This window comes from Rhizobium sp. C1 (assembly GCF_021026335.1).
Taxonomy (GTDB): Bacteria; Pseudomonadota; Alphaproteobacteria; order Rhizobiales; family Rhizobiaceae; genus Ensifer_A.
In genome coordinates this window covers 1-56,399 of record NZ_JAJNCY010000007.1, presented here as the reverse complement: position 1 = coordinate 56,399, position 56,399 = coordinate 1, and the positions used below count along the sequence as shown (strand labels likewise).

At 60.9% G+C, this 56,399-nt stretch carries 54 protein-coding genes and 3 tRNA genes (1 of these 57 running past the window's edge); 35 read left to right on the top strand and 22 right to left on the bottom strand.

Features of this window, described 5'->3' with window-relative positions; all coding sequences use genetic code 11:
• The 3 genes from hemA to LQK83_RS15490 form a co-directional block, all read right to left on the bottom strand.
• A protein-coding gene (hemA, locus tag LQK83_RS15500) for a 5-aminolevulinate synthase (protein ID WP_230838302.1) crosses the window boundary here: on the bottom strand, positions 1-1,169 show its 5' portion. 46 nt of this gene lie to the left of the window's left edge; 1,169 of the gene's 1,215 nt are visible here — the first part of the coding sequence; the start codon lies at positions 1,167-1,169; its stop codon lies beyond the left edge, outside the window.
• A 308-nt stretch (positions 1,170-1,477) separates the two neighbouring features.
• The gene (locus tag LQK83_RS15495) at positions 1,478-2,272 is read right to left on the bottom strand and encodes a YdcF family protein (protein ID WP_230838301.1); all 795 of its coding nucleotides are present in this window, start codon (positions 2,270-2,272) and stop codon (positions 1,478-1,480) included.
• Between the two features lie 30 nt (positions 2,273-2,302).
• Positions 2,303-2,379 (bottom strand) — tRNA-Arg (locus tag LQK83_RS15490).
• Positions 2,380-2,572: 193 nt separating this feature from the next.
• Between LQK83_RS15490 and LQK83_RS15485 the strand changes: the two genes are divergently transcribed.
• Positions 2,573-4,294 (top strand): hypothetical protein, encoded by a 1,722-nt coding sequence (locus LQK83_RS15485; protein WP_230838300.1) that lies wholly within the window; start codon positions 2,573-2,575, stop codon positions 4,292-4,294.
• Positions 4,295-4,373: 79 nt separating this feature from the next.
• Here LQK83_RS15485 and LQK83_RS15480 read toward each other — a convergent pair whose 3' ends face one another.
• The 6 genes from LQK83_RS15480 to LQK83_RS15455 form a co-directional block, all read right to left on the bottom strand.
• Positions 4,374-4,808 carry a type II toxin-antitoxin system HicB family antitoxin gene (locus tag LQK83_RS15480; RefSeq protein ID WP_230838299.1) on the bottom strand — a complete coding sequence of 145 codons (435 nt, stop codon included), beginning with the start codon at positions 4,806-4,808 and terminating at the stop codon, positions 4,374-4,376.
• Between the two features lie 4 nt (positions 4,809-4,812).
• The gene (locus tag LQK83_RS15475) at positions 4,813-5,001 is read right to left on the bottom strand and encodes a type II toxin-antitoxin system HicA family toxin (RefSeq protein WP_230838298.1); all 189 of its coding nucleotides are present in this window, start codon (positions 4,999-5,001) and stop codon (positions 4,813-4,815) included.
• Positions 5,002-5,102: 101 nt separating this feature from the next.
• Positions 5,103-6,599, bottom strand: coding sequence for a lysine--tRNA ligase (lysS, locus tag LQK83_RS15470; RefSeq protein WP_230838297.1), 1,497 nt, complete (start codon positions 6,597-6,599; stop codon positions 5,103-5,105).
• Between the two features lie 4 nt (positions 6,600-6,603).
• Positions 6,604-8,076, bottom strand: coding sequence for a glutamate--tRNA ligase (gene gltX, locus LQK83_RS15465; RefSeq protein WP_230838449.1), 1,473 nt, complete (start codon positions 8,074-8,076; stop codon positions 6,604-6,606).
• Between the two features lie 170 nt (positions 8,077-8,246).
• The gene (locus LQK83_RS15460; RefSeq protein ID WP_230838296.1) at positions 8,247-8,984 is read right to left on the bottom strand and encodes a TerC family protein; all 738 of its coding nucleotides are present in this window, start codon (positions 8,982-8,984) and stop codon (positions 8,247-8,249) included.
• Positions 8,985-9,089: 105 nt separating this feature from the next.
• Positions 9,090-9,761 (bottom strand): TetR/AcrR family transcriptional regulator, encoded by a 672-nt coding sequence (locus LQK83_RS15455; RefSeq protein WP_230838295.1) that lies wholly within the window; start codon positions 9,759-9,761, stop codon positions 9,090-9,092.
• Positions 9,762-9,898: 137 nt separating this feature from the next.
• Between LQK83_RS15455 and LQK83_RS15450 the strand changes: the two genes are divergently transcribed.
• The 6 genes from LQK83_RS15450 to xylA all read left to right on the top strand — a co-directional run bounded on the left by LQK83_RS15450 (position 9,899) and on the right by xylA (position 17,420).
• Positions 9,899-11,122 (top strand): HlyD family secretion protein, encoded by a 1,224-nt coding sequence (locus LQK83_RS15450; protein WP_230838294.1) that lies wholly within the window; start codon positions 9,899-9,901, stop codon positions 11,120-11,122.
• 126 nt (positions 11,123-11,248) lie between these two features.
• Entirely contained in the window at positions 11,249-12,835 is a 1,587-nt protein-coding gene (locus tag LQK83_RS15445) for a DHA2 family efflux MFS transporter permease subunit (RefSeq protein ID WP_230838293.1), read from the top strand.
• Between the two features lie 64 nt (positions 12,836-12,899).
• Positions 12,900-13,415 (top strand): GNAT family N-acetyltransferase, encoded by a 516-nt coding sequence (locus tag LQK83_RS15440; protein WP_330166291.1) that lies wholly within the window; start codon positions 12,900-12,902, stop codon positions 13,413-13,415.
• A 46-nt stretch (positions 13,416-13,461) separates the two neighbouring features.
• Entirely contained in the window at positions 13,462-14,487 is a 1,026-nt protein-coding gene (locus LQK83_RS15435; RefSeq protein WP_230838291.1) for a LacI family DNA-binding transcriptional regulator, read from the top strand.
• 21 nt (positions 14,488-14,508) lie between these two features.
• Positions 14,509-15,966: a xylulokinase gene (gene xylB, locus LQK83_RS15430; RefSeq protein ID WP_230838290.1), complete on the top strand. Its 1,458-nt coding sequence runs from the start codon at positions 14,509-14,511 to the stop codon at positions 15,964-15,966.
• A 146-nt stretch (positions 15,967-16,112) separates the two neighbouring features.
• A complete protein-coding gene (gene xylA, locus LQK83_RS15425) occupies positions 16,113-17,420 on the top strand; it encodes a xylose isomerase (RefSeq protein WP_230838289.1) in 1,308 nt (435 codons plus the stop codon).
• Between the two features lie 194 nt (positions 17,421-17,614).
• Here xylA and LQK83_RS15420 read toward each other — a convergent pair whose 3' ends face one another.
• Positions 17,615-18,637 carry a LacI family DNA-binding transcriptional regulator gene (locus tag LQK83_RS15420; protein ID WP_230838288.1) on the bottom strand — a complete coding sequence of 341 codons (1,023 nt, stop codon included), beginning with the start codon at positions 18,635-18,637 and terminating at the stop codon, positions 17,615-17,617.
• 178 nt (positions 18,638-18,815) lie between these two features.
• Between LQK83_RS15420 and LQK83_RS15415 the strand changes: the two genes are divergently transcribed.
• The 7 genes from LQK83_RS15415 (at position 18,816) to LQK83_RS15385 (ending at position 28,767) form a co-directional block, all read left to right on the top strand.
• Complete coding sequence (locus tag LQK83_RS15415) at positions 18,816-20,339, top strand: sugar ABC transporter ATP-binding protein (RefSeq protein ID WP_230838287.1); 1,524 nt, start codon at positions 18,816-18,818, stop codon at positions 20,337-20,339.
• A gap of 212 nt (positions 20,340-20,551) precedes the next feature.
• Positions 20,552-21,562 (top strand): ABC transporter permease, encoded by a 1,011-nt coding sequence (locus LQK83_RS15410; RefSeq protein WP_230838286.1) that lies wholly within the window; start codon positions 20,552-20,554, stop codon positions 21,560-21,562.
• 68 nt (positions 21,563-21,630) lie between these two features.
• Positions 21,631-22,578 carry a substrate-binding domain-containing protein gene (locus LQK83_RS15405; RefSeq protein ID WP_230838285.1) on the top strand — a complete coding sequence of 316 codons (948 nt, stop codon included), beginning with the start codon at positions 21,631-21,633 and terminating at the stop codon, positions 22,576-22,578.
• 157 nt (positions 22,579-22,735) lie between these two features.
• The gene (locus LQK83_RS15400) at positions 22,736-23,791 is read left to right on the top strand and encodes a sugar phosphate isomerase/epimerase family protein (RefSeq protein WP_230838448.1); all 1,056 of its coding nucleotides are present in this window, start codon (positions 22,736-22,738) and stop codon (positions 23,789-23,791) included.
• 21 nt (positions 23,792-23,812) lie between these two features.
• A complete protein-coding gene (locus LQK83_RS15395; protein WP_230838284.1) occupies positions 23,813-24,982 on the top strand; it encodes a Gfo/Idh/MocA family protein in 1,170 nt (389 codons plus the stop codon).
• Positions 24,983-25,055: 73 nt separating this feature from the next.
• A complete protein-coding gene (locus tag LQK83_RS15390) occupies positions 25,056-26,423 on the top strand; it encodes a GH1 family beta-glucosidase (protein ID WP_230838283.1) in 1,368 nt (455 codons plus the stop codon).
• Positions 26,424-26,637: 214 nt separating this feature from the next.
• Positions 26,638-28,767 carry a bifunctional diguanylate cyclase/phosphodiesterase gene (locus tag LQK83_RS15385; RefSeq protein WP_230838282.1) on the top strand — a complete coding sequence of 710 codons (2,130 nt, stop codon included), beginning with the start codon at positions 26,638-26,640 and terminating at the stop codon, positions 28,765-28,767.
• 153 nt (positions 28,768-28,920) lie between these two features.
• Here LQK83_RS15385 and LQK83_RS15380 read toward each other — a convergent pair whose 3' ends face one another.
• Positions 28,921-29,349, bottom strand: coding sequence for a winged helix-turn-helix transcriptional regulator (locus LQK83_RS15380; protein WP_442966773.1), 429 nt, complete (start codon positions 29,347-29,349; stop codon positions 28,921-28,923).
• Positions 29,350-29,479: 130 nt separating this feature from the next.
• Here LQK83_RS15380 and LQK83_RS15375 point away from each other — a divergent pair, with 130 nt between their 5' ends.
• On the top strand, positions 29,480-30,112 hold the full coding sequence (locus LQK83_RS15375) for an NAD(P)H-dependent oxidoreductase (protein ID WP_230838446.1): 633 nt from the start codon (positions 29,480-29,482) through the stop codon (positions 30,110-30,112).
• 65 nt (positions 30,113-30,177) lie between these two features.
• On the opposite strand, the gene trhO is transcribed toward LQK83_RS15375, so the two are convergent.
• The 3 genes from trhO to LQK83_RS15360 all read right to left on the bottom strand — a co-directional run bounded on the left by trhO (position 30,178) and on the right by LQK83_RS15360 (position 32,590).
• Positions 30,178-31,125, bottom strand: coding sequence for an oxygen-dependent tRNA uridine(34) hydroxylase TrhO (gene trhO, locus LQK83_RS15370; RefSeq protein ID WP_230838281.1), 948 nt, complete (start codon positions 31,123-31,125; stop codon positions 30,178-30,180).
• 87 nt (positions 31,126-31,212) lie between these two features.
• Entirely contained in the window at positions 31,213-32,121 is a 909-nt protein-coding gene (locus LQK83_RS15365) for a CHAD domain-containing protein (RefSeq protein WP_230838280.1), read from the bottom strand.
• Entirely contained in the window at positions 32,108-32,590 is a 483-nt protein-coding gene (locus LQK83_RS15360; RefSeq protein WP_230838279.1) for a CYTH domain-containing protein, read from the bottom strand. Before LQK83_RS15360 ends, LQK83_RS15365 begins: the two co-directional genes overlap by 14 nt.
• 207 nt (positions 32,591-32,797) lie before the next feature.
• Between LQK83_RS15360 and LQK83_RS15355 the strand changes: the two genes are divergently transcribed.
• Together LQK83_RS15355 and LQK83_RS15350 are read left to right on the top strand one after the other, a co-directional pair.
• Positions 32,798-33,436 (top strand): 2-dehydro-3-deoxy-phosphogluconate aldolase, encoded by a 639-nt coding sequence (locus tag LQK83_RS15355; protein WP_230838278.1) that lies wholly within the window; start codon positions 32,798-32,800, stop codon positions 33,434-33,436.
• Between the two features lie 69 nt (positions 33,437-33,505).
• A complete protein-coding gene (locus tag LQK83_RS15350) occupies positions 33,506-34,210 on the top strand; it encodes a tellurite resistance TerB family protein (RefSeq protein ID WP_230838277.1) in 705 nt (234 codons plus the stop codon).
• A 231-nt stretch (positions 34,211-34,441) separates the two neighbouring features.
• Here the strand turns inward: LQK83_RS15350 and LQK83_RS15345 are convergent, their stop codons facing one another.
• Entirely contained in the window at positions 34,442-36,142 is a 1,701-nt protein-coding gene (locus LQK83_RS15345) for a methyl-accepting chemotaxis protein (protein WP_330166289.1), read from the bottom strand.
• Between the two features lie 222 nt (positions 36,143-36,364).
• Between LQK83_RS15345 and LQK83_RS15340 the strand changes: the two genes are divergently transcribed.
• On the top strand, positions 36,365-37,054 hold the full coding sequence (locus LQK83_RS15340; RefSeq protein ID WP_230838276.1) for a GNAT family N-acetyltransferase: 690 nt from the start codon (positions 36,365-36,367) through the stop codon (positions 37,052-37,054).
• Between the two features lies 1 nt (position 37,055).
• Positions 37,056-37,259, top strand: coding sequence for a hypothetical protein (locus tag LQK83_RS15335; protein ID WP_230838275.1), 204 nt, complete (start codon positions 37,056-37,058; stop codon positions 37,257-37,259).
• A 25-nt stretch (positions 37,260-37,284) separates the two neighbouring features.
• On the opposite strand, the gene LQK83_RS15330 is transcribed toward LQK83_RS15335, so the two are convergent.
• From LQK83_RS15330 to LQK83_RS15320, 3 genes are all read right to left on the bottom strand, one after another.
• Positions 37,285-37,671: a HEPN domain-containing protein gene (locus LQK83_RS15330; protein WP_230838274.1), complete on the bottom strand. Its 387-nt coding sequence runs from the start codon at positions 37,669-37,671 to the stop codon at positions 37,285-37,287.
• Positions 37,668-38,006 carry a nucleotidyltransferase domain-containing protein gene (locus tag LQK83_RS15325; RefSeq protein WP_230838273.1) on the bottom strand — a complete coding sequence of 113 codons (339 nt, stop codon included), beginning with the start codon at positions 38,004-38,006 and terminating at the stop codon, positions 37,668-37,670. Before LQK83_RS15325 ends, LQK83_RS15330 begins: the two co-directional genes overlap by 4 nt.
• A 97-nt stretch (positions 38,007-38,103) precedes the next feature.
• Positions 38,104-38,178 (bottom strand) — tRNA-Thr (locus LQK83_RS15320).
• Positions 38,179-38,399: 221 nt separating this feature from the next.
• Between LQK83_RS15320 and LQK83_RS15315 the strand changes: the two genes are divergently transcribed.
• The 10 genes from LQK83_RS15315 to LQK83_RS15270 all read left to right on the top strand — a co-directional run bounded on the left by LQK83_RS15315 (position 38,400) and on the right by LQK83_RS15270 (position 44,597).
• Entirely contained in the window at positions 38,400-38,594 is a 195-nt protein-coding gene (locus tag LQK83_RS15315; protein ID WP_230838444.1) for a hypothetical protein, read from the top strand.
• Between the two features lie 301 nt (positions 38,595-38,895).
• Positions 38,896-40,188: a UDP-N-acetylglucosamine 1-carboxyvinyltransferase gene (gene murA / locus LQK83_RS15310; RefSeq protein ID WP_230838272.1), complete on the top strand. Its 1,293-nt coding sequence runs from the start codon at positions 38,896-38,898 to the stop codon at positions 40,186-40,188.
• A 114-nt stretch (positions 40,189-40,302) separates the two neighbouring features.
• Positions 40,303-40,743 (top strand): DUF2948 family protein, encoded by a 441-nt coding sequence (locus tag LQK83_RS15305; RefSeq protein ID WP_230838271.1) that lies wholly within the window; start codon positions 40,303-40,305, stop codon positions 40,741-40,743.
• 63 nt (positions 40,744-40,806) lie between these two features.
• Positions 40,807-42,105 (top strand): histidinol dehydrogenase, encoded by a 1,299-nt coding sequence (gene hisD / locus LQK83_RS15300; RefSeq protein ID WP_230838270.1) that lies wholly within the window; start codon positions 40,807-40,809, stop codon positions 42,103-42,105.
• 1 nt (position 42,106) lies between these two features.
• Entirely contained in the window at positions 42,107-42,583 is a 477-nt protein-coding gene (locus LQK83_RS15295) for a UPF0262 family protein (RefSeq protein ID WP_230838269.1), read from the top strand.
• Positions 42,584-42,587: 4 nt separating this feature from the next.
• Positions 42,588-43,037 carry an arsenate-mycothiol transferase ArsC gene (locus LQK83_RS15290; protein ID WP_230838268.1) on the top strand — a complete coding sequence of 150 codons (450 nt, stop codon included), beginning with the start codon at positions 42,588-42,590 and terminating at the stop codon, positions 43,035-43,037.
• Between the two features lie 152 nt (positions 43,038-43,189).
• Positions 43,190-43,408, top strand: coding sequence for a translation initiation factor IF-1 (gene infA, locus LQK83_RS15285; protein ID WP_109856675.1), 219 nt, complete (start codon positions 43,190-43,192; stop codon positions 43,406-43,408).
• 125 nt (positions 43,409-43,533) lie between these two features.
• Complete coding sequence (locus tag LQK83_RS15280) at positions 43,534-44,154, top strand: Maf-like protein (protein WP_230838267.1); 621 nt, start codon at positions 43,534-43,536, stop codon at positions 44,152-44,154.
• 8 nt (positions 44,155-44,162) lie between these two features.
• Positions 44,163-44,363 (top strand): DNA gyrase inhibitor YacG, encoded by a 201-nt coding sequence (gene yacG, locus LQK83_RS15275; RefSeq protein WP_230838266.1) that lies wholly within the window; start codon positions 44,163-44,165, stop codon positions 44,361-44,363.
• A 158-nt stretch (positions 44,364-44,521) separates the two neighbouring features.
• Positions 44,522-44,597, top strand: a tRNA-Phe gene (locus LQK83_RS15270).
• Positions 44,598-44,654: 57 nt separating this feature from the next.
• Here the strand turns inward: LQK83_RS15270 and LQK83_RS15265 are convergent.
• The 4 genes from LQK83_RS15265 to LQK83_RS15250 all read right to left on the bottom strand — a co-directional run bounded on the left by LQK83_RS15265 (position 44,655) and on the right by LQK83_RS15250 (position 49,468).
• Entirely contained in the window at positions 44,655-46,451 is a 1,797-nt protein-coding gene (locus LQK83_RS15265; protein WP_230838265.1) for a DUF4365 domain-containing protein, read from the bottom strand.
• Positions 46,452-46,631: 180 nt separating this feature from the next.
• Positions 46,632-47,807, bottom strand: a complete 1,176-nt coding sequence (locus tag LQK83_RS15260; RefSeq protein ID WP_442966772.1) for a nickel/cobalt transporter — start codon at positions 47,805-47,807, stop codon at positions 46,632-46,634.
• Positions 47,801-48,445, bottom strand: coding sequence for a DUF1007 family protein (locus LQK83_RS15255; RefSeq protein WP_230838263.1), 645 nt, complete (start codon positions 48,443-48,445; stop codon positions 47,801-47,803). Before LQK83_RS15255 ends, LQK83_RS15260 begins: the two co-directional genes overlap by 7 nt.
• A gap of 132 nt (positions 48,446-48,577) precedes the next feature.
• Complete coding sequence (locus tag LQK83_RS15250; RefSeq protein WP_230838262.1) at positions 48,578-49,468, bottom strand: LysR family transcriptional regulator; 891 nt, start codon at positions 49,466-49,468, stop codon at positions 48,578-48,580.
• Between the two features lie 605 nt (positions 49,469-50,073).
• Between LQK83_RS15250 and odc2 the strand changes: the two genes are divergently transcribed.
• The 6 genes from odc2 to pstB all read left to right on the top strand — a co-directional run bounded on the left by odc2 (position 50,074) and on the right by pstB (position 56,185).
• Positions 50,074-51,207, top strand: coding sequence for an ornithine/lysine decarboxylase (odc2, locus tag LQK83_RS15245; protein ID WP_230838261.1), 1,134 nt, complete (start codon positions 50,074-50,076; stop codon positions 51,205-51,207).
• A 228-nt stretch (positions 51,208-51,435) separates the two neighbouring features.
• Positions 51,436-52,023, top strand: a complete 588-nt coding sequence (locus LQK83_RS15240; protein ID WP_230838260.1) for a GNAT family N-acetyltransferase — start codon at positions 51,436-51,438, stop codon at positions 52,021-52,023.
• A gap of 363 nt (positions 52,024-52,386) precedes the next feature.
• On the top strand, positions 52,387-53,415 hold the full coding sequence (gene pstS, locus LQK83_RS15235) for a phosphate ABC transporter substrate-binding protein PstS (RefSeq protein ID WP_442966771.1): 1,029 nt from the start codon (positions 52,387-52,389) through the stop codon (positions 53,413-53,415).
• A gap of 75 nt (positions 53,416-53,490) precedes the next feature.
• Complete coding sequence (pstC, locus tag LQK83_RS15230; RefSeq protein ID WP_230838259.1) at positions 53,491-54,462, top strand: phosphate ABC transporter permease subunit PstC; 972 nt, start codon at positions 53,491-53,493, stop codon at positions 54,460-54,462.
• A gap of 10 nt (positions 54,463-54,472) precedes the next feature.
• Positions 54,473-55,324 carry a phosphate ABC transporter permease PstA gene (pstA, locus tag LQK83_RS15225; RefSeq protein WP_230838258.1) on the top strand — a complete coding sequence of 284 codons (852 nt, stop codon included), beginning with the start codon at positions 54,473-54,475 and terminating at the stop codon, positions 55,322-55,324.
• A 33-nt stretch (positions 55,325-55,357) separates the two neighbouring features.
• A complete protein-coding gene (gene pstB / locus LQK83_RS15220) occupies positions 55,358-56,185 on the top strand; it encodes a phosphate ABC transporter ATP-binding protein PstB (RefSeq protein ID WP_442966780.1) in 828 nt (275 codons plus the stop codon).
• The last annotated feature ends 214 nt before the right edge of the window (positions 56,186-56,399 follow it).

The following is a 56,399-nucleotide window of genomic DNA, read 5'->3' as shown; positions in this document are numbered from 1 at the left end:
AGGGCGCCGACGAAGTGGCGCATGTCGTCATCCGTGTGGAACGGGCTTGGCGTTATGCGCAGGCGCTCGGTCTTCTTCGGCACGGTCGGATAGTTGATCGGCTGAACATAGATGCCGTAATTGTCGAGCAGCAGGTCGGAGATCCACTTGCACTTGGCGGCATCACCCACCATCACCGGCACGATGTGGCTCGGGTTCGGCATATGCGGAATGCCGGCGGCGTTGAGCATGTTGCGGAGCGTGCGCACACGCTCCTGATGACAGAGCCGCTCTTGCTGGCTGGCCTTCAGATGCTTGATCGAGGCGAGCGCGCCTGCAGCGATTGCCGGCGGCAACGAGGTGGTGAAGATGAAGCCGGAGGCGAAGGAGCGGACGAAGTCGATCAGCGCTTCCGAGCCGGTGATGTAGCCGCCCATGACGCCGAAGGCCTTGCCGAGCGTGCCTTCGATGACGGTGATGCGGTGCATGACACCTTCGCGTTCGGCAATGCCGCCGCCGCGCGGGCCATAGAGGCCAACGGCGTGGACTTCATCGAGATAGGTCATCGCGCCGTATTTGTCGGCGATGTCGCAGATGTCCTTGATGGGGGCGATGTCGCCATCCATCGAGTAGACGGATTCGAAGGCGATGAGCTTGGGCGCTGCCGGATCGGCGGCGCGCAGCTTGGCTTCGAGGTCCTTGAGATCGTTGTGCTTCCAGATCACGCGCTCGCACTTGGAATGGCGAATGCCTTCGATCATCGAGGCGTGGTTGCCCGCATCCGAAAAGATGATCAGGCCGGGGATCTTGGCGCCCAGCGTGCCGAGCGAGGCCCAGTTCGACATGTAGCCGGAATTGAAGAGGAGGGCGGCTTCCTTGCCATGCAGGTCCGCGAGCTCGCGCTCCAGCAGGACATGGTAATGGTTGGTGCCGGAAATGTTGCGGGTGCCGCCGGCACCGGTGCCACACTGGTCGATAGCGTTCTTCATGGCGTCCATCACGGCGGCGTTCTGGCCCATGCCGAGATAGTCGTTGGAACACCAGACGGTCACATCCTGCGGGCCGTTTTCAGTGTGGCGGATCGCCTTCGGGAAGTTGCCGCGCTGGCGCTCGAGATCGGCGAATACGCGATACCGGCCTTCCTGGTGCAAACCATCCAGCTCGTTCTTGAAAAAGGCCTCGAAATCCATTCTCGTCTCCACACCTGCCATGGCGTTTTCAGGTTTCGCGTGACCCGCGTCAAGTCCCGACAGTTAGATTCCTTCTAAACTGCGGCAATTCGCGCATCACGTTTTCGTGGGAAGCAGATTGCGTGTCTGCGGCCCTCATCAACCTTGCTAGCATCGGGAAACGCTCATCCAATTGATGTATGTCAACAGGCGCTAGATTCGCGGATATTGTTCGTGTGTCCCTCCGAACAGGCCACCCGCGTCAGTCGACGTGTTCTACACTGTCGATCGTAAATCTTTAAGAATTGTTTACCAAGAGTTGCGGTGTGTTAGGGATGCGGAAAAAGCGCGGCGGATTTGCCGGTCAGCCAGTAGCCGAGAAGGCCGATCCATTCATGCGCGGCGCCATCGACAAGCGCAAAGCCTTCCGCCACGCTTGCCGGAAAGGCGCCGAGCCGGGCCAGGCCGAATGTGCGATAATCGACCGGGTAGGGGATGACGTCGAAGCCCACCGCCCGAAACGTGCCGACCGCGCGCGGCATATGGCTGGCGGAGGTCACCAGCAGCCAGCGCTCTCCCGGCTTTGGCTTGATCGCTTCCACAGTGTAGCGGGCGTTTTCCGCCGTCGTGCGCGATTTTTCCTCCATCTCGATGCGGTCCGCCGGAAGGCCCATGTCCACCAGCAGCCTTTTCGTCAGCGCGGATTCCGTGTTGGCGCCGGGGTCGCCGAAATGGCCGGAGCCGCCTGAGAGGAAGATGCGCGCCTGCGGATAGCGCACCGCCAGCGCCGCCGTTTCCGTCACCCGCTCGGCTGCATCGTTGATCACGATCGTATGACGTGCCGGCGACAGATCATCGTCCACCGGACCGCCCAGCATGATCACGCCAGTCGGCGCCTCGGTCAGGACAGGCTGCGGAAAGCGGTCCTCGAGGATTGCCAGCGGCACATTGGCCAGCGGCGTGATCCCGAACACGAATGTCAGCAGGATCGAAGTCACGCAGAGCGCGATCATGGCGCGGCGCTTGCGAAAGACGAGGAGCAGAACACCGACAAGCCCGAGAAGAAAGACGGCTGTCGAGGGCGTTGTGACGAGGCCGACGAGCTTGGAAATGACGAAGAACATGAGGTCTCGTGAAATGTCCGGGGATGCAAATGGTGATCCCGACGCGATTCGAACGCGTGACCTACAGATTAGGAATCTGTCGCTCTATCCTGCTGAGCTACGGGACCACTGGCATTCTCAATACTAAAGCAGCCGGGAGAAGCCAAGGTTTTTCTCCCTGTTCGGCTCAGCCTTCCAAAGGTTCCGCCGGCTCGTTGAATACGTCTGATTTGGTTAAGCATTCCGAAATACGGGCCTGCGATAGTGCAAGAGGCTGAAAAGCCGGATTTGTATGTTGTTGAACGGCAAATGTAGGTCTTCTTGGTCAAGATTCCGAAGAAGGTGGTCATCATTGCCTCCGGTGTGGTTGTCCTCACCGGGGCCTCTGGCGCGACTGCGTTTTTCATCGGCAAGGACAGGATTCTCGGCCCCTCGGCGCAGGAACTTGGCGGCGTGGAATGCACCGACGTCATCCGCGTGGCTGATATGCGGAAGGATCGCGGGCCTTGGCTGCGCAAATATGTGCGCGTGCCGCCCGGCACGGATGGCATGACGCGGGTCAAGACCGCGCTGCGCGTCGCCAAGAAGGTGCAGGAGACCCTGCCGGCCGATCTCATCGAAATCGCCGTGCTCGATCAGGCGGGTCCCGACAAGCGCGCCATGATGCGCGGCCGCGCGATCGGTGCCGAAGTGATCCTCGTCAAGGATGCCGCCAAGACGCCGGGCATTACCGCGCCGTATACTGTGCAATATTACCAGGGTGCTGCCAGCGGGACCGGCATGTTCTATGGCGAGGAGGCCACGATGACGTCCGAGGAGGCGGAGGCGCTTCTCGACAAGATGAAGGACCTGACCGATTGCGCTCCGCCACCCGGCAAAGAAGAGGCCGGCGACAAGAAGGGCGAGAAGAAGAAAGAAGCCAAGCACGAGAAGAAGCCGGAAAAGAAGGAAAAGAAGAAGGAAGGCGGCGGCCACGAGGCGGCTGCCAAGGAAGGCGAGGGCCACGAAGCCGGCGCCAAGGAAGAGGCCAAGAAGGAAGAGCCGAAAAAGGAAGAAAAGCCGGAAGTCGTCTTCCCAAGCGACGTCTTCGGCCGCATGCAGAAGGCGGCGTTCCAGAAGGCCGAGTCCGCCAAAGAGGCCGAGGAAGAGCACAAGAAGGAAGAGGAAGCCAAGAAACCCGGCATTTTTGGCAAGATGCTCGGCATGGTCGGGCTGGGCTCCAAGGATGAGGCCGAGGGCGAGCACGGTGCAACGGAAGAGGGCGGCGGCGAACATGCCGCGCCTGCCGGCGAGAGCGGCGCGGAAGACGCGCCCGCCAAGGTCACGCCCATTGCCGGCCATGGCGCAAAGCCTGCTGACGATGCGGAAAGCAAGGCTGAAGGCAACAGCGGGGACAGGGCCGGAGACAAGACGGAGGGCAAGCCCTCTGCCCAAAAGCCGCATGCCGCAAAGCCGGAGAAGCCTGCCAAGGAAGAGGCCGGCAAGACAGACGGCAACAGCGGTGGCTTCATGTCCAAGATGCTCGGCATGGTGGGTCTGGGTGGCGACAAGCCCAAGGAGACAATCGAGCATTCCGGCGGCCCTGCCATTGTCAGCGGCAAGAGCGTGACGAAGGACGAGGCGGGCAAAGCTCCCGCTGCCGAAGGAGCATCGCACGGAGAGGAGAAAGCCCCCGCGCATGGCGAAACGCCTGCCGCTGCCGATCATGGCGCGGACGCTGCCCAGCCGAGCGCCGAAGAGCCGTCAGCGCCGGCGGGACATGGTGCCGCCCAGCCCGAAGCGCCGGCCGCAGAGGCACCGGCGGACATCAAGCCTGAGGCAGAAGCCGATCATGGGGCTGCCGCCGACCATGGCGTGGAGACGCCAACGATCGATGCCGCCCCGGCGCATGACAAGCCTGCAGCCCATGAAGCGTCCACGCGTAATGATCCGGTTCTGGAGACGGTGAATGCTGCTGACCACAAGCCGGCTGAGTCGGAAGGTGAGCAACCGTCGGCTGAGCCCAAGAAGGACGATCATGCGTCTGCGGCGCACGGTGGTTAGTACGAGAAATATTAGCCACAGTTCAGATGACCAAGGAGATTGTTGCAACGCGCCTGATCTGTGGTTGGGTACTTTGCCGTCAGGCTGAATGTCCGCGCCGAAGTCGACTTTCGGGATGTGCCTGCTCATCGATCTGCCGCTTTGCAGCGCTCGCGAGAAATCCTGATCGGGTCAATCCGTGGGCCTGGGCATAGGCGTCGATTTCAACAAGCACGTCTTCGGGCAGGGTGATATTGAGGCGAACCACCTTCCGGCTCTGTGTCTTCAGCGGGATCAGAACGGCCACGGCATCCTTGTTTTCAGGATCGCTCATGATGGCTTCAAGGGTCGAAGGTTCAGGAACGGCCTCGCCATCCTCGATCAGCCCATCGACATGCAGTGCGAGCGCTTCCTGTGCCATGGCGCGCGCATCATCCAGATCCGTGCCTGCCGTCGCAACGCCGGGAAAGTCAGGAAAGGAAACGCCGTAATCGCTGCCAGCATCCTTGTGGATCAGTCCGATATAATTCCTCATCGCTTCACCCCAGTTTCAGCCCGGATTGCTTTTCGATGCTCTTCAAGGTTCCGATCGGAATATCCCGCTTGGGATGCGGGACCATGACGCGGCCTTTCTTGTCGGGATGCTTGAACTGAACATGGCTGCCGCGGATAGCGACTTCAAGCCAGCCATCGGCTTTCAGAGCCGAGATCACATCCGCGCTTCGCATGCGCTATTTATACACACTGAATGTGTATGGCGCAACGGCGTTTGGACCCCGCTTTTTCAGCGGGGTACCGGTGGTTGGTTATCGCGAACGTTCGATGAGCCTCAATCCGCCTTCTGGCGGCGGGCCGGGAAGAGGATGATGTCGCGGATCGACGGGGCGTTGGTCAAGAGCATGATCAGGCGGTCGATGCCGATGCCGAGGCCGCCTGCGGGCGGCATGCCTTGATCGATGGCGTCGAGGAATTCCTCGTCGAGCTGCTTTTCCTTTTCGCCGCGGGCATGGGCCTGTTCCAGCTGTTCCACCATGCGGCGGCGCTGTTCTTCCGGATCGTTGAGTTCGGAAAAGGCGTTGCCAAGTTCCCAGGCGTTGCAATAGGTCTCGAAGCGCTCGACGAGGCGCGGTTCGCCCGGCACTTCCTTGGCGAAGGGCGAGATGTCCTTCGGGAAGTGGGTGACATGGCTCGGCTGGATGAGCGTGCCTTCGACCTTTTCTTCAAAGATGAAGGCCAAGCATTCGCCCCAGGTCCAGTCCTTCTCGACTTCGAAGCCGGCAGCCTTGGCAGCGGCGCGGGCCTCCTCGTCGGTCTTGATGGCCAGGAAGTCGATGCCGGTTGCTTCCTTGACCGCGTCGGGCATGGGGACGCGCTTGAACGGGCCCTTGAAGGAGATTTCCTTGTCGCCGAAAGGGAAGGCGGTCGTGCCGTGGATCTGCAGCGCCAGTGCCTCGAACAGGCGTTCGACGAGGCCCATCACGTCCTCATAGTCGGCATAGGCCCAGTAGCACTCCATCATGGTGAATTCGGGATTGTGCCGGGTGGAGACGCCTTCGTTGCGGAAGTTGCGGTTGACCTCGAACACTTTGTCGGAAAGGCCCGAGACCAGCGTGCGCTTCAGGAACAGTTCCGGCGCGATGCGCAGATACATGTCCAGCTTCAGCGTGTTGTGATGCGTCTTGAATGGCTCGGCCGTCGCGCCGCCATAGACGGAATGCAGCATCGGCGTCTCGACTTCCATGAAGCCTTCCTGTTCCATGAAGCGGCGCACGCCCGAGATGATCTTGGAACGCTGCTGGAAGCGGAGCTTGGACTCCTCGTTCGTCATGATGTCGAGATGGCGCTTGCGGTACTTTGTCTCGATATCCGTCACGCCATGCCACTTTTCCGGCATGGGCAGCAGCGCCTTGGTCAGCATGGTGATCGTGTGGACGTTCACCGTCAGCTCGCCGCGCTTGGTGCGGCGGACTTCGCCCGTGACGCCGATGATGTCGCCGAGATCGATCAGCGGCAGCAGGTTGCGGGCCTCTTCGGACGTCACGTCCTTGTGGCTGAAGACCTGCACCTTGCCCGACGCATCGACGATGTCGATGAACATGCCCGAGTTGCGGTTCGAATAGACGCGGCCGGCGACGGTGACGATATCGCCCGTCAGCGTGTCGGGCTCGATGTCCTTGTACTTCTCTGCCAGTTCCGCATTGGTGATCGTGCGGTGGAAATGCGCCGGATAGACATCGCCGATCGTCTCGCGAAGCTTGGCGAGCTTCTGCGCACGCACTTCGGTGACGTCGGAGGAGAGGGCGGTTTCGGTCTTCTGTTCGGTCATGGTCTTATCCGTTGTTCTTCTTTTCAGCCTCGACGCCGAGCTTGACGGCGGTGGCTGCGGATTTCAGGCGCTGGCGCACGACGGAGCGGCCGAGTATGGCCATGCTATCGAAGAGCGGCAGAGAACGCGACGAGCCGGAGACGGCGATGAAGAGCGGTGCGAGCACGTCGCGCAGCTTCTTGTCCATCCGCTCGGAGATGGCGCGCAGTTCCGCCTCGATGCTTTCGACGTTCCATTCGACGATCTTCTCGAGATCAGCCTGCGCCGTTTCGAGGATCGCCTGCACGTCGGCGAGCGGCACCTTCTTGATATTGGCGAAGTCTGCAGCCGTCAGACCGAGGTCACCCTTCAGGAGGAAGCCGGCGAGGTCGGGGAGGTCGGAGAGGCGGGTGATGCGGCTCTGCGAGAGCTTCATGCCTTCGCGGAAGCGGTCGTTTTCCTGTGCCCAGGCGAGAACGCGGGCGACGAAACCTTCTTCGGTCAGGCCTTCGCGCAGCCAGCGGCCATTCAGCCAGTCGAGCTTCTGAATATCGAAGATCGCGCCGGCCTTGTTCAGGTTTTCCGGGTCGAACTTTTCGGCCAGCTGCTCCATGGTCAGCATCTCTTCGCCTTCGGCGATCTGGATGAAGAAGAGGCCAAGGAAGTTCATCAGCGCTTCCGGCAGGTAGCCAAGCGCGGAATAGTACGAGATCGAGGTCGGGTTGCGACGCTTCGACAGCTTCGTCTTGTCGGCGTTGCGCATCAGCGACAGATGCATGAATTTCGGCGGCTCGAGGCCGAGATACTTGTAGAGGAGGATGTGCTTCGGCACGGAGGCCAGCCATTCCTCGCCGCGCGCCACATGCGTGATCTTCATCAGATGGTCGTCGACGACGTTCGCCATGTGATAGGTCGGCATGCCATCGGCCTTGAGCAGGACCTGCATGTCGACGCTATCCCACGGGATCGACACGTCGCCATAGACGCCGTCGTGGAATTCGCAATTGCCTTCGGTCGGGATCTTCATGCGCACGACGGAGGGCTCGCCCGCATCCATGCGGGTCTTGACCTCTTCGGCCGAAAGCCGCAGGCACTTGCCGTCATATTTCGGCTGCTGGCCGGCGGCGCGCTGGGCAGCGCGCATTTCTTCCAGCCGCTCCGGCGTGCAGAAACAGCGGAAGCCATGACCGGCGGAGACGATCTTCTCGACATAGTCGCCATAGATATGCTTGCGGTCCGACTGGCGATAGGGGCCATAGGGGCCGCCGATATCGGGGCCTTCCGACCATTCGAGCCCGCACCATTTCAGCGCGTCGAGCACCTTCGTCTCGAATTCCGGCGTCGAGCGGGTCGCGTCGGTGTCTTCGATACGCAGGATGAAGGTACCGTTGTTCTTCTTGGCGAAGAGATAATTGAACAGCGCGATATAGGCAGTGCCGACATGCGGCTCGCCGGTGGGCGAGGGGGCAATGCGGACGCGGACGTTGGATGCGGTCATCGTCATGGATCTTTGCAAGGCAGATTTCAGTGCACCCGGACGGGTGACGAGATCATGCAGGTTCCGAAAAATAGCGCCCCTGCCGGGACGAGGTCGCGGCAGGGGATATCGGTCTGCGTTAGGCCATATTGGCCGGGAAAGTCAAGTGAAGCGATTGGCTTCGACCTGCTTCAGCCTTTGCGTTGCTTGGCGTTGCGCGCCAGCATGTTCAGGATCTCGACCAGTGCCGAGAAGCCCATGGCGGCATAGATGTAACCCTTGGGCACATGATAGCCGAAACCATCGGCGATCAGCGTCATGCCGATCATCAGCAGGAAGCCCAGCGCCAGCATGACGATGGTCGGATTGCGCTCGATGAATTCGGCCAGAGGATTGGCGGCGAGCATCATCGTCGCCACGGCGACGAGAACCGCGATCACCATCACCGGCAGATGCTCGGTCATGCCGACCGCCGTGATGATGCTGTCGACCGAGAAGACGATGTCGAGCAGGATGATCTGGAAGATCGCGGCACCAAAGCCGAGCGTGACCTTGGCGTCGGCCTTGCTTTCTTCCTGTTCGGCCGGGTCGGTGCTGTGATGGATTTCCTTGGTCGCCTTCCACACGAGGAAGAGGCCGCCGGCGATGAGGATCATGTCCTTCCAGGAGAAGTCATGGCCGAAGGCGTTGAACACGGGAGCCGTCAGCTTCACGATCCAGGCGGCGAAGCTCAGCAGGATGAGACGCATGACCAGCGCCAGCGATATGCCGATCGTGCGCGACTTGCGGCGATGTTCGACGGGCAGCTTGTTGGTGAGGATCGAAATGAAGATCAGGTTGTCGATGCCGAGCACGACTTCCATGGCGATCAGCGTCACGAGCGCCGCCCAGACGGCGGGGTCCTGGGCAAGAATGATAAGGTTGTCCATTGTTCACCGTCTTGGTTACATTGACGGCGCACATAGGTATTAACGACGCCTCCGCCAAGAGGAGCTTTGTCAAAACTTGAATTTCAACCTATTCTGATATGCCGCTCAGGCGGCATATGCTTTCATGAACACGCGAATTGCAGCCCGGACGGTGGTTTCGATTTCCGCATCTTCGGGCTGATTGCGTTCATTGAAAAGGCAAGGCTTGAAAAGGCCGGCTGTGCAGAGGTCTGCAAACTGTCGGGCTGCCAGAAGCGGATCGTCCAGTGCAAGCTCGCCTCTCGCGGCGCGGGTCGCGAGATAGTCCTTCAGGCGATAGGCGCCTCGCGTCGGGCCGCAGTTCAGGAACATGTTGGCGACTTCCGGCATGTCATCGATGACGCCCAGCACCATGCGCAGGCTGCGCACCGTGTTCGGATCCGTCATATGGCGGCCGAACATCATGCCGAAGTTGAAGAGCACCTCTTCGAGCGGCTTGTCGTCGACCAGGATACTGCTGACGGCATCGAAAATCCGCTCCCGCTCGCGCTGGATCAGCCCGGCGAAGAGCTCTTCCTTGTTGTTGAAATAGACGTAGATCGTTCCTTTCGAAACGCCTGCCGCCTTGGTAATGTCGTTCATGCTCGCGCCGTCATAGCCGTTCGCGGCGAAGACTTTCTTCGCGCCGTCCAGAATCTGGTCGCGTTTTGCCGGGTTCTCGCCTGCGCCGAGCCTGCCGTGGGCCTGAAGGCTGTTGCGCGTGCGGCTGACGGCGCTGAGTTCGCCAATGGCTGTCATGCCGGATGCTTCCCTAACTCATTTTTATTAAGTGAACCGATCGGTTCGATTTCCCTTGATATGGTGCAAAACATGGATTATGTCAATGCCAATGACTGAACCGATCGGTTCGAACTGCCCTATCAGGAAAATGTCTTATGGCCAAGAATGCAGGCAATGCAGCCGTTCATCTTGTTGATGGCGAACAGGCTGACGAGATCGTTCGCGAAGAGGCGACGGGGAAGACGGCTGATGCTGAGGGTCGCGCCGAAGCAAAGCCTGCCCCGGCTGCCGCTCCGACGAAAGCCGCGCAGCGCAAGGGCGGCCGCGGTCGCCTGATCCTCGGTGTGATCGCGCTGGGCGTCGTTTCGGCTGCCGCCTATTACGGTCATGAGTGGTGGACGACCGGCCGCTTTATGGTTTCGACCGATGACGCCTATATCGGTGGCGATATCAACTATGTCGCACCCAAGGTCGGCGGTTATGTCAAGACCGTCAACGTCAAGGCCAATGATTACGTCAAGGCCGGCGATCCGCTCGTCACGCTCGATGATGGCGATTATCGCATCGCGCTTGAACAGGCCCGCGCGCAGCTCGCCACCCAACAGCTTTCGCTGAAGTCGATCGATGCGCAGCGCCTTGTCGCCGTGGCGGCCCAGCAGCAGGCGCAGGCGAAACTGAGGGCTTCGCAGGCCGCCCTTCATGGTGCTCAGCTGGCCCAGCAGCGCGCCAGCACCCTTCAATCCAAGGAATTCGCCAGCGCCTCGTCGCTCGATACCGCCAATGTGGCGCTTGAGCAGGCGCAGGCCGATGTCGGCGCCTCCAACGCCGCCATTCAATCGGCCGTCGCCAATATTGCCGCGATCGATGCGCAGCATGCCCAGGCGGAAAGCGCCATCAAGTCGATGCAGCTCGCCATCGACAAGGCCGAACGTGACGAGAGCTTCACGGTTCTGCGTGCGCCCTTCGACGGCATTGTCGGCAACCTGTCTGTTCAGGAAGGCGATCTCGTGACGCCCGGCATGCGGCTTGCCGCCGTCGTGCCGTCGGATGCGCTCTACATCGACGCCAATTTCAAGGAAACGCAGATCGCATCGATCCAGCCCGGCCAGACGGTCGGCATCCATGTCGATGCGCTCGGCGACAAAAAGATCGAAGGCAAGGTTCTGTCGATCTCGCCGGCCTCCGGCGCGGTCTTTTCGCTCCTGCCGGCCGAAAACGCCACCGGCAACTTCACCAAGATCACCCAGCGCCTGCCGGTTCGCATTGCGATCCCCAAGGATGCGCTTGCTACGCATCGTCTGATGGCCGGCCTGTCGGTTGTGGTCGATGTCGATACGCGTACGACGCCTGCCACCCCAAAGACAGCGTCTGCGCAGTAACGACACCCGGAAGGTTTGCGCGGAAGAGACTATACGCGCAAACCTTCCATCCCTTTGTTCTCCCCGATCGCGGGCAACGAACCGCGAAGCATAGTTGCCGGGTTTGCTCCGGTTGAGGAACTGGCCATGGCCGACGATATCGCGAAGGACGTGCAGGCAGGCGTAGCGCCCGAACCTCCAGTCCCGGTACGCAATGTCTTTGCGTTCTTCGCGATGGTTCTCGGCATGTTTATGGCCATTCTGGACATCCAGATCGTTTCGGCGTCGCTTTCGGAAATCCAGGCCGGCCTTGGCGCGAGTTCGGACGAAGCTGCCTGGGTGCAGACCGCCTATCTCGTGGCCGAAGTCATCATGATCCCGCTTTCGGGCATGGCCGCGCGGATTCTTTCGACGCGCGTCATGTTCACCGTTTCGGCGGCAGGGTTCACGATGGCCAGCGCGCTGGCCGCGACCGCGACCAATATCGACCAGATGATCATCTACCGCGCGATCCAGGGCTTTATCGGCGGCGGCATGATCCCGTCGGTCTTTGCGGCTGCCTTCATCATCTTCCCGCCATCCAAGCGCCCGATCGTTTCGCCGATCATCGGCTTGATCGCGACGCTGGCTCCGACCATCGGTCCGACTGTTGGGGGTTATCTCAGCCACAGTTTCTCCTGGCACTGGCTGTTCCTCGTCAACGTGCCGCCCGGCATCATCGTGACGATTGCCGCCTGGACGCTGATCGATTTCGATAAGCCGGAACCCGGCCTTGCCCGCAATTTCGACTGGACCGGCCTGATCAGCATGGGCGTCTTCCTCGGTGCGCTGGAATATGTTCTCGAAGAGGGCAACAACAAGGGCTGGCTTGAGGATGAGAAGATTGCTGTCGGCGTGGTTGCGATCGTTATTGCAGGCCTGATCTTCTTCTATCGTGCGTTCACGGCGAAGTTCCCGATCGTCGACCTCAAGGCCTTCACCAACCGCAACTTCGCTTTCGGCACGGCCTTCTCCTTCATCATGGGTGTGGGTCTTTACGGGTTGACCTATCTCTACCCGGTCTATCTCTCGGCCATCCGCGGTTACGACTCGCTGATGATCGGCGAAACGATGTTCGTGTCGGGTCTCGCCATGTTCTTCACGGCACCCGTTGCCGGCATCATGTCGCGCAAACTCGATCCGCGCATGATGATGATGATCGGCTTCTTCGGTTTTGCCTGCGGCACGCTGATGATGACCCGCATGACAGCGGACTGGGATTTCTGGGAACTGTTCGTTCCGCAGATCCTGCGCGGCTGCTCGATGATGATCGCCATGGTGCCGATCAACAACGTGGCGCTCGGCACGCTGCCGCCGGATCGTATCCGCAATGCGTCCGGTCTCTATAACCTCAGCCGTAACCTTGGCGGCGCCGTGGGTCTTGCCGTGATCAACACGATGCTGACCCGCCAGACGCGCTCGCATTACGAGCAGCTGTCGGAACATGTGCAGTGGGGCCGGCCGGAAGCGCGCGACATGGTCACTTCCATGACCAACAAGTTCAATGCGCTCGGGCTGGATGGCGGTACCGTGGCGATCAAGCAGCTGGCCGGTATGGTGGAGCAGCAGGCCTACATCCTGTCCTTCATCGACGTGTTCCTGCTTCTGACGTCGCTTTTCGCAATGCTCGTCGTCTCGTCCTTCCTGATCCAGAAACCGGAAGGTCCGGCCGGGGCATCCGGCGGCGGTCATTGACGCCGCGGACGGACGCGTTACCGTTTCCGCAGCCTTTTGAGTCGCGAAAGTCGGGAGACGTGTCCTGTCCGAAGAACCTCTCCTTGAGACCGAACGTCTGATCCTGCGCCCGCCATGTGCTGAAGACCTGCCGGGCTGGGCGGCGATGATGGCCGATCCGGACAATTCCCGTTTCATCGGTGGACCGCTGGGCGCGCGCGCTGCCTGGGCGAGCCTTTCGATCATGGCGGGCGCCTGGGGGTTGCACGGCTTCGGCAATTTCTCCGTTCTCCTCAAATCCACCGGTCAGTGGATCGGCCGCGCTGGTCCCTGGATGCCGCCGGGCTGGCCGGGGCCGGAAATCGGCTGGGCTTTCCTGAAGGAGAACTGGGGTGAGGGTTATGCCAGCGAGGCGGCCCGCGCGACGATGATCTGGTCACGCGATGTGCTCGGCTGGGACCATGTCATCCACATCATTCACCCGGAGAATTCGCCTTCCATGGCGCTGGCGGAGCGTATCGGTTCGCATTTCGAACGTGAGCTTCCAGCGCGCACGCTGGACAACGCGATCCCGCTTCTGATCTTCGGCCAAAAATTCTGATTTACGTACCTCAAAATTCTGATAAGACGTTCGGCGAGGAGAGAACATGCGTCCCACCGTTCACGACATTGCAGAGAAAGCGGGCGTCAGCCTCGCCACGGTAGACCGTGTGCTCAACAATCGCCCCGGCGTGAAGCCGAAGACGCGGGCGCTGGTTGAGGACGCGATCGCCGAGATCGGCTATGTGCGCGATGTCGCCGCCGCCAATCTGGCGCGCAAGCGGCTCTATCGGTTTGAGTTCCTGATCCCCGACAGCGACAACTCGTTTCTGGATCAGCTCCGCGCGGCGGTCCACGAGGTTGCTGCGCTCTCCCGCGTCGAGCGGGTGGAGATCGGCGTTCGGGAGGTAGCGGCTTTCGATGCGCAGGCACTGGTTGCTGCCATGCGCAAGGCGATGATGGGCGCGCCGGATGGGATCGCTATCGTTGCCATCGATGAGGATTCCGTTCGTGCCGGCACTGAGGAGGCAGCCGAGGCGGGAATTGCCGTGGTGACGCTGGTGTCGGACCTTCCCGGCTCGCGGCGCATTCACTATGCGGGCATCGACAACCTTGCCGCCGGACGCACGGCGGCGAGCCTGCTCGGGCGGTTCATGGGCGCAACTGGTTCCGTTGGGGTCATCGTCGGTTCGCTGAATGCCCGCGACCATCGCGAGCGTCTGGCGGGGTTCGAGCAGGTGATCGAGCGCAAATATCCCGAAATCCGGATTTTGCCCCTTATCGAAGGGCGCGACGACCCGGCGCGTGTGCAAAGGCTGGCGGAACGGCTTCTGGCCGAGCAGCCCGAGCTTTCCGGCCTCTACAGCCTCGGCGCCGGCAATCGCGGTCTCGTCAAAGCACTGCGGGCGCATTCGCCGGTGCGGCATCTGCCTGTGATCGCGCATGAGTTGACCGCAACGACCCGGGCGGCGCTTTCGGAAGGGTTGTTCGACGCGGTGCTCAATCAGGATGCCGGCCACGAGGTGCGCAGCGCCGTGCGGGTGATGAAGGCGCATGCCGACGGGCTTCATACGGTGGACGCGCAGGAGCGCATCCGCATCGACATTTTCCTGAAGGATAACATGCCCCAGTAAAGGCGGGCGGGAGGAAACAGCATGTATCTCGGTCTCGATCTCGGCACGTCCGGCGTCAAGGCGCTTCTCATCGACGACAAGCAGACGATCCTTGCCTCCGGCAACGGCTCGCTGGACGTCTCGCGGCCGCATTCCGGCTGGTCGGAGCAGGACCCGGCCCATTGGCTGCGCGCCACCCGCGAGGCGGTGGCCGCCATCAAGGCCAGCCATCCGGAGGCGCTGGCGTCCGTCAAGGGCATCGGCCTTTCGGGCCAGATGCATGGCGCGACGCTGGTGGACAAGGCCGGCAATGTGTTGCGCCCCTGCATCCTCTGGAACGACACGCGCTCCTTTGCGGAAGCCGCCAAGCTCGATGCCGATCCGCGCTTTCGCGACATCACGGGCAACATCGTCTTCCCCGGCTTCACCGCGCCGAAGCTCGTCTGGGTCAAGAACAACGAGCCGGAGATTTTCGCAAAGGTCGCCAAGGTTCTGCTGCCGAAGGATTATCTGCGGCTCTGGCTGACCGGCGAATATCTCTCCGAAATGTCCGACTCCGCCGGCACAAGCTGGCTCGATACGGGCAAGCGTGCCTGGTCGCCGGAACTTCTGGCCGCCACCGATCTCGATGAAAGCCATATGCCGGATCTTGTCGAAGGGACTGCGGAAGCCGGCGTGTTGCGGACCGAGCTGCTGGCCGAATGGGGCATGGTCGGTCGCGTCGTCGTGGCCGGCGGGGCAGGGGACAATGCGGCCTCGGCGGTCGGCATGGGCACGGTGCATTCCGGCTCGGCCTTCGTGTCGCTCGGTACCTCCGGCGTGCTCTTTGCGGCGAACGATCGCTATCTGCCGAACCCGGCCAGCGCCGTTCATGCTTTCTGCCATGCGATCCCGAATACCTGGCACCAGATGGGCGTCATTCTCTCCGCGACCGATGCCCTCAACTGGCACTCGCATGTGACAGGCAAGAGCGCGGCCGAGCTTTCCGCCGAACTGGGCGACACGCTGAAGGCGCCCTCGGGTGTCACCTTCCTACCCTATCTCTCCGGCGAGCGCACGCCGCACAATGATGCGAAGATCCGCGGCGTCTTTGCCGGACTGGAGCACGAATCCTCGCGCGTCGTGCTGACGCAGGCGGTGATGGAAGGCGTGACGTTTGCGATCCGTGACAATCTGGCGGCGCTGAATGCGGCCGGCACGACCATATCGCGTGTGACCGCCATCGGTGGCGGCTCGCGCTCGCGCTACTGGCTGAAGTCGATTGCGACAGCGCTCAACATTCCGGTCGATATTCCGGCGGATGGCGATTTCGGTGCGGCCTTCGGCGCGGCGCGGCTTGGGCTGCTGGCGGCGACGGGGGCCGATCCGCTTTCGGTTTGTACGGGACCGAAGACGGCGGAGACGGTGGAGCCTGAAACGGCGCTGAGTGCGGCTTACGACGAGGCTTACCGGCGCTACCGCGCGCTTTATCCGGCGGTGAAGGCGGCGATGAACAACTGAATGCTCCCCCTCACCCTGCCCTCTCCCCGATGGGGAGAGGGGGGCTCCGAGCGTGCCGCACCCCTCTTCTCCCCATCGGGGAGAAGGTGCCGGCAGGCGGATGAGGGGGCTTCCCAAAACCTACAAACACAGGAGGAAACACCCAAATGAGCACAGGCTTTTTCGGCGATATTTCGAAGATCAAATATGAAGGTCCGGACAGCACCAATCCGCTGGCCTTCCGTCACTACAACCCGGACGACATCGTCATGGGCAAGCGGATGGAAGACCATCTGCGCTTTGCGGTGGCCTATTGGCACACCTTTGCCTGGGAGGGCGGCGACCCCTTCGGCGGGCGCACCTTCGACCGTCCGTGGTTCGACGGCGCGATGGACAAGGCCAAGCTGAAGGCGGACGTGGCGTTTGAATTCTTCCAGCTGCTGGGCGTGCCGTTCTACTGCTTCCACGATGCCGACGTGCGTCCGGAAGGCAAGAACTTCGCGGAGAACACCAAGAACCTCAACGAGATCGTCGATTATTTCGCCGAAAAGCAGGCCGCGACCGGCGTCAAGCTGCTCTGGGGCACGGCGAATCTCTTCTCCAACCGCCGCTTCATGTCGGGCGCCTCGACCAATCCGGATCCGGATGTGTTTGCCTATTCGGCCGCGACCATCAAGACCTGCATGGACGCCACGATGAAGCTTGGCGGTGAGAACTATGTTCTTTGGGGGGGGCGCGAGGGCTATGAAACGCTGCTCAACACTGATCTCAAGCGCGAGCTCGACCAGATGGCGCGCATGCTGCACATGGTCGTCGAGTACAAGCACAAGATCGGCTTCAAGGGCACGATCCTGGTCGAGCCGAAGCCGCAGGAACCGTCGAAGCACCAGTACGACTACGACGTCGCGACCGTCTACGGCTTCCTCAAGACCTATGGTCTGGAAAACGAAGTGAAGCTCAATATCGAGCAGGGCCATGCGATCCTCGCCGGCCACAGCTTCGAGCACGAGCTGGCGCTGGCCAATGCGCTCGGCGTCTTCGGCTCCATCGACATGAACCGCAATGACTACCAGTCCGGCTGGGACACCGACCAGTTCCCCAACAACGTTCCGGAAATGGCGCTGGCCTATTACCACGTTCTGGCCGGCGGCGGCTTCAAGACGGGCGGCACCAATTTCGACGCCAAGCTGCGCCGCCAGTCGCTCGACCCTGAAGACCTGCTGATCGGCCATATCGGCGGCATGGATTGCTGCGCCCGCGGCCTGAAGGCTGCGGCGAAGATGATCGAGGACAAGGCTCTCTCCGGCCCGCTCGCCGCCCGCTACGCCGGCTGGGACAAGCCGGAAAACAAGGCGATGCTCTCGGGCGGAAGCCTGGACTCGATCGCCGAACGGGTTCTCGCTCAGGACATCAATCCGCAGCCGAAGTCGGGCAAGCAGGAACTGCTGGAAAATATCGTCAATCGGTATGTTTGAGGTTGATTGCGGCGGGGCGTCATGCGCCCTGCCGTTTTGCCTCGGCGGAGTGGAACCCCTCATCTGCCTGCCGGCATCTTCTCCCCAAGGGGAGAAGAGGGCTGGGCGCGGCCTCGCCGTTCCTCCTCTCCCCTGGGGGAGAGGGTGGCCGAGCGTTAGCGGAGGCCGGGTGAGGGGGCTTCTTGCTCTGCGGCTTACCGCATCCCCTTCGGCGGCCCCACGGAATTCCGCACCACCAGATCCGGCATCAGCAGGATTTCGCCTTCCGGTGCCTCGCCATCGCCGAGAAGGTCCAGCAGCAGGGCCATGGCGCGTTTGCCGATGGCGGTGCGGGGTTGGCGGATGGTGGTGAGCGGCGGCGACATGAAGCCGGAGAGCGGCACGTCGTCGAAACCGGTGACGGAGAAGTCGCGCGGGATGTTGTAGCCGCGCGCCGTCAGGCCCAGCATGACGCCGATCGCGGTCTGGTCGTTGACGCACATGAAGGCGGTGGGCAGGCGGTCCTGCATGAAGAGTTCTTCAAGCGCCAGACGCCCGCTTTCGATCGTGCCGTCGCCATCGACGACGATGCGGTTTTCGGGCCGCATGTTGGCGGCGTCCATGCCTTCCTCGAAGCCCTGCCGGCGGTGGCTATAGGCGAGGCGCGTGCGGCTGTCGCCGATGAAGGCGATCTTGCGGTGGCCCTCGGCAAGCAGAAGATCGATGAGCTTGCGGGCGCCCGCGACATCGTCGACGCCGACATAAGGCAGGCCGCCATTGTAGATAGGCTCGAAGACGCCGACGGTTGCGGGCAGGCGGGCCGTCATCGTCTGATGGCCGAAAGGCAGGATGCCGGTGAAGAGGATCAGGCCGGCAGCCTGGTTGGAATTGAGGAATTTCAGATATTCGAGGCCGCGCTGGGCGTCGTTCTGCGTATGGCCGATCAGGATGCCGTAGCCATGGGCGCGGGCTTCGTTCTCCAGCCCGACCAGGATGTTGGAAAAGTTGGGGTCGCCGATATCGGGCGCGACGACGAGGATCATATTCGACCGGCCAAGGCGCAGGCTGCGGGCCATGGCATTCGTCGTGTAGCCGGTGATGGCGATCGCCTGATGCACCTTCAGGCGTGTCGAATTGGCCACCTTCTCCGGCGTGTGGATGGCGCGCGAGACCGTGGCAATGGATACCTCGGCTATGCGGGCGACATCTTCAATGGTTGCGGGCGTGGAATTCGACACGGAAAAACCTTGGGTCTCATGCTCGCCGGGACACTACACGGAGTTTCCCCCAGGTCAAATCGACACGGTCAGAAATCGGTGAGTTGTGCTCAATGTAAACCTTTACATCAGTAATGTAAAGGTTTACATCATGGATCAATGAGGCGCTTTCGGGAGAAGGGTGCCCGGGAGGACGATCATGGAGACGAGCGCTGAAGTTAAGCGCACGCCTGTGCTTGCGGCGCGGCGGATCAGCAAATCCTTCAATGGCGTGCAGGTGCTATTCAGCGTCAATTTCGACCTGCTGCCCGGCGAAATCCATGCGCTGGTCGGCGAGAACGGTGCGGGCAAATCCACGTTCGTGAAGATCATGTCCGGTTTCGAGCAGCCGAGCTCTGGCGAGATCCTGCTCGACGGCAAGCCGGTGCGGCTCCCGGCCAATGGCCAGGCCGAACATCTCGGCATCGTCATCATCCACCAGGAATTCAACCTCGCCGAACATTTGACCGTGACCGAGAGCCTGTTTCTCGGCCGCGAGATCACCCGCTTTGGCGTGCTCGACCGCAAGCGCATGCGGGCGGAGACGCGCCGGGCGCTCGATCTCCTGGGCTCGCGGATCGACGAGAATGCGATGATCAGTTCGCTCCCCGTCGCCGACCGGCAGATGGTCGAGATTGCCAAGGCGATCAGCAAGGATGCGCGCGTCATCTTCATGGACGAGCCGACGGCGGTTCTGTCGAAGGAGGAAAGCGGCGTGCTGTTCGAGCAGGTGCGCAAGCTGCGCGATCAGGGCACGAGCTTCGTCTTCGTCTCGCACAAGCTGGACGAGGTGCTGGAACTGACGGACCGGGTCACGGTTCTGCGCGACGGTCAATGGGTGAAGACCGCCCCGACCTCGATGCTGGATGGCGAGTCCATTGCGCAGCTGATGGTGGGGCGCGAGCTGTCGAGCCTTTACCCGGCCAAGCGCGAGCCGGATGTGGACGAGGAAATCGTGCTCTCCGCGCGGGGGATCACCACCGGCTTCGTGCGCGATGCCAGCTTCGATGTACGCAAGGGTGAGGTCATTGGCTTTTCGGGGTTGATCGGTTCGGGGCGCACCGAATTGATGGAGGCGGTTGCTGGCTTGCGGCCGCGCCATTCGGGCGAGGTGACGATCAAGGGCATCAATATGTCGTCCGGCGATGCGCATGCCGCGAACCGGGCGGGGCTCGCCTACATGACGAAGGATCGCAAGTCGAAGGGCCTGCTGCTTGGCTCGCGCATGGCGGTGAACCTGACGCTGCAATCGCTCGATCAGCATGGCAAGTTTGGTTATCTGAGCCCCAAGAGCGAGGCGAATGCGCTGGCGCGGGCCATGCGCCGCTTCGATATCCGCGTGCGCGACGGGCGCGTCGTGGCGGGGCGTATGTCGGGCGGCAACCAGCAGAAGCTGATGCTCGCCAAGGTCATGGAGACCGAGCCGGAAATCATCATCATCGACGAGCCGACACGCGGCATCGATGTCGGCACCAAGCAGCAGATTTATCATTTCATCTCGGCGCTCGCGCGGGCCGGCAAGTCTATCGTCGTCGTCTCCTCGGAACTGCAGGAGGTGATCGGGCTCTGCACCCGCGTCGTCGTGATGCGCGAGGGCCGCATCGTCGGCTGGCTCGAGGGCGACGAAATCAACGAACAGGAAATCATGCGCTATTCGGCCGGGCTGAAGAAGGTGGCCGGGTAGCAACATTGCCGGGGTGGGAAGCCCTCATCCGGCCCTTTGGGCCACCTTCTCCCCAAGGGGAGAAGGGGAGAAGCCGCAGCCTCGCCGTTCCTCCTCTCCCCTCGGGGAGAGGGTCGCCGAGCGAAGCGGAGGCGGGGTGAGGGGTCGGCACCGGAAGAAGCAGAGATTAAGGCCTCAAAGGGCCTTGGGACTGAGTGGAGGATGTCTTGGACATGAGTGTGGACGGTGAGGGACAGGCAGCGGAAAAGCCGAGGTCGCTCCTGAAGGAGATCGATCTGCGCGCCGTCGCGCCCTTCGTGGCGCTGGCGCTGCTTCTGGTGCTTGGTGCGCTGACCAATCCGAATTTCATCGGAATCGACAATCTGGCGAATGTCGCGACCCGCAGCGCCTTCGTGGCGATCATCGCGGTGGGCGCGACCTTCGTCATTTCCTCGGGCGATCTCGATCTGTCGGTCGGCTCGATGCTGGCCTTTGTCGCGAGCCTGATGATCCTGTTCATGAATTCCGGCGCGATTGCCGATCCGCATCTGATGTTGGCGGCTGCCGTTGTCTTCGCCGTCTTCGCAGGCGCTGCCTGCGGGCTGCTTAACGGGCTGGTCACGACGGTGGGGCGGATCGAGCCCTTCATTGCGACGCTCGGCACGATGGGCATCTATCGCGGCCTGACGACCTGGCTGTCGCAGGGCGGGGCGATCACGCTGCGCTCATCGGAGATCCAGAACATCTACCGCCCGGTCTATTTCGGCTCCTTCCTCGGCTTGCCGATCCCGATCGTCTGCATTCTCGTCGTCACGCTCATTGCCGCCTTCGTGCTCTATCGCACGCGCTATGGCCGGCATGTCGTGGCCGTGGGGTCCAATCGCGATGTGGCGCGCTATTCGGGCATTGCGGTTGACCGTGTCCGCACCATCGCCTTCATCATTCAGGGCCTTTGCGTGGCAATTGCCGTCCTTCTCTACGTGCCGCGTCTCGGCTCGACCTCGGCGACGACGGGCATTCTATGGGAGCTGCAGGCGATCACGGCCGTCGTCGTTGGCGGCACTGCCCTTAAAGGTGGGGCAGGGCGTGTCTGGGGCACGATCTGCGGGGCCTTCATCCTCGAACTGGTGGGCAACATCATGCTGCTCTCCAATTTCATCAGCGAATATCTGATCGGCACCATACAGGGCTCGATCATCATCATTGCGATGCTCGTCCAGCGCTCGCTGACGCGCAAATCGTGAAGCACGGGTCCGGATATCAGGGGCGTCCGGACCTTGGGAGGAAAGACCCCTTCGACAGGGAGTGAGACATGTTGAAGAAAATGATCGGCACGGCGTTTCTTGCCGTTGCCATGGCGAGTGCCGCTTACGCAGCGGACGTCAAGAAGACGATCGGCGTTTCCATCCCGGCCGCCGACCACGGCTGGACGGCGGGCGTCGTCTATCATGCCGAGCGCGTGGCGAAGATGGTGGAAAAGGAATATCCGGGCGCCAAGGTCATCGTGAAGACCTCGCCGGATGCCGCAAGCCAGGCGAATGCGATCCAGGATCTCGCGGTGCAGGGGCTCGATGCGCTCGTCATCCTGCCGACCGATCCGGATCCGCTGGTCAACGCCATCAAGCAGGTGAAGGACAAGGGCACGTTCGTCTCGATCGTCGACCGCGCGCCGAGCGTGAACGACGGCACCGTGCGTGACCTCTATGTCGCCGGCAACAACCCGGCGCTGGGCGAAGTCGCCGGCGAATACATCAAGAAGAACACGCCGGATGCGGAAGTTGTGGTCATTCGCGGCCTGCCGATCCCGATCGACCAGCAGCGCCAGGACGGGTTCGACAAGGGCATTGCCGGCTCCAAGGTCAAGGTTCTCGACCGCCAGTTCGGCAACTGGAGCCGCGACGACGCCTTCAAGGTGATGCAGGACTTCCTGACCAAGTACAAGAAGATCGACGTCGTGTGGTGCCAGGATGACGACATGACCGTCGGCGTGCTGCAGGCCATCGAACAGGCCAAGCGCACCGACATCAAATATGTCATCGGCGGCGCCGGCTCCAAGGACATGATCAAGAAGGTCATGGACGGCGACAAGATGATCCCGGTCGACGTGCTCTATCCGCCGGCGATGGTCGGCACGGCGTTGCAGCTGACGGCTGCCGCACTTTACAGCCAGGTTCCGGTCAAGGGCACCTATACGCTGGATGCGACGCTCGTCACCAAGGAGAATGCCAAGAATTTCTACTTCCCGGATTCTCCTTACTAAGGACTTGCCTTCTTGAGGCCGGGGTTCATCCCTTGAATATGACCATCTGCCCGGTTCTGCCGGGCAGACTTTTTTCAACAGGCGCATCGCGGCAGGGCAGTTGAAATCTGCCGCGATCTGCTTACTGTAACGTTACAGTTCCTGTCGGGAGGACATGATGAAGACGATTAAGGGGCCGGGGCTTTTCCTGGCGCAGTTTGCTGGCGATGCAGCGCCGTTCAATTCCTGGAAATCCATCACCAAATGGGCCGCCGATTGCGGCTACAAGGGCGTGCAGGTTCCGACCTGGGACGGCCGTCTGTTCGATCTCGAAAAGGCCGCGAGTTCCAGGACCTATTGCGACGAGATCGTTGGTGTTGCGAAGGAGAACGGCGTCGTCATCACCGAGCTTTCCACCCATCTCCAGGGTCAGCTTGTCGCCACGCATCCGGCCTATGACGAGGCCTTTGATGGCTTTGCCGCCGACAAGGTGAAGCGCAATCCCAAGGCCCGGCAGGCATGGGCGGTCGATCAGGTGAAGAAGGCGCTGACGGCGTCGAAAAACCTTGGGCTGACCGAAATGGCGTCCTTCTCCGGTGCGCTGTGCTGGCCCTATGTCTATCCGTGGCCGCAGCGTCCGGCGGGTCTGGCGGAAACCGCCTTTGACGAACTGGCGCGCCGCTGGCTGCCTATCCTCGACTATGCTGCGGAATGCGGCGTCGATGTCTGCTATGAGATCCATCCGGGCGAAGACCTCCATGATGGCGTCACATTCGAGATGTTCCTTGAGCGCGTGAAGAACCACACGCGTGCCAACATGCTCTACGACCCCTCGCATTATGTCCTGCAATGCCTGGACTATATCGACCACATCGACATCTATCACGAGCGGATCAAGATGTTCCACGTCAAGGATGCCGAGTTCAACCCGACCGGGCGGCAGGGCGTCTATGGCGGCTATCAGTCCTGGGTCAACCGGGCCGGGCGTTTCCGCTCGCCGGGCGACGGGCAGGTGGATTTCGGTGCGATCTTCTCCAAGCTGACGGCTTACGACTTCTCGGGCTGGGCTGTCGTCGAGTGGGAATGCTGCCTGAAGCATCCGGAAGACGGCGCGCGTGAGGGTGCCGAATTCGTCAAGAACCACATCATCCGCGTCACCGAAAAGGCCTTTGACGATTTCGCCGGCGGCGGAACCGACGAGGCAGCCAACCGGCGCATGCTCGGCATCGCGTAATCAAGACACGAGGAGAGAAACATGGCCATCGAAGGCACAACGGAAACCCGTGCGCCGCGCATCCGGCTCGGCATGGTGGGCGGCGGCTCGGGCGCGTTCATCGGCGCGGTGCATCGCATCGCGGTGCGCATCGACGATCATTACGATCTGGTGGCGGGGGCTTTGTCCTCGACGCCGGAAAAGTCGCGCCAGTCGGGCGCGGAACTGGGGCTCAACCCGTCCCGCGTCTATGACGACTTCAAGTCCATGGCGATCCGCGAGGCGCGGCTGAAGGACGGGATCGAGGCGGTCGCCATCGTCACGCCCAACCACATGCATTATCCGGCAGCAATCGAGTTCCTGAAGCGCGGCATCCATGTCATCTGCGACAAGCCGCTGACCTCGAACCTTGCCGACGCCAAGAAGCTCGTGAAAGCGGCAGAGAGTTCCGATGCGCTCTTCATTCTGACGCATAACTATTCGGGCTATCCGATGGTGCGCCAGGCACGCGAAATGGTGGCCCGCGGTGATCTCGGCGAGATCCGTCTCGTGCAGATGGAATATCCGCAGGACTGGCTGGCCGAACCCGTCGAAAGGTCGGGGAGCAAGCAGGCCGAATGGCGCACCGATCCGGCGCGCTCCGGCGTCGGCGGCTCGACGGGCGACATCGGCACGCATGCCTATCAGCTCGGCTGCTTCATCTCCGGTCTCGAACTCGATGAACTGGCGGCGGACGTGCACACCTTCGTTCCCGGCCGTCAGCTCGATGACAACGCCCACGTCATGCTCCGCTTCAAGGGCGGCGCGAAGGGCATGCTCTGGTGCAGCCAGGTCGCCTCGGGCAACGAGAATGCGCTGAAGGTCCGGGTCTACGGCACGAAGGGCGGGCTCGAATGGGAACAGGAGAACCCGAACTATCTCTGGTACACGCCGCTGGGCGAACCGAAGCGGCTGCTGACGCGCGGTGGGGCTGGCGCGATGGATGTCGCGGCGCGCGTGTCGCGTACGCCGGGCGGTCATCCGGAAGGCTATCTTGAAGGCTTCGCGACGATCTATTCGGAAGCCGCACGGGCCATTCAGGCCAAGCGCGAGGGCAAGAAGGTCGATCCGGCCGTGCTTTATCCGACCGTTGCAGACGGGTTGAAGGGCGTGACCTTCGTCACCGCCTGCATCAATTCCTCCAAGCGTAACGGGGCCTGGGTCAAGGTCTGACGCAATTCCCCGCCGTTTCATTCGAGGCGGCGGGTTCTCCACCTCAAAGACGAAATTCTGAAAGAGCATTCCCATGGACCCCAAGGCCCTTGCATCCCGTTTCCCCGGCGACTTCGTTTTCGGGGTTGCCACGGCCTCCTATCAGATCGAGGGCGCGACGAAGGAAGACGGGCGCAAGCCCTGCATCTGGGATGCCTTTTCCAATATGCCGGGCCGGGTTTATGAGCGGCACAATGGCGATATCGCCTGCGATCATTATCACCGCTGGGAAGAAGACCTCGACCTCATCAAGGACATGGGCATTTCGGCCTATCGATTCTCGATCGCCTGGCCACGCATCGTGCCGGACGGCACCGGGCCGATCAACGAGAAGGGGCTCGACTTCTACGACAAGCTGGTCGACGGCTTGCAGGCGCGCGGCATCAAGGCCTTTGCGACGCTCTATCACTGGGACCTGCCGCTGGCGCTGATGGGCGATGGCGGCTGGACGGCGCGTTCCACGGCTTACGCCTTCCAGCGCTACACGCAGACAGTCATCCGCCGCCTCGGTGACCGGCTGGATGCTGTGGCGACCTTCAACGAGCCATGGTGCTCGGTGATCCTGTCGCATCTGCTCGGCATTCATGCACCGGGCGAGCGCAACATGCAGGCGACGCTTTATGCGGCGCACTATACCAATCTTGCCCATGGCCTCGGCGTCGAGGCGGTGAGGGCGGAAGCGCCGAAGCTTCCCGTGGGCATCGTCTGCAACGCCATGTCGGTCGTACCGGCGAGCGACAGCGCTGCCGACAAGGCGGCCGCGGCGCGTGCGGACGATTTCCACAACGGTATCTTCTTCGGGCCGATCTTCAAGGGCGAATATCCGGCCGGCGTCGTTGAGGCGCTGGGGCCGCTGATGCCGAAGATCGAAGACGGCGACATGAAGACGATCTCGCAGAAGATCGACTGGTGGGGCCTCAACTATTACACGCCGGCCCGCATCACGGATGCACCGGACGAGCCCTATCCGTCGCATGGGTCGGGCGCATTCGTGAAGCCGAACAAGACGGATATTGGCTGGGAGATCGACAGCTCCGGCTTCATTGGCGTCGTTCGCACGCTCTACAAGACCTATGACCTGCCGGAATTCTACATCACCGAGAATGGCGCCTGCTATAATATGGGCGTGGGCGAGAATGGCGAAGTCGATGACCAGCCGCGGCTTGACTACTATGCCGACCACATCTCCGTTGCCGCTGATATGATCGCGGAAGGTTACCCTTTGCGCGGCTATTTTGCCTGGTCGCTGATGGACAATTTCGAGTGGGCGGAAGGTTACCGGATGCGTTTCGGTCTGGTACATGTCGACTACGAGACGCAGGTAAGGACCATCAAGAAGAGTGGTCATTGGTACAAGGCGCTGGCGAGTGCATTCCCGAAAGGCAATCATGCGCTAACGTAATGGGAAAGCGACGCTTTCGGCAAATTGTCCAGCCTGACGGCCGCGTCGCTACGGACGGCCTATGAAAACTGAAAGGTGTTTAATCGCTCCCTATTATAAACCATTTCTGAATATCCGGCCTGTTACAAAGCGGTTCTGGTCGGAGTTCTGAATGGCGTTATCAGGCGGAAACAAGATCGGGGGAACCAGGCTTCGCGCCCCCTTGATGGTATCGTTGGTTCTTATCGTTTTCGCTGCTATCGTTGCCGGCGGGACCGGTCTTATCCTCACGGCGCTGAGCAACATGGCTTTCCGCGCCGACCTGCTTGATGTCCAGCGCGCCGAACAGACCGCCTCGGGCGCATTGGCCGCGATCGAGCAACAGATGGGCTCGGCGGTCAGCGACTACACGTCCTGGGACGACGCGGCCAAGGCCGTTTATGTCGACCATGACCGCGACTGGATTGAGAAGAATTACGGTATTTTCACCGGGGCCGGCACGCTCTTCGATACCTATTTCCTGCTGACGGCCGATGGTGCCACAACCATGTCCTACAAGGATGGTTCGCCCTTCAGCGTGCGTCTGTCCGACTATTTCGGCCAGTCTTTCGAGGCGCTCGAAGCGTCGCTCAAAAGCGAAATGGGGCAGGGAACCTATCAGAAAACCGGCTTTGTCGAGACTGCAGATGGCCTCGCCGTCGTGGGGATTGCTGCGGTTCGGTCGAGTCAGGGCGGCCTCACTGTTCCCCGGGAATCCGCAGTCTACGCGGTTTTTGCCCGCCACCTCACTGCGCCGGTGATCCGCCAGCTTGCCCGTAATTATGTTATCGACGGTTTGCAGCTTGTTTCGAGCGTACCGCCGGACAAATCTTTCGCTGCTGTGCGCAACAACAAGGGCGACGTGCTCGGCGCTTTCGTCTGGGATTTGCGCGCGCCGGGCACACGCAGCTTCCGCGAGGTGCTTCCTGCGGTCTGCTGGGGCATTGCCGTCATTGGTCTGGTCCTGCTTGCGCTTCTCGTCTTCGGCATTGGCATTGTGCGCGGATTGATGGCGGATGAAAAGGCGGCGCGTACGCTTGCCAAACAGGACCTGCTGTCCGGCCTGTTTAACCGCGCCGGACTTCATGACGCATTAGTCGAAATCGAGGCCGAAGCTGCCGCAAGCGACCAATCGGCGCTGCTGATCTATCTCGATCTCGACCGGTTCAAGGAGGTCAATGATGCTTATGGCCATGCGGTCGGGGATCAGTTGATCAAAGGGGTAACGGCGGGGCTCCGGCATCTCCTGCCGAAAGAGGCTGCATTTGCGCGCATTGGCGGTGACGAATTTGCCATCGCGCTGGTCTGCAAGGACCCGGAGGAGCGCTGCGCGGCGATCGAGCAGGCGATCATCTCGTTCTTTCGTGAGCCGCTGATCATTGCCGGCCGTGTCGCCTCCGTGGGGGCCAGCATGGGAATTGCCGTTTCACCCCGCGGTGTATTGGGGAGTGCCGAGTTGCTGCGTCGCGCGGATATGGCGATGTATCGCGCCAAGGCGACGCGCAGCGGCCGGGCAGTTTTTTACACCGCAGCGATGGATGAGGACCGGCAGGCGCGCATGGAGATGGCCAATGACCTGCGCCATGCGATCGACAATGATGCTCTCAAGGTTCTCTATCAACCGGTTTTCGATGCGCATACGCGTCTTCTGTGCGGTGTCGAGGCCTTGGTACGCTGGAACCGTCCCGGCCACGGCTTGGTGCCGCCCGATATCTTCATTCCGATCGCGGAAGACAACGGGTTGATCGGCCGTCTCGGCGAGTTCGTCATGCGCCAGGCGCTGGAGGATGCGGCCGCGTGGCCGCGCATCAGCGTCGCCATCAATATCTCGCCGCTGCAGCTGCATGACATTTCCTTTGTCAACTCCACCGCGGCACTCATAGAGGCGTGCCGGTTCCCGGCCGAGCGGGTGATCCTCGAGCTGACCGAGGGCTTTTTCATTCGCAACCCCGATCGCGCCAAGCAGTCCATGGCGCAACTGCAGCGAAGGGGATTCCGCATCGCGCTGGACGACTTTGGCTCGGGCTTTTCCAGTGTGGGCTATCTGCGGGAATTCGGCTTCGACCGTCTGAAGATCGACCGCTCACTCATCAGCGAGCTGGGCAAGACCCTGAAGGCCGGGGAATTGCTGAAGGCAACGGTGGCGCTTGCGTCTTCCTTCGACATTCCGGTGACAGCCGAAGGGATAGAGACCGAGGAACAGGCAGAGTATGTTTCGGCCTGCGGCTGCGACGAATTGCAGGGCTTTTTCTTTTCAAAGCCGGTCAGCGCTGCCGAGATTTCCAGTGTGCTTCAAGAAGCAGGCTGGACATTCAGCGCCGCCTAGAGCGTTTCACCATCTGATGGAAACGCTGAAACACTCTATCTCTTTGTTTTCGCGCATTTCCGGACGGAAAACCGCTACGCAATTTTCCTGGAAATGCTTTAGAGAATTTCCGGTGAAAACCGGCTTACGCCTTTCTCCGAACCGCTCGAGGTGTCAGCCGACGCGAACCAGCTTCTGGTTCGCGCGCTCGTCCTGCTGGCGGGTGTCGAACTCGTCGCGCGCCTTCTGTATCAGCGTGTGATTGCTGAAAACCCAGCTGCCAAGCGCCACAATGGGTTCGGCAAAGGATTGGCCAAGGTCGGTCAGTTCATATTCCACGCTGGGCGGTACGGTGGTGAAGACCGTGCGTCGCACGACGCCGTCGCGCTCCAGCGCGCGCAGGGTGAGGGTGAGCATGCGCTGCGAGATGCCGACGACCTCACGCTTCAGTTCGCTGAACCGCTTCGGGCCGCCGCGCAGCATCATGATCACCAGCACACTCCACTTGTCGCCCAGGCGCGCAAGCATCTCGCTCACCGTGGGGCATTTGGACGGATCGTAGCTGTGGCAACCGTCGTTATCGGAATGTGACCTAGTATTCATTTTGTGCCTACTTGAACGTTTTCTCAAGTTACATATGTAGGCGTGGTTACGAATAATAACCACCCTCCAGCCGCTTGCTCTCCTTCAAATGGCGCGAATGGCGGAGAATTGCAACATGAAGGCAACTGTTATGCTGATCGACAAACTGAACTGGCGCTACGCGACGAAGAAGATGGACCCTTCGAAGAAGGTTTCCGAAGACAAGGTTGAACGCATTCTCGAAGCGGCTCGCCTGGCGCCGACCTCCAGCGGCCTGCAGCCCTATGAAATCATCGTCGTGACGAACCCGGAAGTCCGCGCCAAGATCCAGGCGGCTGCCTGGAACCAGGCGCAGGTGACCGAAGGCTCGCACCTCCTGGTCTTCGCAGCCTGGGACAATTACACGCCCGAGCGCATCAACGCGATGTTCGACCTGGTGAACGAAGAGCGCGGCTTTACCAACGAAGGCTGGGAAAACTATCGCCAGATGCTGCTGAACACCTATCCTCCCCGCGATGCTCAGGTGAACTACGAGCATGCCGCCCGCCAGGCCTATATCGGCTTTGGTCTCGCCATCACCGCTGCTGCCTTCGAAGGCGTTGACGCGACCCCGATGGAAGGTTTCGACCCGGCCCAGGTCGATGAAATCCTCGGCCTCAAGGCGCGCGGCCTGCGCTCCGTCACGCTCCTGCCGCTCGGCTATCGCCAGGCTGAGGGTGACTGGCTGGCCAACCTGAAGAAGGTTCGCCGCCCGAAGGACCAGTTCATTTCCAAGGTCGCCTGATTTTACATCCTTGACCCCGGGATGGCCCCGCTCGTGTCGCAAGACACGGGCGGTTTTTTATGATCTCACCCTTGCGGAGCCAGATGCTTTTCGCCGCGCTTCCTCGCCAGTTTCATCTGAAGCTGGCGCTGGCGGAAGCGTTCACGGTCTTCTTCCGTGCGGCTGTCGTGGCAATGCGGGCAGGACACGCCTTCCTCGAAGAGAGGCGAACTCGTATCCTCGGCCTTGAGCGGGAAGCGGCAGGCGCGGCAGAGCTTGTACTCGCCTTCTTCCAGTCCGTGGCCGACGCCGACGCGCTCGTCGAAGACGAAGCAGTCGCCTTCCCAGAGGCTTTCCTCGGCAGGTACATTTTCCAGATATTTCAGGATGCCGCCCTTGAGGTGATAGACCTCGTCGAAGCCGAGCTGCTTCATGAAAGCGGTCGACTTTTCGCAGCGGATGCCGCCGGTGCAATACATGGCGATCTTCGGCTTGTTGTGCAGGCCGGGATTATTGCGCACCCAGTCCGGAAACTCGCGGAAGGTCTTGATGTTCGGATCGATCGCGCCCTTGAAAATGCCGATGGCGGTCTCGTAATCGTTGCGTGTGTCGATGACGATGGTCTCAGGATCGGAGATCAGTGCGTTCCAGTCTTTGGCATCGACATAGGTGCCGACGATCTGGGTGGGGTCGATATCCTCGACGCCCATCGTCACGATTTCCTTCTTCAGCCGCACCTTCATGCGCAGGAAGGGCTTCTTCGACGCGAAGCTCTCCTTGTGTTCCAGATTGCGGAACTCGGGTCGCGACCGGATGAAGGCGAGGATATTGGCGATGCCTTCGGCCGGGCCTGCGATCGTCCCGTTGATCCCCTCGCGGGCAATCAGCAGCGAGCCGCAGATATTGTTCTGGCGGCAGGCCTCCAGCAGCGGCTCCCGGAAGGACTTGTAATCCGGGAAGGCGGCGAAGTGATAAAGGGCGGCAACGGTAAAGGCGCCGTTGGCTTCAGCTGTGTGGTCGATAATGTCGGTCATGGCGCGGAAATACTCCCGTCTGCCGGAAAACTCAATTGTCTCGGATGAGCGGATTGTCGCCACGGGCTGACAATCGTCAAGGCTTGCTCACTTTTTTGCGGCCGCAAGCTGCCAGAGTGCTGCGAAACGCTTCGCCTCGCGTTTCGCCCCTTCGGGATAGAGCCTGCCCGCAACCGCCATGGCATCATGTCGAAGTGCCGCGCGGCGCTCCATGATCAGCTCGGCCAAGCGGTCGCGGTCGGCAATGGCGCCGAAGAGATGCGGCTCGGCATGCAGCAGGATGTTGAGCACTTCCAGATCGTGTTCGTGCCCCAGAATGTCGGTCAGCGTCTTGGCTTCGGCAGCCTCGGCGGCCATGGCGAAGGGCCATGCCTCAGCCAGAAAACCGGCCTGGAAGACGGTGGCCTGCGCGCATTTGCGCAGATCGTGAAAGGCTTCCGGATGGCCGCCATGATGGCAGACTTCCAGCGTGGCGCGCGCCTTTTGGTGGTTTCGGCTGCGGCCTTCCGCCAGCACGACCGGGGCATCTTCGCGATGGCCGAAAGCGGCGCCATCAACATCAGACGCGGCCTTGCGGCAGGCCTCGATGACCGGGTCTGTCAGGCGGGCCAGGGACGGGGCCTCCAGCGCCAGCAGATCGCGCCGTCTCTCGACCGCTTCCTTCAGGGGCTGCGCCATGTCGCCGGCATTGCGCGCCTCCAGATAGGGCCTGAGGCTGTCCGCGCATTCGATCAGTGCCGTTGCGTCGCGTACTTCGCTCAGGCCGCGGGCGGCTTCCGAGAGCGCCCGCCGGATCGGCTTGAAATGCCTGGGATGCGTATGCTCAACGAGGCGGATAAGGGCGCGAACGCGCTTCAGATGCTTGCGCGCCTGATGGACGGCGGTTTCAATGCCGTTGCGCTGTTCGTCAAGCTGCTCGATTGCGGCGTCGAGGTGGTGGCGTGCAAGCTCCGGAACGGAGCGGGAGAGAGGTTTTGCAGGATCAAGCTTCGGCATAGATGTCTGCCGGCAGGCCCGAAAGCGCCAGCGCCTGGTTGGAATAGGCCGGGTTGCCGGTCAGTTCCGGTCCGATCCATTCGGGGATTTCGGGCGTTTCCTTTTCGGATTTCATTTCGACTTCGGCGACGATCAGCCCTTGCAATGCGCCAGCGTAAACGTCGATCTCCCAGACATGTCTGGCGACCTTGACCTTGTAGCGCGTCTTTTCGATGAGATTTCCCAGCTTGAGCTGGAAGAGCGGCAGCGCCTCGTCCACCGGCACGTCGAATTCGAACTCGTCGCGCGTCATGCCATGGCCGCCAGCCTTGATCGTCAGCGTCGCCTTGCGCTTGTCGCGAACCCGAACCCGCATGTTGCGGCCATCCATGGCGAGGATATAGGCCTGCTGAATACGAGACCCACCGTCGGCACCGGATTTCCAGCTGTCGTTGCGAACCAGAAACTTACGCTCGATTTCCTTGGCCATACGATCAGTATCCCTTGCACCTGTCGCGGTCGCCTCCTTTATAGGCTAACGCACTGGTAAAGCTCAAGCCTCCCCCGTTAATATATGCGCAAGACACTATTCCGGTTCCCTCGGACATGTTTTGATGCAGCGCAAAGGGCTCGACAGATGCCCATGCATTCGCTAACTAGATGCGCAACTTCAATCGGTTTAAATGAGGCGATCATCATGTCGGCGAAGACGGAAAAGCTCCTTTCGGTCCTGAAGCTCCAGCCGGTCGTGCCGGTTCTGATCATCGAGGATGTGGCGCATGCCGTGCCTCTGGCGCGCGCGCTCGTCGCCGGCGGCCTGAAGGCGATCGAAATCACCATGCGCACGGCCGCAGCCCTCGACGCCATCAAGGCGGTTGCCAACGAGGTTGAGGGTGCCGTTGCCGGTGCCGGCACGATCCTCAACGCCAGGCATTTCGAGCAGGCGGTTGCTGCCGGTTCGCAGTTCATCGTCAGCCCCGGCTCAACGCGCGGACTTCTCGATGCGGCGCGCGAAAGCGACGTTCCGCTTCTGCCCGGCGCCGTCACGTCCAGCGAGATCATGACGCTGAAGGAAGAGGGCTATGATGTTCTGAAATTCTTCCCCGCCGAACAGGCGGGCGGCGCCAATTACATCAAGTCGCTCGCATCGCCCTTTGCCGGCACGATGTTCTGCCCCACGGGCGGAATTTCGCTGAAGAACGCCAAGGATTATCTCAGCCTGCCGAACATCGTCTGCGTCGGCGGCTCCTGGGTTGCGCCGAAGGAACTGGTCGCTGGCGGCGACTGGGCGGGCATCACCAAGCTCGCTGCGGAAGCCTGCGCTCTGCGCGGCTGATCCTCACCCGAGTTTGAAAAGCCGACTTGCCGCACCTATCTCCGTTTCGGAAACGAGACGGAGAACAAGATGTTTGACGCCAAGAAACTGCTGGAACAATTCCTCGGGAGCCAGGGGACAGGCGCGGGCAAATCGCTCGGCGGCACTGCTCAGAATGCGCTGGACATGGCGCGGCGCAATCCGCTCGCAGCAGGCGCTATCGCCGGCCTGTTGCTCGGCACCAAGACGGGGCGCAAGCTCTCGACCTCGGCGCTGAAGGTGGGCGGGCTCGCGGCAATCGCCGGGCTCGGCTATCAGGCCTACAAGAACTATCAGGCCGGCAAATCGCCGGAGCAGGTGACGCCGCAGGTCACGGCCGATAGTCCATTGGCGCTGCCGCCGCCACAATCGCCCTTCCACCCCGAGTCCGACGCCAATGACGACGCCTTTGCGCTCGTTCTGGTCCGCGCCATGATTTCCGCAGCCCGTGCCGATGGTCACATCGACGATGTCGAGCGCGGCCGCATCATCGGCAAGATTTCGGGCGCGGGTCTTGATCCGGACGCCGAGGCTTTCCTTGAAAGCGAGCTCTCTCGCCCTGCCGATCTCGACGGCCTGATCGCGGCGGCGCAGAGCGAGGAGCAGAAGGTGGAGCTTTACACCGCCTCCCGCCTTGCCATCGAGCCGGATACGCGCGCCGAGCGTGGTTATCTCGACCTTCTGGCTGGCAGGCTGCAATTGCCTGATGCGCTGGTCGACCATATCGACGTCGCGGTTTCGGGTGCGAAGGCCTGATACGCGAAAAGGCGCCGGGCAACCGGCGCCTTTTGAAAACTTCAATTCGCGTTGAGCGGACAACCCTGCGGCGCAAGGCGTCTCAGGCCGCCCGAGTGTACCTTGCATCCTGCAGATTGAATGCTGCGATAACATCCGCAAGGGTTCGTGCGTCTCCGGCGAGCCGGTGCGTCAGCGCGGCTGTCTCCTCGACCATGGCTGCATTCTGCTGCGTCATCTGGTCCATGCGGGTCACGGCCTGGTTGATCTCTCCGAGCCCGATCGACTGTTCCTGTGCACTCGAAGCGATCGCCGAAATATAGTCGTTGATGCGGGCGACCTGGCCTGCGATCCCCTGCAGCGCGTCAGCGCGTCGCCGGTCTTGCGGACGAGCGTGACGCCCGCATTTACCTCATTGCCGGATTTTTCGATCAGGCTCTTGATATCCTTGGCGGCAGTGGCCGAGCGCTGGGCCAGCTCGCGAACCTCCTGCGCCACGACCGCAAAGCCCTTTCCGGCGTCTCCAGCGCGGGCAGCCTCCACGCCTGCGTTCAAAGCCAAGAGGTTGGTCTGGAAGGCGATTTCGTCGATGACGTTGATGATGCTCGAAATTTCCGTGGAGGCCGCCTCGATGCGACCCATGGCGGAAATTGCATCGCCGACAACAAGGCTGGAGGTTTCCGAATTCTGCTTGGCGGTGCTGACCAGCCGGGCTGCCTCGTTCGCCTTTTCGGAGGCGTTGCGGATGGTCGTGGTAATCTCATCCAGCGCCGCGGAGGTTTGTTCGAGCGATGCAGCCTGTTGTTCCGTCCGTGTGGCCAGGCTTTCGGATGCGGCGCGCATCTCTTCGGAACTGTCATCAATGGAATGGATATTGGCTGACACCTGGCTCAGCGTCTGCCGCAGGCGCGCGACCGCCTGATTGAAGTCGCTGCGCAGCGGTTCAAGTTCTTCATGGAGGCGCGTCGCGATGTTGACGGTCAGGTCACCTTCGGCGAGCTTTGCGATGCCGCCGGCGAGACTGTGGACCGAAGACTTGATTTCTTCCACATCCGCATTGCGGGCCGCCTCGCGCGCATTGCGCTCCTCCCGGCTTGTCTCGCGAAGGCGGGCTGCCTCCTGCTCTGTCTCCCGGGCCGTGAGCGCGTTCTCGCGGAAGCGGTTGACCGCGCGTGACAGCTCGCCGATCTCATTGCGCAGGTCGAGGTTCGGGACGTTCGCGGCGAGATCGCCTTCCGTCATCGCGCGGGCCTTGGCCGTCAATTTGCGGACGCCGCCCAGAATCCTGCTCGACATGAGGACCGTCGCCAATGCCGCCAGCACAAGCGCCACCGCTGCAGCGGCGGCCACGCGGTAGAGAATGGTCGTCGAAATCTCCTTGATCTTTGCAGCCTTCACGCCGGCATAGAGAATGCCGATCACGGTGCCGCTGTCCGAAAGGATCGGCTGGTAGATCGTGTAATAATCGCTTCCCAGGATGACCGCCGCGCCTCGATAGGTCTTGCCGCCGACGACGGAAGGATAGGCGGCGCTCTTTTCGCCGAGCTGCGTGCCCACCGCGCGCTTGCCGTCCGGCTTGACGATGTTCGTCGTCATGCGCCAGAAGTCCTTGCTCTTGTCGTCCCAGCGGAAGATGGTCGCGGTTTCGCCGGAAATGCGGCCGACCGTGTCGATCATGTCGTGATTGGCGAAGCTTGCGGGGATGTCCTTCATGACGATCTTATCGACATTGCCGTTCGCGTCATAGCTCACCTTCACGTCCGGCAGCTGGCTGCCGATGATCTGCGCGGCGATCCGGAGACTGCGGTCCTGTCCGGTGATCGCCTCTTCGCGAATGCGGTCGTTGACGGTGTTTGCCGTCACGTAGCCGACAAGGGAAATTGACAGCAGCACGATGGCGACTACGGCGACGGTAATCGTCGGGACAAGTCCATAGCGAGAGAATATCTTCATCGACAATATCCGGTTCGGTCGAATTGACTCTGTTTTAGCTAGATGGAATTAAGTCTTTTCTGTGTAAATAAATTGATAATTGTAAAGTGCAGAACTCGGGGTGCTGCGCGGAGGCGTTGCGTAAGCCCGGATTTACGTGCGAGAAATCGATTGTGCCGGACTTACGCTTATGCTCCATTGCTCCTCACATTTCGCATGCTGCATGCAGAAACCAGGCTTGAAATGATCGACCTTGAACATTGGACTTCGCGTCCCGCACCAGCCCCTGTGACGCTTGCCGGACGCTACGTTACGGTCCTTCCCTACAAGCGCGAAATTCATGGCGAGGCGCTGTTTGCAGCCCTTGGCGGGGCAAATGAAATCAACGACTTGCTTGCCTATTTCGCCGCACCTGACTTTCATTCGGCAACCGAATTCATGGAATGGCTGGACGCGGTCAAGAAAGCTGGATGGCTGACGGAAGTCTTCATCGACAATGCGTCCGGCAAGGTCGTCGGCATGGCGAATTACATGCGCGCCGACCCGGCCAATGGCGTGGTGGAAGTCGGCGGCGTGGCGCATGGCAAGGCGATGGCCGGTACGCGGCTTTCGACCGAAGCGCATTACCTGATGGCGAAGCATGTCTTCGAAGATCTCGGCTATCGCCGCTACGAATGGAAGTGTCACAACGGCAATGCTGCCAGCAAGCGCGCAGCCGAGCGCTACGGTTTCCAGTTCGAAGGCGTGTTCCGCCAGCACATCATCTCGCGCGGCAAGAACCGCGACACGGCCTGGTATTCGATGATCGACGCCGAATGGCCGGCGCTGAACGAAGCCTTCGAGACCTGGCTCGCGACCGACAATTTCGACCCGCAGGGCCAGCAGATCCGTTCGCTCCAGCAGATCCGCTCCGATCTCGCCGAGGATATCTGACGTGGCGGGCGACAACGAAACCCGCCAATCCGCCATCGCCGCCGCGATCTTTCTCGTGGTGGCGGGGCTGGCGCTTTATTTCATGCCCAACATCGTGCTCTGGATCGGCGGCTTTTCGCCGGTTCTGGCGGTGATTGTCGGCGTGGCGGTGATCGCGGCGTTTTTCGGGGTGTTCTGGGTGCGGTCGCGCTATCAGAAGCGGTGAGTGGCACCGGAAACAGCGTTGCAGGTCAGCGTTCTTTCACCAGGGCTTCGACCGCTGCAATAAAGGCAGTTGTGTCGGCGACAGCCTGCAGGATCTGAGGTTCCTCAATACTATCGCCGCGATAGTCCGCGATCATGCGCAGTTCGTGAAGCCGGTTGAATGACCGGCCATGGTCAGCGGCAACAAAGCCGCGCTTCACGACATGAAGGCTGAAAGCCGCGATCAGACCGCTATGCGTCTTGGCATCGATTGCTTCCGGTGGCGCGCCGGTCGCCAGAAGCGCCGCTTTGGCGGCATCGAACATCGCATAATAGATGCGGTTGCAGGCGCCGTCGGTATCGCCTGCCTCAAGCAGCAATCGCGCCGATGCCAGCGCCCGTGCGGCCTTCGTCATGAAGTCGGCAGGGTTCATAGAGCGATGCCGTCGCGCCGGATATTCGCCAGGAGACGCGGGTTGGGGTAGCGCTCGGGGTGTTGCCATTCCTGTTCCCAGATCGGCAAAGGCTGGATCAAGATGCCCTTCTCGAGAAGGACATCGTAAGCGATGTCCGCCATGGCGAGCTTCGTCGGCACGAAAGAGCCGACGTCACCTTTCAGGAAAACGGCAAGGTCTGCATCGCTGTCCGGCGAATTGTCATTACGCGCACGGCTGCCGAACAGCATCGCACCGCTGATCGAAAACGTCCGGCGGGCTGCTTCAAGGAATGCGCCGGCTGCCTCGCGTGTGGATGGGTCGATCTTTGCCATGGTGAACGCCTCGCTTGCTGCCAGGTGTGAGCTACACGTGACGCGCAGTTCGATGTCTTCATCGATCTTATTACACTAGAATGATGTCGGAAAAAACTGGTGCTGCGAGAGAGGATTGAACTCTCGACCTCACCCTTACCAAGGGTGTGCTCTACCACTGAGCTACCGCAGCATCTGATCCCGGAGCGACGCGTTGGCGTGTCGGGTGAAGCGGGGTGCCTATTGCCACATGTTATCCGGCGGCGCAAGCGCTGGGAGGCAAGTTTTTTGAGAAGTTCAGCACGCTTTCTTGGCGGCGCGTTCTGCGCTATGGGCTTTGCTTCATTTTCAACAACGCGAGACGGGGGCGGGGCGATGACGTCCGGCGCAGACGAGACAGGCGACAAGGGCGAGATGCGCGATGCGGAATCGCGCAAGCGGGCCAAGGAGGCTCTGCGGCGCGAGAAGGAAGCGGAGAAGAAGCGGCTTGCCGGAGCGCTCAGGGCCAATCTCATGCGGCGCAAGGCGCAGTCGCGAGCGCGGCGCGAGGGGGAGGCGGATGAGCGGGACGAGGGGTTGCCGGGCGCGGGGCCCGTGGATCGCGAATAGCGCCGGGTGTATGCAGGCGCTATCAACGCGGGCGGTAAGGGCGTCGAACTGTCGTCGGATGCCCGAATCATCCGCTTTCTTCTTTGGCCTGTTCACTGGTTGCTTCAGCTCTCGCCCGATTGTCCACCAAAAGGCCAGCAAGCCTGCCCTAAATCATCCTCAATCGGGGTGGAAACCATGCGTCCGACTGGCCGAGGGGGCCATATTTCCGGCCTTTCTTGAAGGCACTGCGCCTTTGGGTTATGGGGACCGTCACATCTGACACAGCGGCGTCATCCGGACGCCTGAAAGAGATACATCCATGGATCGCATTCGCATTGTCGGCGGCAAGCCGCTGAACGGCATCATTCCCATCTCCGGCGCGAAGAATGCCGCCCTGCCGCTGATGATCGCCTCGCTTCTCACCAGCGATACGCTGACGCTGGAAAATGTGCCGCATCTGGCGGACGTCGAGCAGCTCCTGCGCATTCTCGGCAACCACGGCGTCGACATTTCCGTGAATGGCCGCCGCGAGCATCAGGACGGGTCCTATTCCCGCACCATCCATTTCACCTGCCGCACCATTGCCGACACGACCGCGCCCTATGAGCTTGTCTCCAAGATGCGCGCCTCGTTCTGGGTCATCGGGCCGCTTCTGGCGCGCGAAGGCCGCTGCCGCGTTTCGCTGCCGGGCGGTTGCGCCATCGGCACGCGTCCGGTGGATCTCTTCATCGAGGGGCTGACTGCGATGGGCGCCGAGATGGAAATCGACGGCGGCTATATCAATGCCAAGGCGCCCAAGGGTGGCCTGATCGGCACGCGCTACACCTTCCCGAAGGTCTCGGTCGGTGCGACGCATGTTCTCGTCATGGCGGCAACACTCGCCAATGGCACGATGGTCATCGGCAATGCCGCGCGCGAGCCGGAAATCGTCGATCTCTGCAACTGCCTCAACGCCATGGGCGCGAAGATTTCGGGTGCCGGCACGTCGACCATCACCATCGAGGGTGTCAAGTCGCTTTCCGGCGCGCGCCATCGCGTGCTGCCCGATCGCATCGAAACCGGCACCTATGCCATGGCGGCCGCCATGGCCGGGGGTGACGTGACGCTGGACGGCACGAGCGTCGATCTGCTCGATACGGCGCTGGAAGCCATCCGTCGCTCTGGCGCCGAGGTCATTGCGCTGCCGACCGGCATTCGCGTCATCGGGCATGGCGATGCGATCAAGCCGGTCGATGTCGTGACAGACCCCTATCCTGGCTTTCCGACCGACCTGCAGGCGCAGTTCATGGGTCTCATGACCCGTTCGACGGGCATTTCGCACATCACCGAGACGATTTTCGAAAACCGCTTCATGCATGTGCAGGAGCTTGCCCGTCTCGGCGCGAAGATTTCGCTCAACGGCCAGACGGCGCGCGTCGAGGGCGTGTCGAAGCTGAAGGGTGCGCAGGTCATGGCGACCGACCTTCGCGCGTCCGTGTCGCTGGTTATTGCCGGTCTGGCAGCCGAAGGCGAGACGATCGTCTCGCGCGTCTATCATCTCGACCGCGGCTTCGAGCGGCTGGAAGAAAAGCTGACGCGTTGCGGCGCCATTGTCGAACGCATCAGCGATTGATGCCAACTTGCTCGCGGTTGCGCGGCGGGCTATCGCTTCTTATCTGCGTATCAAAGAGCGCTGCCCGAGAGCAATAAGGCGTACGGGCAGCGCGCAAGACGCAAAGGTGAGACTATGAGTGGTTTGAAACTGCTGGCGCTGGACGAAGAAGATCTCGACATCGTGTCGGCCCATATGCAGGATTCGGTTTTCAAGGTGGCGGAATGCGCCTTCGATGCCCGAATGAAGCAATTTGCCCTGACGGCCAATCGCTTCGTCTGGGAAACAGCCTCGGAAAAGGGGCGGCCGCTGGAGCGGCGCAAGGCGGCGCTGGTGTTCAAGCGGGTCAGCGGTGTCAAATCCGCCGGCGTCGACCGCAAGAACAGGGATGCCGTGCTTGACTTGCTGGCCATCCGCTTCGAAAAGCAGGGCGAGGGGCCGGAAGGCGTGATCGAGCTGGTTCTGGCCGGCGGCGGCGTCGTGCGGCTGGATGTGGAATGTATCGAAGCGCAGCTTGCCGATGTCGGCGGCGCGTGGGAAACGAAATCGAAGCCGCAGCATCGGGTGGATGCCTAGAGCATAGCGGTATCGGTTTAGCCGTCCCTGTTCAGGGGCGGGACGTCGGAAGGGAATGGGGCATTGGCAATTTGGCTTGACTGGAGCGAGGCGGATTTCGAGGCGAAATTCGCCGCTTTCCTGACGACGAAGCGTGAAGTGTCGGAAGATGTCGGGCAGACCGTGCGCGAAATCATCGCCGATGTGCGCGCCCGCGGCGATGCCGCTCTGGCGGATTATACGCTGCGCTTCGACCAGCTCGATTTTGCCGAAACACCGATGCGCGTGACGGCCGAGGAGATCGAGGACGCTTTGGCTGAGGTCGAGCCGGAAGTGCTGGATGCGCTGCATCTTGCGGCTGCCCGCATCACCAAGCACCATGCCCGCCAGATGCCGAAGGACGATATCTATGAAGACGATATCGGCGTCGGGCTCGGCTCGCGCTGGACGGCGATCGAGGCGGTCGGGCTTTATGTGCCGGGCGGTTCGGCGAGTTATCCGAGTTCGGTGCTGATGAATGCACTGCCGGCCAAGGTGGCCGGCGTGCCGCGCGTCGTCATGGTCGTGCCGGCCATGCGCGGCAAGATCAACCCGACCGTACTGGCCGCTGCCCGCATTGCCGGCGTGGACGAGATCTACCGCATCGGCGGCGCCCAGGCTGTCGCAGCCCTCGCCTATGGCACCGAGACGATTGCGCCGGTCGCGAAGATCGTCGGGCCGGGCAATGCCTATGTGGCGGCCGCCAAGCGCGAAGTCTTCGGCACGGTCGGCATCGACATGATTGCCGGCCCCTCCGAAGTGCTGGCCATTGCCGACAAGGACAATGATCCGGACTGGATTGCCGCCGATCTCCTTGCCCAAGCCGAACATGACCCCGCCGCGCAGGCGATCCTCATTTCCGATGATGCAGCCTTTGCCAAGTCGGTCAGCGATGCGGTGGAGCGCCAGCTTCGCCTGCTCCCGCGCGCCGATACGGCCGCCGCCAGCTGGCGCGACTATGGCGCGGTGATCATCGTGCCGGCGCTGGAGCGCGCCGTGCCGTTGGCCAATCGCATCGCCGCCGAGCATCTGGAACTGGCCGTGGCCGATCCCGATGCGCTGATGGCTGGCATCCGCAATGCGGGCGCCATCTTCGTCGGCCGCCATACGCCGGAAGTCATCGGCGATTATGTTGGCGGCTCGAACCACGTTTTGCCGACGGCGCGTTCGGCGCGCTTCTCATCGGGCCTTTCTGTGCTCGAATATGTCAAGCGCACATCGATCCTTCGCCTCGGCCCGGATCAGCTGCGTGCGCTCGGGCCATCGGCCATTGCGCTTGCGAAGTCCGAAGGGCTCGATGCCCATGCCCGCTCGGTCGGCATCCGTCTGAACCTCGGGAGCTGAGATGGCGAACAAGGCCACGCAAAGGCTCTGCGATGTCGTTCTGGACGAGACGATCGGCCGTTCGACGCCCGATGTGGAGCATGAGCGCGCGGTTGCCATCTTCGACCTGCTGGAGGACAATTCCTTCGCGCCCGAGGGCCACGAGAAGGGTCCCTACAAGCTCTATCTGTCGCTGGTCGAACAGCGCCTCGTCTTCACCATCAAGACCGAGGGCGATGAGCTGGTGGCGACGCATATCCTGTCGCTGACGCCGTTCCGGCGGATCATCAAGGATTACTTCATGATCTGCGACAGCTATTACCAGGCGATCCGCTCGTCCACGCCCAGCCAGATCGAGGCGATCGACATGGGCCGGCGCGGCATCCATAACGAGGGCTCGCAGACGCTGATGGACCGGTTGTCCGGCAAGATCAGGATCGACTTCGATACGGCGCGGCGGCTCTTCACGCTGGTCTGCGTGCTCTACTGGCGCGGTTGAGCCCATGGAGGAGGAGGCCGCCAGCGAAAGCACGGAGAAACGGCCGGGCGCGATCCTGTTCATGTGCGGCATGAATGCCATCCGCTCGCCGATGGCCGAGGCGCTGGCGAAATCCATGCTGCCCAAGGGTACCTATATTGCCTCCGCCGGCGTGCGCACGGGCGAGCGCGATCCTTTCGTCGATGTCGTCCTGGATGAAGTGGGCCTTTCCATCGGCCGCCATCAGCCGCAGACGCTGGACGAGCTGGAGGACGACTATTTCGACCTCATCGTGACGCTGGCGCCGGAGGCGCATCACGCAGCCCTCGAACTCACCCGCTCGCTCTCGGTCGATGTCAAATACTGGCCGACGCCCGATCCGAGCGTGGCGCGCGGCACGCGCGAGCAGATCCTGGACGCCTATCGAGAGGTGCGGGATCATCTGAAAACGCTGATCCAGAAGCGGCTCACCTGAACGCCGCTTGGAATGTGAACGTTTTTTGCAACATGCCGTCCTTTTCGGCATGTCAGAGGTTCACAAAGGCCCAAGCATTGTGTAGTTTCCGCAAAATTTTCGCCGGCGCCCTCTGCCCCGGCCCATAAACCATGCAAGAAAGATCTGTCTGAATGGCAAAAGAAGAAGTTCTCGAATTCCCGGGAATCGTGACCGAACTCCTGCCCAACGCGACCTTCCGCGTGAAGCTGGAAAACGAACATGAAATCATCGCCCACACCGCGGGCCGCATGCGCAAGAACCGCATCCGCGTTCTGGCCGGCGACAAGGTTCTCGTCGAAATGACCCCCTACGACCTCTCCAAGGGCCGTATCACCTACCGTTTCAGATAGTGCGTTTCTGGCGAAACGCACTATCTGTTTTTTCAACGCAATTCCGGACGCGAAACCGGTTCCCACTTTCGCTGGAATTGCTCTAAACCGGAGCAGCGCCGCCCCAGGCGCATCGACCGTATCCCATGGCGACCGAACAAGCCCTCATTCTTGCCTCTGGTTCGCCGCGCCGCGTCGAACTCCTCGCGCAAGCGCGCATCGAGCCCACCCGTCTCCTGCCGATGGATATCGACGAGACGCCGAAGCGCTCGGAAAATCCGCGCACGCTCGCCCAGCGCCTCGCCCGTGAAAAGGCCGAGGCTGCGTTTGCCGTCGTGCGTGCGGATGAGGAGATGAAGGGCGGCTGGGTTCTGGCGGCTGACACGGTGGTCGCCGTCGGCCGGCGCATCCTGCCCAAGGCGGAATACGAGGCGGATGCCTATTCCTGCCTCAACCTGCTCTCCGGCCGCGCGCATTGGGTCTACACGGGCGTGACGCTGATTGCGCCGTCGGGCCACACGCGCAGCCGCATCGTCGAGACCAAGGTGCGCTTCAAGCGCCTTTCCAATGCCGAAATCGATGCCTATGTGCAGAGCGGCGAATGGCGCGGCAAGGCGGGTGGCTATGGCATCCAGGGCATTGCCGGCTCCTTCGTGCAGAAGCTCGCCGGCTCCTATACCAGCGTCGTCGGGCTTCCGCTGACCGAAACGCTGCAGCTTCTGGATGGCGAAGGCTTCGACATCCGCCGGGGCTGGAAGGAAGGCTGAGAGGCCCGATGACCGCAAAAGTCGAACCTTTGAGAAAACCGCGCCCATGCCCCGAATGCGGGCAGCCGTCCGCGCGCGAACACTATCCCTTCTGCTCCGACCGCTGCCGCAATGTCGACCTGGCGCGCTGGCTCAACGGCTCCTATTCGATCCCCGTTTCGGAAGACGAAGAGAAGGCCGACGGCTTCGAGCGCGACTTTGAGCGTTGATTTTGCTCGATTATTCTAGAAGACGATTTTTCTTCAAAAAACAGTCAAAAAACTTCTCCCCGGTGCTGGACACACGCGAACAAGATGCTATAACCCCGCTCGCTTCCGGGGAAAACCCGGCGGGTTTTTGAAGAAACCCGGTCACACAAGCGACAAGTGCCCGGATAGCTCAGTTGGTAGAGCAGCGGATTGAAAATCCGCGTGTCGGTGGTTCAAATCCGCCTCCGGGCACCATTTTTCATTTTAGTAACATCGATGTTGAAAAGATTGTGGTGTTAGGTTGACGCTGCGCTATTTTTTCGTAAATACCGCTTCTGGTCCATTTTGACCAATCACTCGAAAAGTGACAGGTGCCGGGGCTCGCGATTCACCAATCCTTCGGGCTTCTGCGAAAAGCGCGTCAAGCTCTTCCATTGCGGTAGATTCCTCAAGGATTTGGTTCGCGTCCAACAGTCTTTGTCTGCAAATGCTGTAAGCTTCTGCCCCACATTCAACATACGCTGTAGTCATTGCATCAAGCATCATCTCGTGCTCCGAAATGAGAAAGCAGATATGGAGAAAACCGGCCCAAGGTTCCGGCATTTGTGGCGTTAGAAGTGCTAGGGCCAAAAGAGCACAGTGTGCGTTGAGCAAGTCCTCACGCTCGATAGATTCAACCATAATGGTGTGGAGCTTTTTCGCGTCAGACGGCTTGACGTCAAAATTGCTCCATATTAGCCATTTCGTTAAGTAAGTTTTCAGCCTGATTTCTGCGGACAGGCTTGCTTCGGAAGTCTGTTCGATTTCTTCGAAGGTAGCGGCGGCCTCCTCAAAGTAACCGGCATATAGTCTAGCATCCGCTAATCGAAACTGTGCCGTTGCTGTCTTTTCAATCGAGAAGGCAGCCTCGTAGGCTCTTACTGCGCACTTGTATTTATTCGCAAAAAACAAAGAGCCTCCCAACTCACTTAGAAAATAAAACCTTGAGAGATAGTCTGGTTCAAATTTGCGCGCGCGGTTGAATGACCTGATGGCGTGACGGTACAATCCCATGGAAGCTTGGCTATTGCCTAGCGAGTAGAATATAGTTGAAGGATTACGGCCTCGTTCAATTGCCGCTTCTGCCGCCGCTCCGTTTAATTTCTCAAGGGCCTGCGAAACACGGTTATCATTCCCATTGCTCCCCATCAGCGACATGACAAAACTGCCGTAGAAATTGTCCTGTTCTGCGTGGACGTCATTCAGTATCGCTAGATCGGTTGCGTTCTGAGGGTCGCCTAGCAACGCTCGGCAAACTTCAAGTGCCAAACCCTTTTGCTGCGTGCGTATATTTTCCCTCAGGCAGAACAATGCGGCTGATTTGGCGTGTGCAGAGAGACCCATCTTGAGAAGGACAGCAGGCACGCCATAAACCAGTGCTGCCGCAATTTTTTCCAAGGAATACTCATCTATTTTGATATCCAGATAGCCTACATGGGCGAAATCAATTCTTAGAAAACCATCTTTAAGCTGTATTTTTAGGCTCAGGCTTTTAGTATCTCCCTTTCTGAATTTTATAAAAGAAAGCATTTTCGAATATTCGCGGAGAACCTTTTCACAGGCGGAAAAATACGCAAATGATGCTGTGTGATTTTCAACTTCAATGAAAACGCTTTCATTTTGATCCGCGTTCTGCATTCTACGCAGTGCATTAATGTAGCTTGCTATCCCTGACGGGGTCTCTTGAGTCCAATCGTTGGGAACATCGAGGCTGACGGTTTGTGCGTCCTGCCCAACCTGAGCAAATGCTTCATGATTCCAAATCCATTTCCAACCATTGGTGGGTTCGCAATATCTCGCGATTATGGCTGGAACGTTTAATGAAGCCAGATAGTTCAATCGATCTATTTTGACCGTGACTTTGTCGAATTTCTCGGCGTCGTCCGTAGCTTTGAGTTGAACGTAGAAGAAGAATCCTGTTGCTTGACCAGTGTCATCAAAAATTTCGACTTCTAGGTCGACGCCATAGTCGCGACCTTTTTCCCGGCATACCCATTGTTCTGGCAGTAGCCTTTTGAATTCGTTTATTGACTTGTCTTCAAGCTGGTGTGTCCGGGATCGTTGGGGCAAGTTGCGTTCCAATATAGAGCAAACATGATTCCCGTATTTTATATATCGCCTTTAAGCTGAATTGCACCGCCATACCCTTGTAAAGGGTGCCAAATCTCGACCTTTTGTCAGCCTGTGGAGACGTGCGGCGCTTTGCCAGTGAAGCATTTTCCGTCGTCTGAGGACTCGAAAATCCTCACCTCAATGCACAAACTGCCGCGTCGCCAGAAACAGCACGATGCCCAGCGCCATCACAAACGCCGCGCCCAAGATTTCGATCGCCGTGCCGATCTTCACGCCCACTGTTCCGTCGCCCGCGAGTTTCACGGCCAGGCCCTTGGCTGAGACGGCGGTGATGGCGAGAAGGGAGACGGTGATGGCGGTGCCTATGGACATGGCGAAGACGGAGAGGATGCCGCCGAGATAGAGGCTGTTGAGCAGCGAGAAGGTCACGACGATGATCGCGCCGGAGCAGGGGCGGAGCCCCACGGCGACGACGGCCGAGAAGGCTTCCTTAAGGCTGAAATTCTCGCCGCCGAGCGATTGCGGGGAGGGCATGTGGGCGTGGCCGCATTCTTCGCAGAAATCGGCGACGGCGGTGCGGTTCGCATTGCCGGCGCCGAGGAGGCCGGTCGGCTGGGCAGAGCCTGGGATCAGGTTGAAGCCCTTGAGGCCTGATTTGGCGGGGGCCAGGCGCTGGACGGCGGTGTGGTCGCAGCCACAATAGGCGTCGTCGTCATGTGCGTGGAATTCCATGCCTGCCGGCATGCCGGCGATTACCGGCGCTGCGGCGCGGCGTGGCGATCTGCTGACGAGGCTGCGCACCTTGCGCACCAGCATCCAGAAACCGAAACCGGCGACCAGCAGGTAGCTGCCCTGTTCGAGGAAGTCGGTGGCGTTGGTGAGCGTGATCGAGGTTCCACGCAGGATGAGATAGGCGGCGCCGACGACGAGGAGCGCGGTGATGCCCTGCAGGAAGGACGAGATGATCGCGATGAGGATGCCGCGCCTCAGCTGGATCTCGTTGGCGATCATGTAGGAGGAGATGACGGCCTTGCCGTGTCCCGGTCCTGCTGCGTGGAAGACACCGTAGAGGAAGGAGAGGCTGACCAGCGTCCAGAGCTTCCACGGGTCCTGGCGCATGGCGATGAGCGATTGCGTCAGCGCGCGATAGAAGCGCTGCTGTTCGAAATTGACCCACATGAGGAAGGGGCCGCCGAAGCCGGACGTGTTGAACGAGGGTTCTGCCGTGCCGATGCCGAGCGGCGAGCCGGCATGGGCCGCAAGCGGCATCAGGAGCGGGGAGAGGAGTGCGGCTGCCGCAAGTGTCAGCGCAAGGCGTTTTGCCAGGCCTTTCTGGGTCTTCGCGGTCAGCATGTCACTTCGATCCGCGTTGCGAAGAGCTTGGACATGGTCGTTCCCATCGGGTCGTTGAAGAAGGCTTGGGTCAGCGTCTTCTGGTTCTGTGCGATGACTTCGTCGGGGTTCGGGCGCACCACCTTGTGCTGGCAGGCCTTGAAGCCCGCGCCTTCGACGACGATGTCCTTGTCGGTTGCGAAATCGAGCGAGGTGTAGAGCGTCGGGTCCCAGACACCGAAGGTCATGTCGCCTTTCAGCGGCATCGGCGTTGCCGGCTTGACGGCGAAGAACATGAGAAGCTGGCCGTTCTTGTAGTCGACATTGATCACATCGGGCGGCGCGATGTCGATCTTCTTCCCGTTCTGGGTGATGTTCGTATAGTAGTCGAAGTCGGCCAGCGATTGTTTCACCGTCTTGCCGACGGCCTTCAGCTCGTCGGGGTCGAGCTTCAGGTTCTTGTTCTTGTCGAAATCCAGAAGCACGGTCGAGGAGAAGACCTCGTCGAATCGCCAGACGTTTCTGAGTTCCTTGACGTTTCCGTCGTCACCCGCGACGACCTCCAGCCTCGCCTCCACGAAGATATGCGGATGCGCGAAGGCGGCTGCCGGGGCCAGAAGGCCCGTCAGCGTCGTGAGAATGGCAAGCTTGCGGGTCATGGAACCATCGTCTGTCAAAATGTCATGCGCGGAATGAAGGGCCCTGATTGGTCCTCAATCTGGACGAAAATGAGCCCTGTACCCGGCGCATGATGTCGCGGCACCATGTCACGCTGAGACTCGCGGGCAAAGTTACAATTTTTTAAACCATGCCTGCAGGAAGTCGACAAAGGTGCGAACCTTCGCCGGCAGGTGCCGGCGATGCGGGTAGACGGCATATATCCCCCGGTCGGCCGGCAGATAGTCTTCAAAAAGCGCGATGAGTTCGCCGCTTTCCAGATGCTTGCGGGCGACGAAATCCGGCAACAGCGCCACACCGAGCCCGGCCACTGCGCCGCGCAGCGTCGCGGTCGGGCTGTTGACCTCGATGGGGCCGGAGACCTGCACGGCAAAGGAAGAGCCATCCTTGTCGAAGAAGCGCAGCACGCCCTTGCGGCGGCTGTTCGAATCGATGAGGCAGGGGACATTCGACAGGCCGTTGGGATGGTCGAGGCCCTTGTGGCGGGCAATAAATTCCGGCGTCGCGCAGATTTTCAGGCCGAAGTCGGTAATCTTGCGGGCGATGAGCCCGGAATCCTCGAGCTTCGTCACGCGGATTGCCAGATCGAAGCCTTCTTCCACCAGATCGACGAATCGATCCTCGGCGACGATGTCGAGCGACAGGTCCGGGTGCAGCTTGGCGAAATCGATGAGACAGTGGCCGACTTCGGCGTCTACGAAGGTGCGCGGCACCGAGATCTTCAGCCGGCCCTTCAGATCCGTGTTGTTCTCGCGCACGAGATCGGCGAGTTCGTCGATTTCTTTGAGGATTTCCGAGGCCGAGCGATAATAGGTCTTGCCGGCTTCGGTGAGCGAGAATTGCCGGGTCGTGCGGTTAAGGAGGAGGGCGCCGAGCTCGTCTTCCAGTTCGCGCACATATTTGGACAGCAGCGCCTTCGAGCGTCCCAGCTTGCGGGCAGCGGCCGAAAAGCCCTCCGCGTCCACGACGTCGATGAAGGCCCTGATCCGCGTGAGAGTATCCATTTTGCCTCGCTTTATTTTTCCGCGAATATAAGTCCTCCATATCACCCATTTCAATCGTTCGGAAAAAATTGGCCTCGGTCAAAAAAACTCTTGATTACGACAGCGAATGTTCTTATCTCCGCGGTTGCCCAAAGTCGCACGTGCCTGTGGGTGTCCGCCGACCCTCGAACTGGGATTTAATCCCTAAGGTGAGGGTATCGGTAAGGTACCTGGAACTAACCGCTCCAGTCGCTATTCCGGCCAACCGGGAAATGCGAGGACATCTTGAAGCAACGACGGTGCGGGCCTTTCTGGTGTCTGCCGGCTTTCCAACAGCCGGGGTTACTGAAGAGGCACACCTTCATTGCCGGAAGTGCGGTCGGGTTCTCCCCTCCAATCCAAGGCAGACAAAGTGAACGATCGCTCTCACCTGAGCGTTTGTTCGTCATTTGCGTTTGCGTTTCGCTCAGGTTCCGGGGTCTCCACCGGCTGGTTCCTGATCGCTTCGTCATCCGCGCTTTGTCCTTCGGGAATAGATTGATTCTCGAAGCCATGCCGTTCCAACGCCCCGCGTGATGATCACCCGGGACGATGGGTATTTGACTCTGGATTTTTGGAGACCCGCCATGACCTCGCAGCGCATCCTCGACTTCTTCAAGACCCGCCAGCCGGAAGGTCCGTGCCTCGTCGTCGATCTCGATGTCGTCGCCGGCAATTTCAAGGCATTTCGTCATGCCCTGCCGGACAGCCATATCTATTATGCGGTCAAGGCGAACCCCGCTCCGGAAGTCCTGCGTCTTCTCGCAGGCCTCGGCTCCAATTTCGATTGCGCGTCTGTCGCTGAAATCGAAATGGCGCTCGACGCCGGCGCGACGGCAGCCCGCATTTCCTTCGGCAACACGATCAAGAAGGAGCGCGACATTGCCCGCGCTCATGCGCTGGGCGTCAACCTCTTTGCCGTCGACAGCCATGAGGAAGTCGAGAAGATTGCGCGTGCCGCTCCCGGCGCCCGCGTCTTCTGCCGCGTGCTGACCAATGGCGAAGGCGCCGAATGGCCGCTGTCGCGCAAGTTCGGCTGCGTCCCGCAGATGGCTGTCGACGTTCTCGTCTATGCGCATCAGCTGGGTCTCGTTTCCTTCGGCGTTTCGTTCCATGTCGGTTCGCAGATGACCAAGGTCGATGCCTGGGATGCAGCCCTTGCCGATGCAAAGCGCGTCTTCGTGTCGCTGGCCAAGCAGGGCATCGAGCTGCAGATGGTCAACATGGGCGGCGGCTTCCCGACGAAGTACCTGAAGGACGTCCCGACCGCGCAGGCCTATGGCAAGGCGATCTTCGCATCGCTCTCCAAGCATTTCGGCAACCGGATCCCGATGACCATCATCGAGCCGGGCCGCGGCATGGTCGGCAATGCGGGCGTGATCAAGTCGGAAGTCGTCCTGATCTCGAAGAAGTCGGACAATGACGAACATCGCTGGGTCTTCCTCGACATCGGCAAGTTCGGCGGTCTGGCGGAAACGATGGACGAAGCCATCCGCTACCCGATCCGCACGGAGCGTGATGCCGACGACATGGGGCTGTGCGTGCTGGCCGGCCCGACCTGCGATTCGGCGGATGTTCTTTACGAGAAGAACATGTATCCGCTGCCGCTCTCGCTCACCATCGGTGACGAGGTGCTGATCGAAGGCACGGGCGCCTACACGACGACCTATTCGGCCGTCGCCTTCAACGGTTTCGAGCCGCTGAAGTCCTACTGCATCTGATCGGTCGCCCGGGATATCCCCGGGCGCCTCAAGCCGGCCGCGAAACCGTCATAAAGCCTTCATCTGTCGTTCAGACAGGATCGGCTAGAACAGTTTCCAGGCTGAATTGACAAAGGTTCGATTGCAGATCGGTCGACGCAGACCGCAAGCCATCGCCCTTCATGGGGCGAGGCGTTCACCCACAATATCCGGGCCGCATTGAGCGGTATTGAAGTTCGGGAGGCCACGATGGCCCTTGTTCTTGATGTCCTGCGCGCGCAAAACGCGCCTGAATTCACCATTGAGCCGGAAGCTGCCGGCGATGTCGTCGCCCGCGAGCGTCTGCTGGATGCCGCCATGGGTCCGAACCGCCGCAAGAAGTCGTCCGAAAAGCTGCGCCGCGGCCGTCTGCCGGCTGAAGGCCTCGCGCTCGTCGCCCGCGACCCTGCCGGTCACCTCATCGGCACCGTGCGCCTGTGGAACGTGCATGCCGGCATTACACCGGGCGGCGCGCCGCTTCCCGCTCTGCTGCTCGGGCCGCTTGCCGTCGATGCGTCCCATGAAGGCAAGGGCATTGGCGCGGCGCTGATGCGGGCGGCCATTTTCGAGGCCCGCCGGCTTGGCCATGGGGCGATCCTGCTCGTTGGTGACGCACCTTATTATGAACGCTTCGGCTTCTTCGCCGACAAGACGGCCACGCTGATGATGCCCGGCCCGTTCGAGCGCTCGCGCTTCCTGGCACTGGAGCTGGAAGACGGCTGGCTCAAGGGCGCTGCCGGGGTGCTCGTGCCCTGCGGCCGCAAGCTTTCGGTCGCCCCGATCAAGAAGGCGGCCTGAACCGTCCAGCTTTGACTGCGTCAACTGTGCCGGCTTCTGAAAGGGGGCCGGCATTTTTGCGAGCGCAAACCGCATTTTTGGCGGTCTGACGCGAGGTTTTCCGCGCCTGCATCCGCTTTGTTACAGCGCCTGTCGCAAAGCGTTGCGGCACAAGGCCGTCTCCCGGCTTCTGCAAATTATGGTTAATCAATTGATAATAAATACATTTTTTGCCCGCTCCTAAGTCCCGATTCGGGCTGTCATATATCCTTCATACAGATGTCACATAAGCGTAACTCCGGGGGCCTAATGAACCCCGGCGACCGTGTGCCTTGCAAAAGGGGCGGTTTCAATGAATTACCATCACGTACAGGGAGAACTGCCGTGAACTTCATCCGCAAATTCGCAGTCGGCGCCGCCGTTGCCACCATCAGCCTCACGGTCGCAGGCGCGTCGTTCGCCGCCGACATCACGGGCGCAGGCTCGAGCTTCATCAACCCGGTTCTCTCGAAGTGGGCTGAAGGCTACAAGGCCGCCACGAAGAACATCGTCAACTACCAGTCGGTCGGTTCGGGCGCAGGCATCAAGCAGCTCCTCGCCAAGACTGTTGTCTTCGGCGCAACCGACAAGCCGATGAGCGACGCCGACCTCGAAAAGAACGGCCTTGCCCAGTTCCCGATGATCTCCGGCGGCATCGTCGTCACGTATAACATCGAAGGCGTAAAGCCGGGCGAACTCGTGTTCGACGGCGAAACGCTTGCCGGCATCTTCCTCGGCAAGATCACCAAGTGGGACGACCCGGCTCTCAAGAAGCTGAACCCCGACGTCAAGCTGCCGTCTTCGCCGATCTCCGTCGTTTACCGCGCTGACGGTTCGGGCACGACCTTCAACTTCACGAACTACCTCTCGAAGGTTTCGCCGGAGTGGAAGGAAAAGGTTGGTTCGGACACGGCTGTTCAGTGGCCGGTCGGCTTCGGCGCCAAGGGCTCTGAAGGCGTTTCCACGACGGTTGCTCAGACCGCCGGTTCGATCTCCTACGTCGAGTACTCCTACGTTGTTGCCAACAAGATGGGCTATTCCAAGCTGAAGAACGCTGCCGGCAAGGTCGTCGAGCCGACGCTCGACACGTTCGCCGCTGCTGCTGCCAACGCTGACTGGAAGGGTTCGAAGAACTTCAACGTCATCGTCACCAACCAGCCGGGCGACAAGACCTGGCCGATCGCAGCATCGACCTGGGTTGTTCTCTACAAGCAGCCTGCCGACAAGGCTCTGAACGACGGTGCTCTCGACTTCTTCAAGTGGGCCTACGAAAAGGGCCAGAAGGACGCGACCGCTCTGAACTACGTCGCTATCCCGGAAGCCGTCTCGAAGGTCGTGATGGAATCCTGGAAGAAGGACTTCGGCACGAAGTAATCGGCGCCACGGCGCACAATTGGCGGACAGAGATGATCTCTGTCCGCTTTTCATGACCGGGACAGGGGTTGCAGAATGGTCGACGCGACAAACGGGGCTGATTTTTCGCGGGTGGACGTTGCCTCCATCACGAAAACCTTCAAGCTACAGGACCGTATTTTCTTCTTCATGACGCTGGCATCGGCCGCTCTGGTCGTCCTGATGCTGCTTGCCATTCTCGTCGTTCTGGTGATCGACGCGCTTCCGACGTTCCAGACATTCGGCCTGTCCTTCCTGTGGGGCACGGTCTGGAGTGCGCCGACAGATCACTACGGTGCAGTGCCGGCCGTTCTCGGCACACTGATCAGCTCGCTGATCGCCATGCTCATTGCCGTGCCGCTCTCCTTCGGCATCGCCATCTTCCTGACGGAGCTCTGCCCCGGTTCGCTGCGCCGCCCGATCGGGACAGCCATCGAACTGCTCGCCGGCGTTCCTTCCATCATCTACGGCATCGTCGGCCTCTTCGTGCTCGTGCCGCTGATGCAGCTTTACATTCTGCCCTTCCTGATCGCGACAATCGGCCAGGTTCCGGTCATCGGCTACCTGTTCCAGCCGCCGGCGCCGGGCGTCGGCCTGCTGACTGCCAGCCTCGTGCTTGCCATCATGGTTCTGCCCTTCATCACCGCCATCACCCGCGACGTGTTCCTGACCGTCCCGCCGATGCTGCGGGAATCGGCCTACGGCATGGGCATGACGACCTGGGAAGTCGCCCGCAACATTCTGATCCCCTATACGCGCCGCGGTCTCGTCGGTGGCGTGATGCTCGGCCTCGGCCGCGCGCTCGGTGAAACCATGGCCGTCACCTTCGTGGTTGGCTCGGTGACCCGCCTGCAGGCCTCGATCATCTCGCCCTCCACAACGATCTCCGCGCAGATTGCCAACACGTTCGGCGAAGCCGACGGGCTGCAGCTCTCCAGCCTGATCGCCCTTGGCCTCCTGCTCTTCATCCTGTCGTTCTGCGTGCTTGCGCTGGCGAAGTGGATGATTGGCCGCTCTGACTCATTCTGAGGATCGCCCCATGGAAGATACCATTCGTCAGAACATCATGTCGCGGCGCTACGGGCGCAACCGCCTGATGATGACACTCTCCGTCGTCGCCGCCGGCCTCGGCATGTTCTTCCTTGCCGTCATCCTCGGCACGCTGCTTTACCACGGGATTTCGTCGCTCAGCCTCGACGTCTTCACGATGAGCATTCCGGCCGAAGGCTCGCGTGGGGGGCTTCTCAACGCGATCTATGGCACGGCCATGGTGACATTCTTCGCCATCCTGATTGCCGCCCCGATCGGCATTCTGGCCGGCACCTATCTGATCGAATATGCCAACGGTTCGAAGCTGGCCGAAGCCGCGAAGTTCATCAACGACATCCTGCTGTCCGCGCCTTCGATCATCATCGGCGTCTTCGTCTATGGCGCGATCGTCGTACCGATGCGCGGAAACTCGGCCATTGCCGGCATCGCGGCGCTCGCTCTGATCGCGCTGCCGGTTGTCAACCGCACGACGCAGGACATGCTGCTGCTGGTGCCGAACGCGCTGCGTGAAGCCACCGCCGCGCTGGGTGCCCCGCGCTGGAAGTCGATGACGCATGTCATCTACCGCTCGGCCTGGACCGGTATCCTCACCGGTATCCTGCTCGCTGTTGCCCGCATTAGCGGCGAAACGGCTCCGCTCCTCTTCACGGCCGGCTATTCGAAGTTCATGAATGCCGGCTTCACGGGACCGATTGCCACGCTGCCGGTTGCGATCAATACTCTTGCCGCAGATCCGGGTGAGGATCTGAAGCGTCTGGCCTGGGCCGGCGCGCTGATCATCACCGTCGCGATCCTCGCCATCAACATCCTTGCCCGCCTGATGGGCGGCCGCCGCCAGTGACGCGGACGCAACGATAGGAATGGAATTATGAACATGACCGATATGAATTCCCAGAGCGTCATCCAGAATCGCGGTGGTTCCTTTGGCCCGGCCGATCTCGAAATGCCGGTCAAGGTGGAAGTGAAGAATCTCGACTTCACCTATCAGAACGGCCATCGCGTTCTGAAGAACGTCAACATGAAGATCCGCGACAAGACCGTGACCGCCTTCATCGGCCCGTCTGGCTGCGGCAAGTCCACGCTGCTGCGCACGTTCAACCGCATGTACGATCTCTATCCGGGCCAGAAGGTCGAGGGCGAGATCCTGCTCGACGGCAAGAACATCCTGGCCAAGGACGTCGACCTCAACAACCTGCGCGCCAAGGTCGGCATGGTGTTCCAGAAGCCGACGCCGTTCCCGATGTCGATCTACGAAAACATCGCTTTCGGCATCCGTCTTTATGAAAAGATCTCGAAGTCGGAAATGAACGACCGCGTTGAAGCGGCTCTGACGGAAGCAGCGCTCTGGACTGAGGTGAAGGACAAGATCAACCAGTCAGGTCTCGGCCTCTCCGGTGGTCAGCAGCAGCGCCTCTGCATTGCGCGTGCGATTGCCGTCAAGCCCTCCGTCCTGCTCCTCGACGAGCCGGCCTCGGCGCTCGACCCGATCTCGACGGCGAAGATCGAGGAGCTGATTGAATCACTCCGTTCGCATTACTGCATCGCCATCGTGACGCATAACATGCAGCAGGCCGCTCGTACCTCGCAGTACACCGCCTTCATGTATCTCGGCGAGCTGGTCGAGTTCGACTCGACCGACAAGCTGTTCAGCGCCCCGAGCCAGCAGCGCACGAGCGACTATATCACCGGCCGCTTCGGCTGAGTGTATTACAGATTGGAGCGTACCACGTTCCAACCGGCGGGTTGTCTGGAGGCGACCCGCCGGTTTTCGTTTGTGGGGGTGTTGCGGCTAGAGCGTTTCACCGTTTTTCTGAATCGGTTGGGATTCCCAAATCAGTTTTGTTCTGATTCATTGATGCCGGTTGGATGGAGGCCGGCATCAATGACTGCACCGATATCAAACGATCTTCGTGAGC

Coding starts and splice junctions, on each gene's coding strand:
- LQK83_RS15495 (WP_230838301.1), bottom strand. CDS start 2,272: ATGTTCTTCGTCATTTCCAAGCTCGTCGGCCTCGTCACAACGCCCTCG.
- LQK83_RS15480 (WP_230838299.1), bottom strand. CDS start 4,808: ATGAGGAATTATATCGGACTGATCCACAAGGATGCTGGCAGCGATTAC.
- LQK83_RS15475 (WP_230838298.1), bottom strand. CDS start 5,001: ATGCGAAGCGCGGATGTGATCTCGGCTCTGAAAGCCGATGGCTGGCTT.
- lysS (WP_230838297.1), bottom strand. CDS start 6,599: ATGACCGAACAGAAGACCGAAACCGCCCTCTCCTCCGACGTCACCGAA.
- gltX (WP_230838449.1), bottom strand. CDS start 8,076: ATGACCGCATCCAACGTCCGCGTCCGCATTGCCCCCTCGCCCACCGGC.
- LQK83_RS15460 (WP_230838296.1), bottom strand. CDS start 8,984: ATGGACAACCTTATCATTCTTGCCCAGGACCCCGCCGTCTGGGCGGCG.
- LQK83_RS15455 (WP_230838295.1), bottom strand. CDS start 9,761: ATGACAGCCATTGGCGAACTCAGCGCCGTCAGCCGCACGCGCAACAGC.
- LQK83_RS15450 (WP_230838294.1), top strand. CDS start 9,899: ATGGCCAAGAATGCAGGCAATGCAGCCGTTCATCTTGTTGATGGCGAA.
- LQK83_RS15445 (WP_230838293.1), top strand. CDS start 11,249: ATGGCCGACGATATCGCGAAGGACGTGCAGGCAGGCGTAGCGCCCGAA.
- LQK83_RS15435 (WP_230838291.1), top strand. CDS start 13,462: ATGCGTCCCACCGTTCACGACATTGCAGAGAAAGCGGGCGTCAGCCTC.
- xylB (WP_230838290.1), top strand. CDS start 14,509: ATGTATCTCGGTCTCGATCTCGGCACGTCCGGCGTCAAGGCGCTTCTC.
- xylA (WP_230838289.1), top strand. CDS start 16,113: ATGAGCACAGGCTTTTTCGGCGATATTTCGAAGATCAAATATGAAGGT.
- LQK83_RS15415 (WP_230838287.1), top strand. CDS start 18,816: ATGGAGACGAGCGCTGAAGTTAAGCGCACGCCTGTGCTTGCGGCGCGG.
- LQK83_RS15410 (WP_230838286.1), top strand. CDS start 20,552: ATGAGTGTGGACGGTGAGGGACAGGCAGCGGAAAAGCCGAGGTCGCTC.
- LQK83_RS15405 (WP_230838285.1), top strand. CDS start 21,631: ATGTTGAAGAAAATGATCGGCACGGCGTTTCTTGCCGTTGCCATGGCG.
- LQK83_RS15400 (WP_230838448.1), top strand. CDS start 22,736: ATGAAGACGATTAAGGGGCCGGGGCTTTTCCTGGCGCAGTTTGCTGGC.
- LQK83_RS15395 (WP_230838284.1), top strand. CDS start 23,813: ATGGCCATCGAAGGCACAACGGAAACCCGTGCGCCGCGCATCCGGCTC.
- LQK83_RS15390 (WP_230838283.1), top strand. CDS start 25,056: ATGGACCCCAAGGCCCTTGCATCCCGTTTCCCCGGCGACTTCGTTTTC.
- LQK83_RS15380 (WP_442966773.1), bottom strand. CDS start 29,349: ATGAATACTAGGTCACATTCCGATAACGACGGTTGCCACAGCTACGAT.
- LQK83_RS15375 (WP_230838446.1), top strand. CDS start 29,480: ATGCTGATCGACAAACTGAACTGGCGCTACGCGACGAAGAAGATGGAC.
- trhO (WP_230838281.1), bottom strand. CDS start 31,125: ATGACCGACATTATCGACCACACAGCTGAAGCCAACGGCGCCTTTACC.
- LQK83_RS15365 (WP_230838280.1), bottom strand. CDS start 32,121: ATGCCGAAGCTTGATCCTGCAAAACCTCTCTCCCGCTCCGTTCCGGAG.
- LQK83_RS15360 (WP_230838279.1), bottom strand. CDS start 32,590: ATGGCCAAGGAAATCGAGCGTAAGTTTCTGGTTCGCAACGACAGCTGG.
- LQK83_RS15355 (WP_230838278.1), top strand. CDS start 32,798: ATGTCGGCGAAGACGGAAAAGCTCCTTTCGGTCCTGAAGCTCCAGCCG.
- LQK83_RS15350 (WP_230838277.1), top strand. CDS start 33,506: ATGTTTGACGCCAAGAAACTGCTGGAACAATTCCTCGGGAGCCAGGGG.
- LQK83_RS15345 (WP_330166289.1), bottom strand. CDS start 36,142: ATGAAGATATTCTCTCGCTATGGACTTGTCCCGACGATTACCGTCGCC.
- LQK83_RS15340 (WP_230838276.1), top strand. CDS start 36,365: ATGATCGACCTTGAACATTGGACTTCGCGTCCCGCACCAGCCCCTGTG.
- LQK83_RS15330 (WP_230838274.1), bottom strand. CDS start 37,671: ATGAACCCTGCCGACTTCATGACGAAGGCCGCACGGGCGCTGGCATCG.
- LQK83_RS15325 (WP_230838273.1), bottom strand. CDS start 38,006: ATGGCAAAGATCGACCCATCCACACGCGAGGCAGCCGGCGCATTCCTT.
- LQK83_RS15315 (WP_230838444.1), top strand. CDS start 38,400: ATGCGCGATGCGGAATCGCGCAAGCGGGCCAAGGAGGCTCTGCGGCGC.
- murA (WP_230838272.1), top strand. CDS start 38,896: ATGGATCGCATTCGCATTGTCGGCGGCAAGCCGCTGAACGGCATCATT.
- LQK83_RS15305 (WP_230838271.1), top strand. CDS start 40,303: ATGAGTGGTTTGAAACTGCTGGCGCTGGACGAAGAAGATCTCGACATC.
- LQK83_RS15295 (WP_230838269.1), top strand. CDS start 42,107: ATGGCGAACAAGGCCACGCAAAGGCTCTGCGATGTCGTTCTGGACGAG.
- LQK83_RS15290 (WP_230838268.1), top strand. CDS start 42,588: ATGGAGGAGGAGGCCGCCAGCGAAAGCACGGAGAAACGGCCGGGCGCG.
- infA (WP_109856675.1), top strand. CDS start 43,190: ATGGCAAAAGAAGAAGTTCTCGAATTCCCGGGAATCGTGACCGAACTC.
- LQK83_RS15280 (WP_230838267.1), top strand. CDS start 43,534: ATGGCGACCGAACAAGCCCTCATTCTTGCCTCTGGTTCGCCGCGCCGC.
- yacG (WP_230838266.1), top strand. CDS start 44,163: ATGACCGCAAAAGTCGAACCTTTGAGAAAACCGCGCCCATGCCCCGAA.
- LQK83_RS15260 (WP_442966772.1), bottom strand. CDS start 47,807: ATGCTGACCGCGAAGACCCAGAAAGGCCTGGCAAAACGCCTTGCGCTG.
- LQK83_RS15255 (WP_230838263.1), bottom strand. CDS start 48,445: ATGACCCGCAAGCTTGCCATTCTCACGACGCTGACGGGCCTTCTGGCC.
- LQK83_RS15250 (WP_230838262.1), bottom strand. CDS start 49,468: ATGGATACTCTCACGCGGATCAGGGCCTTCATCGACGTCGTGGACGCG.
- odc2 (WP_230838261.1), top strand. CDS start 50,074: ATGACCTCGCAGCGCATCCTCGACTTCTTCAAGACCCGCCAGCCGGAA.
- LQK83_RS15240 (WP_230838260.1), top strand. CDS start 51,436: ATGGCCCTTGTTCTTGATGTCCTGCGCGCGCAAAACGCGCCTGAATTC.
- pstC (WP_230838259.1), top strand. CDS start 53,491: ATGGTCGACGCGACAAACGGGGCTGATTTTTCGCGGGTGGACGTTGCC.
- pstA (WP_230838258.1), top strand. CDS start 54,473: ATGGAAGATACCATTCGTCAGAACATCATGTCGCGGCGCTACGGGCGC.
- pstB (WP_442966780.1), top strand. CDS start 55,358: ATGACCGATATGAATTCCCAGAGCGTCATCCAGAATCGCGGTGGTTCC.